Genomic DNA, 41,171 nt, shown 5'->3' with positions numbered 1-41,171 from the left:
TGCCGAAGTCGATGACCCGTGGGCCTTCCAGCGGCAGCAGCACGTTCTGCGGCTTCACGTCGCGGTGGACGATGCCCAGGCCGTGCAGGGTGACCAGCGCCTCCGCGGTCCCGGCGGCGATCCACCGCACGGCCGAGGCGGGCAGCACCCCGCAGGTGCGGACGAGTTCGGCGAGCGAGGGTGCGGCGATGTAGTCGATGGCCATCCACGGCCGCTCGGCGTTCGCGTCGGAGTCCCGTACGCGCGCCGTGTACGCGCTGTCGACCCGCTGTGCGAGCGACACCTCGCGGGCGAAGCGCCGCCGGTCGGTCTCGCCGACGTTCCCCTCGGCCAGCAGTGTCTTCACGGCGACGAGCCCCCGGCCGCCGCGCTCGCCGCCGCGGGCCAGATAGATCCGCCCCATGCCGCCGGACGCCAGCCGTCCGATCAGCCGGTACGGTCCGAGCGTCGCCGGATCGTCCGAGCCCAGTGCCTGCACCCGCGCCCCGGCCATGGTCCTCCCCCTGTCACATCACCGTCGAGCCCATCAACGGTGCCACGAGCGCGCCCGAACAGCCATGGGATGCGGCAAGTCCCGGGCACTCTGTTGCGGGTCCGGGACAGGCCCGGGACGGCCACCGGACGGCGGCGGACCCGGAGCGTGCAGCAGCGCCGCCGGGGGAGCGGCGGCGCTGCTGGTCACTGATGCCGGCAGGCGGCAACGGCGGGCTGCCGGATGCGTACCGGTCGTCGGCTACGGCAGTCCGTGCACGTGCGGGGCCACCGAGTTCGACCAGGCGTTGCCCGACTTGGCGTCCCAGTTGGTCGACCAGGTCATCGCGCCCCGGATGCCGGGGTACGTCTTCGAGGGCTTGAACGTGCCGCAGTTGGTGCCCGAGGCCAGGCAGTCCAGGGCCGCGTTCACGACCGAGGGCGGGACGTAGCCGCTGCCCGCACCGCTGGTGGAGGCGGGCACACCGAGGCCGACCTGGGACGGGTCGAGGCCGCCCTCCAGCTGGATGCAGGCGAGCGCGGTGAGGAAGTCCACCGAGCCCTGCGAGTAGACCTTGCCGTCGCAGCCGAGCATCGAACCGCTGTTGTAGTACTGCGTGTTGACGACGGTCAGGATGTCCTTGATGCCGAGTGCCGTCTTGAAGTACTCACCCCCGGTGGACTGCATGTCGATGGTCTGCGGGGCCATCGTGATGACGAGGCCCGAGCCCGCCTTCTGCGACAGCGAGCGCAGCGCCTTCGTCATGTACGTGGAGTTGAGGCCGTTCTCCAGGTCGATGTCGACACCGTTGAAGCCGTACTCCTGGATGAGCGAGTGGACCGAGTTCGCGAAGTTGGCCGCGGAGGCGTCGCTGTTGACCGAGACGGAGCCCTTCTCGCCGCCGACCGAGATGATGACGTTCTTCCCGGCCGCCTGCTTCGCCTTGATGTCGGCCTTGAACTGGTCGACGGTGTAGCCGTTCAGGCCGGCCGTGTCCAGGTTGAAGGTGACGGCGCCCGGCGTGCTCGTGGCATCGGCGAAGGAGACCGCGATGATGTCGTAGTTCGCGGGTACGTCGCTGAGCTTCTGCACGGTCGCGCCGTTGTTGAAGTTCTGCCAGTAGCCGGTCACCGCGTGCTTGGGCACGGAGGTGCCGGGGTTGCCGCCGCCCTCCTTGGCCGTACGGCCGCTGACCGCGGTGGACTTGACGGACTCGCCGGCCGCGTTGGTGGCGGTCACCGCGAACTGGTACGCCGTGTCGGCGGCCAGCCCCGTGACCGTGGCCGAGTTCCCGGTGGTCGTGGCCGCCTTCTGGCCGTCCCGGTAGACGGTGTAGCCGGTCGCGCCGGACACCGCGTTCCAGGACAGGGCCACGGAGGAGGAGGTGGTCGCGCCGACCGCGAGTCCGGCCGGGGCGGACGGAATGGTTGGTTCCGGGTCGGTGCCGCCCCCGCCGTCGGGGCCGTTGACCGAGACGTCGTCCACCAGATAGGCGGACTGCCCGTACCAGCCGTGCGTGTAGACCTCGACCGAGGTGGTGTCGGGCCCGGTCCTGAAGCTGGTGGTGAGCTGGGTCCAGTCGCCGGAGCCGGGGGACCAGGTCGATACGTCGGTGGTTCCGGTGCCGCTCGCGCCGAGGTACGCGTACCCGCCCTGCACCCAGGAGCTGAGCGTGTACGTCGAGCCGGGCTTCACGGCCACGGTCTGCGAGCACCGCGCGGTGTCCTGGCCGGAGGGGGTGGCCTTGAGGGCCGCGGTGCCGCCGTGCGCGGGGGAGGAGACGGTGGTGCCGCTGCCGTTGGTGCAGGACCAGTTGGCGAGCCCGGACTCGAAGCCCGCGTTCTTGGCGACGTTGATGTCGGCGGCCCGGGCGTTTCCGGCGAGGCCCGTGGCGGTCAGCGCTCCGGCGGCGAGGACGGCCATGGCGGCGCCGAGCCGGATTCGGCGACGCCCGTGGATTTTGCGGCCGTTGAGGGGGGAACGTTCCACTTGCTGCCTCCGTGGGGGAGTCGGGGATGCCTGCCGGGGTGTCCGGGGACGAGCCGGCGGGGGACCGGCGGTACTCGGGGCCGTCCGGGAGGCGACGGGGAGAAGAAGGGGATGTGGAGTTGAGGAACGGTGGCCACCGCTGGCCGATAAGCTGGTCCAGACCAATCGAGTTGTCAAGACCTCTGGCAGCGGGGCCTGGGGCGACCGCGTCCGCCGGGCGGGTCCGTACGCGCTCCGCTTCCGCCCCGCGATGCCCTCCGCGAGGCCCCGAGTCCAGGCGGCGCGCCTGTGAATTGACGTTTTGTTGACTCCTGCGGGTCACGTTCGGGTGACGCCGCGAGGGTGCTCGGACAGTGACGGTCCGCCACTCCCCGGTGGTGGGTGTGGAGGTTCCGGATCCGTGCTGACGTGCGGAAATGAATCTCCGGGATCAGGTGGCGGGGAGGTGGATTCGTAACCCTCCGCAGTTGTACAGAAGTTGACGATTTTCGATTTGATCCGATTTAGCACTTGGGTGTAACGCGGGCGCCTCGCACACGTTGTCGGACTGGCCCCCGAAAAGTGTTCTCTGCCAGGTAGGACGTGGATAAAGTGCTGAGGCAGAACCGCGGAGCAGGAGCGATTGCGGCCGACGTCATGACCGGCGTCCGGCCGGAGCCGAAACGGGGAACAGCGTGCCGACCGCAATAGCAGTGACCAATGCTGACTTGGTACTACCTCCGACCGATCAGCAGACACCGACAGCCGCCCTGCTGCAGGCACCCGATGCCCAGGCGCTGGAGATGGCCATCGGTGACATGCATGTGCTGCTCGAACAGCACGGCTATGTAGTCGCCGTCTACCCGACCGGCATCTCGCCCGCGCACGAGCGCCGGCTCTACTCCGTGCGCTCGGTCCTGGAGAGCGACCGCATCGCCCTGGTCAAGGTGGACCTCCCGCCGCTGGGCGTCGCCGTGCTCGTCAGGCAGCTGCGCCAGTTGTCCATCTGCGACTTCAGCCCGGGAGTGGTCGCCTCCGCCGCCCGGCTGCTGACGCACTACATCCACGCGGGCGCCCTGCTCCACTCCGTCACCAAGTTCGACCGGGTCCCGGTCGACCTCAGGACCCATGCCAAGTCCTGGGTGCCCGGTTCGCAGTTCGCCGTGGTCGCGGGGCCCGAGCCACAGCTCGTCAGAGTCGGCCCGAAGGTCGACCCGCCGACCGGCCCGGAATTCACCACCCACCTGATGACCGCCAAAGGGCAGTCCCAGTCGGAGTGGGTGAAGGAGACCCTCGCGCCCGCGTGGAAGGTCCAGTCCATTCACGAGTCCGCGCTTCCGTCCGAATCCCCGGCATGGTGGGGAACCGGAAAGCTGGTGGAATTCGCGGCCTACCTGCCAGACATCTCCGTCCTGTACCAATTGGTGGCCTCCGTACGCCGTGAGAACTGCCACTGGTGCCGAATGGAACTCATCGGTGACCGCTGCGGGTTCTGCTCCTCCCCGCTACCCGCGGCCGAGAACCGAATGCACTCTGCCGGTGTCCTCAGCCATGGAGCGCTCGCACCACCGCAGTCCTAGCGCTTCCGCTTTCCTCCGTAGACGCCCTTCCGTCCGCTGCCCCAAGCATCCGAATCGAACGAGGTTGTCCGGCCCATGAACTCCCGTCAGCGCCGCGGCGTGATACTCCTGCTTTTGTCGGTTCTGTGCGCCTTCGGCGCCTTCGCCGGCGTGCTCTCGGTGATCAGTGATGTCAACTCCAAGGTCGGACCGGAGGTCTCGGCCTACCAGCTGAAGTCCGACGTAGCGCCCTACACCGCCCTGTCCGCCGGGCAGTTCGAGAAGATCTCGATGCCCAAGCGCTGGCTGTCCTCCAACGCGGTCACCGACCTCTCCGAGGTGAACGGCAAGATCGCCGTCACCCAGCTGCGCAAGGGGTCGCTGCTCCAGTCCGACATGATGCAGCGCCGCCCCGAACTGCAGCCCGGGGAGCAGGAGATCGCCATCATGATCGACGCCGCGACCGGTGTCGCGGGCAAGATCACCCCCGGTGCCACCGTCAACATCTACGCCACCTTCGCCGGTGAGCGCGACGGCGACCCCTCCCAGTCGAAGGTCATCGTCTCCAACGCCAAGGTCCTGGACGTCGGCAAGCTGACCGCCCTGGAGCCCAGCCACGACGGCAAGTCCAACATGGGCACCGAGGCCGTCCCGATCACCTTCGCGCTCAACACGCTCGACACCCAGCGCATCGCCTACGCCGAGTCCTTCGCGGAGCACGTACGCCTCGCGCTCCTCGCCTCCGGCAGCGACAGCACCATCCGTCCGGGCGACCGCACCTACACGCTCGACAAGGACAAGTGAGGATCGAATGACCACGAGGATCCTCCCGGCCGTCGGTGACGTCGACGCGGCCAGATCCGTCACCACCCTGCTCAGCCAGCTCCCCGACGCGGAGCCGGCCGCTCCGGTCAGCGACTCGACCCAGCTCATCGACACCCTCGCCCGCCTCGCGGGCGAGTCGCTCGACGATCTGCCCGAGGTCGTGCTGGTCCACGAGCGGATCGGACCGGTGCCGGCCCTGGAACTGATCCGGGAGGTCTCCCTGCGCTTCCCCGCCATCGGGGTCGTGCTGATCACCGCCGATGTCACCCCCGGTCTGTTCTCGTCCGCGATGGAGTCGGGTGCACGAGGAGTCGTCACCCTCCCCCTCAGCTACGAGGAACTGGCCAACCGGGTTCAATCCGCGGCCCAGTGGTCCGTCGGAGTCCGCCGCCACCTGACCACCGGGACCGATGTCTTCACCGGTCCCGGCGGTACGGTCATCACCGTCAGCGGCGCCAAGGGCGGTGTCGGGACCACCCTCACCGCCGTACAGATCGCCCTGGCGGCCCAGGCGTCCGGGCGCAGCGTCGCCCTGGTCGACATGGACCTCCAGGCCGGTGACATCGGCTCGTACCTCGATGTGCAGTTCCGGCGGTCCATCGTCGACCTGTCGGCGATCACCGACATCTCGCCCCGCGTCCTGTCCGACGCCGTGTTCAGCCACGGCACCGGTCTGGCACTGCTCCTGGCGCCCAGCGAGGGCGAGAGCGCCGAGGAGGTCAGCGACCGCTCGGCCCGCCAGATCGTCAGCGCCATGCGCTCGCGCTACGAGGTCCTGGTCGTCGACTGCGGCAGCCAGCTCCAGGGCGCGAGCGCGGCGGCCATCGAGATGGCCGACACGGCGCTGCTGGTCACCACGCCCGATGTGATCGCGGTGCGCGGTGCCAAGCGGGTCGTACGGATGTGGGACCGGCTCCAGATCCGCAAGGCCGAGGAGACGGTCACCGTCGTCAACCGCTTCATCCGCAACACCGAGATCCAGCCGCAGCTGATCGAGAAGATCACCGGCACCACCACGGCCAACACTGCGATTCCGGCGAACTTCAAGGAACTCCAGGCCGTCGTCGACGCCGGCCGGCTGCACGAACTCGACTCCAAGAGCACGGTCAAACAGGCCCTCTGGGCCCTTGCGGGCGAGCTCGGCATCGTCAAGGTTCCTGAGAAGGCGGAAAAGAACGGCGCGAAGAGCGGCGCGAAGTTCAAGAACGACCGAGGCTCGATCGGGCGCCGCCGCGACCGCGACGGCGACTCCAGGAAACGGCCGACGACCTAGGGGGCAAGTTGACCAATGGCACTTACCGAGACGAAAGACACGGCGATACGGGGAAGGCACCACGGTGACGCCGCCCCGGCGCGGGTCGGGCTGTGTGCCCGTCTCCTCGGCCGGGGGCGCGACCGCGGTCAGACCGCGATCGAGTTCCTGGGCGTCACACCGCTGATCATCCTGCTGCTGATCGCGCTGTGGCAGTGTGCGCTGATCGGGTACACGTTCTCGTTGGCGGGGAACTCGGCGGACCAGGCGGCGCACAAGGGCGCCATCGCGCAGAGCATGCGCGGGCAGGCGTGCCGGGACGCGGCCGAGGAGGACCTGCCGACGGTCTGGCGGGAGTCGATGAAGCGGACCAAGTGCGAGAGCTCGGGCGCGCTGTACAAGGCCACGGTGAAGCTGCGGGTACCGGTACTGGTACCCGGAGTACTCAACTGGCCGATGACCATCGAGGGCAACGCCGCGTCGCCGCTGGAGGCCGAGCGATGAGCATGCGCGTACACACACCGGGCGGGAAGACCGCCGCAACCCGCCGGGACCGCGGCCAGGTCGCCATCGAGTACATGGGCTTCATCCCGCTGCTGCTCCTGGTGGGCCTCTTCGCGATTCAGCTGGGGGTGGCCGCGTACGCCGCCAACCAGGCGGGCACCGGTGCCCGCGCGGCCGCGCGCACCGCCACCCAGGACGTGTCGCGCGGGGATTCCGAGCAGGCGGGGCGCGACGCGATGAGCGACTGGCTCGGCAGCCACAAGAACGCGAAGTTCAGGCGTCACGGTGGGTCCGGCGAAGTCACGTACACCACTCGCGTGCGGATCCCCTCCGTCGTACCCGGAATCGACGACTGGGGTTGGGCCAAGCGCAGTTCCACCATGCCGCGAGGGTGAGCGGGGCCCGCATCGCACCACCGGAGCACCACTAGCACGTCTGAGCGAGGAGTTACGCAATGAGTCTGCGGGCACGCATGACCGCCCCCGAGAAGAACGGCGGGGCGCGGGAGGACAGCCACATGGTGGCCACCTACCGCGCCAAGCTGCTCGAAGAGATCGACCTGGCGGAGATGTCCTCGCTCGCCGCCGCAGACCGGCGAGCGAGGCTGGAGCGTGTACTCAGCCACATCATCAGCCGCGAGGGACCGGTTCTCTCGACCGTCGAACGCACCCAGCTGATCCGACGGGTCGTCGACGAGGCCCTCGGTCTCGGCATTCTGGAACCACTCCTCGAAGACGCGTCCATCACCGAAATCATGGTCAACGGACCGGACCAGATCTTCGTCGAGCGCAGTGGCAAGGTCGAGCAGCTTCCGATGCGTTTCAGTTCGCACGAGCAGCTGATGCAGACCATCGAACGCATCGTGTCGACGGTCAACCGCCGTGTCGACGAGTCAAACCCCATGGTTGACGCGCGTCTACCCAGTGGTGAGCGTGTCAACGTGATCATCCCGCCGCTGTCGCTGACCGGTGCGACGCTCACCATCCGACGGTTCCCGAGGGCCTTCACGCTCCAGGAAATGATCAACGTCGGCTCGCTCGACGAGCAGATGCTGATCCTGCTGTCCGGGCTCGTCCAGGCGAAACTCAACGTGATCGTCTCCGGAGCCACCGGTACCGGGAAGACGACACTTCTCAACGCGCTCTCCGGCCTGATCCCCGACAGCGAGCGCATCGTCACCATCGAGGACTCCGCCGAGCTCCAGCTTCAGCAGAGCCACGTCATCCGACTGGAGTCGCGGCCGGCGAACGTCGAGGGGAAGGGCCAGATCACCATCCGTGACCTGGTCCGCAACTCCGGGGAATCGCTTGACATGCTCCAGGCGATGTCGACCGGTCACGACGGGTCGCTCGCCACCGTGCACGCCAACAACGCCGAGGACGCGCTCATGCGTCTGCAGACCCTGGCGTCGATGTCCGAGATCGAGATCCCGTTCGAGGCGCTGCACGACCAGATCAACAGCGCCGTCGATGTCATCGTCCAGCTCACACGGCATGCCGACGGCTCCCGAAAGATCACCGAGATCGCCGTGCTCGACTCGCACGGGCGCGATCCCTACCGCATCGTGTCCGTTGCCCGCTTCGACGCCCAGCCCATGGACGCCGAAGGACGGATCAACGGCGAGTTCAAGTACCTCCCGATCCCGCGCAAGATCGCCGAGCGCCTCTACATGGCCAGCCAGCCCATCCCGCAGGCCTTCGGGGTTGCCGAATCCGCCGAACAGCTCGCCACCCGAGAGGCCAACTAGGTAACGTGCCATGACGAATCTCCCTCTTCTCACCATCGGCGTCACGCTGCTCGCCGGTGTCACCGGCGTCGCGGGCCTGCACGCCTACAGCGGTGGCAGGGCCGATCGGGACGCCCTGGTGGACCGGCTCTCACACACCGGGCACATACCGGAGGCGGGTCGCCGTCGTCGATTCCGGGCGCTGGACAGCCGGCTGCGGAAGACCGGCCTGGGGCGGAAGCTCGAACTGAAGCTGGCCGCCACCGGCCTCGAGATCACCCCGGGCGAGTTCTTCGTCTTCGCCGTCGTCGCCCTGGCCGGGCTCTGGATGATCGCTTCGTCCCTGCTCGCCAGCTTCTTCGGTCCGGTCGCCGCCCTCATCGGTCTCTGGGGAACCAATGCCTTTCTGAACTGGCAACGGACCAAGCGCACCGAGCACTTCATCAACCAGCTCCCCGAGCTCGCCCGCATCCTCGCCAACGCCACCCAGGCCGGCCTGGCGCTGCGTACCTCCATAGGCATGGCGGCCGACGAGCTGGAGGACCCGGCGGGCGAGGAGCTGGCCAGGGTCGCCCGCCGTCTCGCCGTCGGCGAGTCGCTCGAGGACGCGATGAGCGAACTCACCGACCGGCTGCCTTCCCGTGAACTCGTCGTCCTCGTGACCACCCTCGTCCTCTCCAACCGCGCCGGCGGTACGGTCGTCAGCTCGCTGCGCAACCTCACCGAGACGCTGGAGGAGCGCAAGGAGACCCGACGAGAGGTCAAGACCCAGCTCTCCCAGGTGACGGTCACGGCCTACGCCGTTCCCGCTTTCGGTCTGGGCGCCATGCTCCTGATGAACGCGGTCATGCCTGGTGCTCTCGACCGTATGACCGGCGCACTCATCGGCCAGGTCGCGGTGATCGTCTCCCTCGCCCTGTACGCGATCGGATTCCTCGTGATCCGACGCCTGTCCAAGATCGACGTCTGATGGGTGGCGCATACATGGATCTGCTGTTGGCTGGCATCGTTGGACTCGCGGTCTTCGGAGCCATCGCAGGTATCCGCATGTACCGGGCCGATGCGAAGCTCCCCGGTGACCTCGCGATCGCCCTGGAAGTCGGCTCCACGCGCACCAGTGCGGTCGGCTCCGGTATCGACCGTCTCGGCATGCGCTGGGCCCCCATGGTGCTGAGGATGATGGGCCCCAAGGCCGTCAACAAGAAGCGCCGCCAGATCGACATGGCGGGTAACCCCGGCGGTCTGACCATCGACCGCTACGCTGCCCGCCGGGCCGTCTACGGCGCACTCGGCCTGCTCGGCGCCTTCTCGATGATCATCCGCGGGCAGATCTTCCTCTCCCTGGTACTGATCGCCTTCGGACTGTTCTGGGTCGAGGTCGGCATCTGGTCCGCGGTTCGCATCCGCCGTGACCACATCGACCGGACGCTTCCGGACTTCCTCGACGTGCTCGCCGTCGTGGTCTCCGCCGGCCTCGGCTTCCGGCAGGCCCTGGCCAGGGTCGCCGACAAGTACGAGGGGCCCTGGGCCGACGAACTCCGCATCACCCTGCGCCAGATGGACATGGGTGTCAGCCGCCGTGAGGCCTTCGAGCAGCTGCGCAAGCGCAATGACTCGGAGCAGGTCGCGATGTTCGTGACCACGCTCCAGCAGGGTGAGGAGCTCGGTGCGCCGATCGTCGAGACGCTGATCCAGATAGCCAACGACATGCGGCGCACGGACGCCCAGAACGCCCGCCGGAAGGCGGCCAGGGCCGTTCCCAAGGCGACCTTCGCGGTCACCACGTTCCTGCTCCCCGGAACGCTCGTGATGCTGACGGTCGGCTTCGTCTACGGGGTCAACGTCGACTTCAGCACCCTCATGGGCGGATGACGTGAACGAGGCGGACGGTGGGCAGAACCGCCGAGGGGAGGTGAGACGCTCATGTCGTTCCAACTCGGCAGCATCCAGACCGGACTGAACGCGCAGGTACGCCAGGCGATCGCCGATCCCGGGGCACGCCCGGCGTTCGCGATCCAGCTCAACGCGCTCCAGGCCATGTGCCGACAGGTCTTCGGCTTCCGGCTCGCCATGATCGCCGTAGCCACACCGTTCGCCATCGATCACACGGCCTCGGGCCTGGCCACATGGCTGATCGGCTCGGCCATCCTGGTCACCTTCATGGGCAGCTACCTCCTGTTCCGGGACTGGGAACGCTTCGGACCGGTTCTGCTGCGCCACCCCTGGCTGCTCGGCATCGACTCCTTCTTCGGCGCCCTGCTGCTGATCACCGCCTCACCGGAATCCACTCTCGCCTACGTCACCGTGTGCACCCCGATGCTGGCCGGGCTGGTCCACGGCTGGCGGGGTGCAGCGATTTTCGCGGCGCTCCAGACCGCGATCGTCCTCGGTGTGTACGGGACCGACCCGAGGCTGGAAGCCACCGGTGCGACGGCATTCCTCCTTCCGGGCTTCTGCGTGATAGCGGGGGCGGTCGGTGTCACGTTGCGCAACCTCCTCCTCCGCTTCGGTTCCGCCAGCCAGGCCCTCACCGAGACCAAGGCACGGCTCGCAGTCAGCGAGGCGGTGGAGGGGGAGCGCGCCCGCCTCGCCCGGGAAATGCACGACTCGGTGGCCAAGACCCTGCACGGCCTGGCACTGGCAGCCGACGGCCTGGCGGTGTCCTCCGACCGGATGGACCCGCTCACCGTCAAGCACCAGGCCGAACTGGTCGCCCGCGCCGCTCGCCGGGCCGCCGCCGAGTCCCGCGAGCTGCTCTCCGACCTGCGCCGCGAGTCCGGACTCGACGGAGGCGTGGACGTGATACGCGAGCTCCGGGCGCGTGCCGACGACTTCACCCGGCGCCACGAGCTCACCGCCACCTTCCGACTCCTCGACGACGTTCCGATCCCACCGGTCCCGCAAGTGGTCGCCCGCCAGCTGCTCACCATCGCCTCCGAGGCGATGGAGAACGCCCACCGTCACGCGCAACCCACCTACCTCGTCGTACTCGCTGGTGTGAAGGGCGACGTCCTGCGCGTCAGCGTGTACGACGACGGGCGCGGCCTGCCTCCGGGCACAACGCTCGACGACCTCCGGCACGCAGGGCACTTCGGCCTGGTCGGAATGGTCGAGCGCGCCGCGTCCATCGGTGCCCGTATCCGTATCGGAAAAGGGAAGGCGACCAAGGGCACCGAGGTCCGCCTGGAACTCCCGATCGCCGCTCTGCTCGCCACTTCCGGCGCGGAGCAGCCCGACTGAACCGCTCCGTTTCCACCCTCACCCCCATTGGACCTTTGAGAGGAGGTCGCAGATGCAGGACGACGTCTCCCGCGCGTCGGGCCTGAACCGGGCCGCACCGCACCACGCGTCCCAGCACACGTCCCCGCACGTCACACCGCTCACCTCGGAGCCCGGCTCCCATGCGTTCCCCGTCCCCCAGCAGCCAGCGGCATCCGAGCCCATGCCTCCCTTTCCCGCGGCGGTGCCCGTGGCCGTTCCCAGCGCCCTGAGGGTCGTCGTCGCCGACGACAACCCGGTGGTCCGGGCCGGCCTCGGCGTCCTGCTCTCCGGCCGCGACGACATCGCAGTCGTCGCGGAGGCCGTGGACGGCCGCCAGGCCTATGACATGGCCGTACACCACCGTCCGGACGTCGTTCTGCTCGACGTCCGGATGCCCGGCGTGGACGGGATCTCCGCGCTGCCGCACCTGGTGCAGATCGCACCCGTGATGATGCTGACCTACAGCCGTGAGAACGAGATCGTCCACGAGGCGTTGCGCCTGGGCGCGAGCGGCTATCTGGTCCACGGCGAGTTCACGGCCGATCAGCTGGTGCAGGCCGTACGCGACACGAAGGACGGCCGGGCCCACTTCACCGCCACCGCGGCGAACGCTCTCCTGGCCCACATGCGCCAGGGCCCGGGACCGCAGTCGCGACCCCTTCCGGAAGGACTCGGAACGGCGCTGACCACAGGCGTTCCCTACCAGGGGCCCGGATACGACGGACACCCCCCGAGTTCTGTTCAGCAACACGGTGCGCCTGCACACGCCCCCAAGCCCGAACCGTCTCCACCTGCGCCGCGCCCCGTCCAGTCATCGCAGGGTCTTTCGCATCTGCAACCAGTTGTGGCACAGTCTTCCATGACCGGGGAACCGGGCACGAAGCTCAACAGACAGCAGTACGGGCTGAGTTCACGGGAGGTGGAGGTCATGGAGCTGATCGCTTCCGGCATGAGCAATCAGCAGATCGCCGCCACCTGCTTCATCAGCGAGAAGACGGTCAAGAACCACATCAACCGCATCTTCACCAAGCTGCACAGTGCGAGCCGCAGCGAGGCCATCGCCCGCTGGCTCGGCACGGCCCCCTCTGCGGGCAGCGGGGTTCGCGAGGCCGGTGGTCGCCGTGGCTGAGCGCAGGAGTGCGAGCGGAGCCGTGGTGGGGCGTGGGTCCTGGCGGCGTGTACGGGTGCCGCAGACCCAACTGACGCTTTGGGCCCGGGAATGGGCCCTGGGACCCTCCGGCGGGCGAGTTCCGCCGCCGTATGTTTCTCATGTCGCCAGCGGCACCGGCCAGGAGGAAGCCGGTACCGCAGGCGGCACCCAAGAAACGTGCGAGTCGGCCGGCTTCCGGTCGGCCGAACCCGGAGGGGAACACCATGTCGGACATCACCCTGAAGACCGCCGTTCGCATCAACGGCTGGGCCAACACCGCCGTGAGCCGCATCCAGAAGCGCTACGAGAACATGGACCGCGGCCAGACGGCGTTCGAGTACCTGGGCATCATCCTGGTGGTCGTGGCGATCATCGGCGCGATCGCGGCCTCGGGCATCGGTGGCTCGATCTCGGGCAAGATCTCCAAGCTGGTGGACCAGATCAAGGCCGGCTAATGACCGCGAAACTTCGCGGCGAGGCAGGGCAGGCTTTCCCCATCTACGTTGTGATGGTGGCGGGCCTGCTCTTCCTCGCGTTTGCCTTCTTTACCGTCGGCAAGGCCGCTGCCTTGCGCAATGGGGCCCAGGGCGCGGCAGATGCTGCCGCGCTGGCTGCCGCTCAGCAGTCCCGTGAGCAGTTCGAAGGCCCGTTCCTCGCTTCTCTTCCCGAGAGCATGCTGGACATGTTCCTCCAGGCGCACCCGGTCACGGGGTGCCCTGCGGCGCAGGCGATGGCCGCAGAGAACGACGCGAAGCTCTCCCCGTTCCCCGGATGTGTCGCCACGTCCGGCGGCGAGCGGGACAAGATCAGGGTTGACGTGAAGACACTCAAGCCTGTGGGTGCGTCAGTGGTTCCCGGCATGAAGCGCACGTTCGCCAAAGGTCACGCCACTGCTGTCATCGAATGGCGTTGCCCCAGGTGGCGGTCTGTCGACCTCGACGACGACACCATCCAAGACGTGTACTTCTTCTCGTGCAGGGGAGGAGAGATGCTCGAAATCATGCCGAGCAGCCCTCCGCCCTGGTCTCAGGTGAGCAAGATTCTCTTTGACGTGCACCTGGTCGACAGCTGACAGCGAACGACGAGTAAAGGAATCAGAAGCGATGAGCATTCGGCGCTCCATCAAGTCCCGAAGGGTAGTGGCAGCCGCCTCGATGGCGGCGGCCCTGACCCTGGCCGTCACCGGCTGCGGTGCCGACGACGGCGGAGGGGCAAAGGACACCGGTTCGCCGTCTTCCCCCGCGTCTCCGAAGTCCTCCGACGAGGACAAGGGAACGAAGCAGGAGGACACCGCAGCCGGGGAGAACGTGGACCCGAATGTGAAGCTCGCGGAGGCCAGGGGCGAAAAGAACATGCTCCTGGTCATCAATCAGGTGAAGAGGGACTCCGGCGGGTTCGTTACGGTTCAGGGCGAGCTGAAGAATCAGGGTGACGTCGCTGTCAACCCGTCCGTATGGGCCGGAAACGAAAACGCGATCGTCACCAACAACCTCAACTCCGTCGGTGGTGCGACGCTCGTGGACAAGGTAGGCAAGAAGCGCTACTACATCCTTCGGGACACCGATGGTCGTTGCCTGTGCACGGCCGGGATGTCTGCGGTCCAGCCCGGAAAGTCCGTACCGGTGTTCATGCAGTTCCCGGCGCCGCCCGCCGAGACGACCGAGGTCGACTTCAACCTGCCGACGTTCGCCACCACGTCGCTGAAGATCTCCGGGTGACGGGCGAGATGACAAACACCCGCATGCGGCGTGGGCCGATTCAGAAGACAGGAATGGCCATTGCGACGGTAGTGCTGATGGCCGGCACGTCCGTCATGGGGGCCTCGGTCGCTCTGGCCGATGACGGCCCGAGCGTCCCGCCAGGTACCGAGGCATCCGCGGCTCCGCCGGTCGCTGTGGACGGCAAGGACTCCGACCTCAAAATGGTCGACGGCGCCACGCTTGCTCCCGCCAAGGTGCTCGACATCATCCAGGTCGTCGAGGACATGGGCGGCGAGGAGCGTCGCGAGGACACCAACGCGAACATCAAGTTCGCGCTCCAGTCCGAGGTCCTCTTCGGCAAGGACAGCGCCAAGCTGAGCCCCGCGGCCAACTCCCGTATCGCCGCCATCGCCGCCGAGATCAAGAAGCAGAAGGCCACCAAGGTGCGCGTCTTCGGCTTCACCGACAACCTCGGCTCGTCGGCCCACGGCGATGTGCTGTCCAAGCAGCGGGCCAACGCCGTGCACGGCGTGCTGGCCAAGGAGCTGGGGTCGGGCATCAGCTTCGAGATCCGTGGCTACGGCGAGCAGTACCCGATCGCCGACAACAGCACGGAAGAAGGCCGGAAGAAGAACCGGCGCGTGGAGGTCTCCTTCCCGCGCAGCACGTCTTCCTGAGGAACCGCGCCACCACAGGGGCCCGGCACCGCGAGCACATCGCGGTGCCGGGCCCTCTCTGCTGTCTACAGAAGGTGGTCGGCCTTGCCGGCCTTGATGTCGCGGATCATCTGCTGAAGCGCTTCGCGGCTGTCGGTGAGGAAGCGATCCTCGAAACCGGCGACGGCGATGTAGCTGTTGCCCGCCCCATCGGTTCCTATCCGGTAGCAAGAGTTCCCTTCGCCGCAGAACGAGTCTTCCCAATTGACGTCCGACATCGGTCGTCTCCTCAGAGTTGGCGTGCGATGTTGTGGATGAAGGCCCGCGACTTGTCCGGTGACAGCGCGATCCCCTCCATCCAATCCAAGTGATCCCGATACTTCGCCAGTTGGGCCTGGGAGTGGACGAAGACAGGTCCGTGAGAGTTGTCGATCTGCACGGTGTCGAGCTGAGTCACAGGCCCCTCTGCGTACAGGACGGTCTGTCCAGCGCCGGGGAAGGCGCCGGCTTCGAAGGGGATGACCAGCAGTGTGATATTCGACTGCTCGGACTTGTTCAGCAGGTGGTCCAGCTGGGCGCGTGCCACGGCGCGACCGCCGAACTGCATCCGGAGTGCGGCCTCGTGCACGATGCCTGTGTACGGAGGGGTGCCCCCGTCCAGGACTTCCTGCCGCTCCACGCGGTGTGCCAGCCTCAGTGCAACCTCTCGCTCCGGTAGCTGTGGCACTACCACACGGAAGAGGGACAGGGCATGGTCCGAGGTCTGGAGGAGGCCCGGAATGTGTACGGAGTACGCGGCCCGCATGCGTAGCGCGTGCATCTCCAATTCGGCGATGTCGAGCAGCCCTTGGGGAAGAAGCCCTCGATATCTGTCCCACCAGTTGCGGCCGCGTGATTGGGCCATCTCGACCAGCGCGTCGACGTACTTCACGTCGGTGCAGTCGCAGTTGCAGGCCAGAGTGCGCAGCCGATCGGGGCTGATGGGGCGGGTACCGGCCTCGATGTTCGAGATCTTGCCCCGGTCCACGCCGAGCAGTCCGGCCGCGAACTCGGCGGAGACATCGGCCGATGTGCGCATCTTCCGCAGCTCGGCGCCGAGCCGCTTCTGACGTTCGGTAGGAGACGTCCTTGCTGCCATGCCGTTCCTTTCCGCATGCGGTCACCGGCAGTCTGCCGCGTGTGCGTACCACTCGGCCACGAAAGGGTTCTTTCTCCGAAGAGAGAGGGTAATTTTACCCTTCAGGCGCTACGTTAGGTCACGCACCGCTCACTGAGCGACGGCGAGCCGGAAGTGCATCACGCGGTCCTGCCTGCAACCTCCTGCCCTGGGAGGGGCGGTCCCGTGTCAGGGAGACAGGCCACTGCTCGTCCGTAGCGCAACCATGTGAGCCACCCGTGCGCGCCCACGCGAAAGAGAGACACACGCCAACTCGCCGCCCTTCTCAGGGGAGTCAGTCATGCACTCATCTCCGATCGCCGCACTCTGTCCGGCCGCCGCCGAGGCACGTATGCCGGTTCCGTTCACGTATCCGTTTCCGCATCCCACGCTGCGAACCAACCCGCAGCCGCACCCCCAGCCCTACCTTCGCCCGAAAGGCCGTTCCGGGCGCGGGCTCGCTCTGAGCTTCACGTTGCCCGGTGACGTCCGCAGCGCGTACATCGGCCGCACGGTGGTGGCTGCCGCGCTGGAGACGCACGGGCTCGCCCGGTACGTCTGGCCTGCCACGCACGTCGTGGACGAGCTGGTCGCGGTCACCGCGAGAATGAGCCCGGGGAAGGAGCTCTACGTATCCCTGCGTCACCGGGACGACGCCGTACGCATCCTCGTCTGGGACCAGCACCCGCACCACAGCGACCCGCACCTGTCCACACTCTGCGAGACGCGGCGTCGGCGGGCGCTCTGGCTGTTGGCGGCCGTTGTGGACGACTGGGGCGGGGAGTGGGGCGCCTGCGAGGCGAACTTGCCGCAGCGAGGCACCAAGGCATGGGTGCAGTTGCCGAGCTGACGGGTGCAGGGGATGGGTGCACTCGCTCCGTGAGGGTGACGGACTTTGACGTGGCGGGCGGGCCATGACGACCGGTGTTGCTCCTCACTCGGAGCGGCGCTGTTCTGTGCGCCAACCATGCCTACCGGTTTTCCCCTGGCTTTCAGCGCCGACGATCTTTCGCACGCCGACGCCGGTGGGCAGGAATCGGCTGATCGAGGGGAGTTCAAGCGTAGGCGTCCTCGACGACTACGCGTCGCACTGTACGCAGTGTCGACCGGAGACTGTCCAGATCGGTCGAGCCCAGAGCGAGACGGATCGCTTGCGGTGTGTGCATCGAGGTGGTGAACGGCTCGGCCGTGGATACCGAGATGTGCTGACGCGCGAGGGTGGCGGTCAGGCGGTCGGCGCGTGCGTCGTCGGGCAGCGGCAGCCATGTGAAGTAGGACGAGGGGTGGCTGATGAGCGGTAGGCCGGCCAGCTCTTGTCCGGCGAGTGCCTGGCGGGTCCTGGCGTCGTCTCGTTTCAGCGCTTCCAGGTGGTCCACCGTGCCGTCCTCCAGCCAGCGGCAGACGATCGCCGTGGTGAGGGCCGGGGTGTTCCAGGTGGTCGCCCGAATCGCGCGTTCGAGCGAGGGCACCGCAGAGGGCGGGGCAACGACGAAACCGACCCGGAGACCGGTGGCGACGCTCTTGGACAGTCCCGAGATGTGGACGGTGATGTCCGGCGCGATTGCAGCCAGGGGCGGTGGCGAGTCCTCCACCAGGTAAGCGTAGGAGGCGTCTTCGATCAGGAGTGGACCGTACTGTCGAGCGATCTCGACGAGGCGGGTTCGGTCAGGTGCCGGCATGACCCAGCCCAGAGGGTTGTGCAAGGTGGGCATGGTGTAGATCGCGCGCACAGGGCGCGTCGCGCACAGTTTCTCGAGGGCATCGAGATTCGGCCCGTCGGCGGTTACGGGGATGGGTTCCAGGTCGAGATGAAAGGTATGTGCGAGCACCTTGAAACCCGGGTAGGTGAGTGCGTCGACCGCGACGACGTCGCCGACCTTGAGCGCGGCCATGACGGTGATGGCCAGGCCTTGCTGCGCACCGTTGGTGATGAGGATCCGATCCACGTCCGTGGTGATTCCTCGACGCCTCAGGTACCGCGCGATCGAGGCTCTGTCCTGGGGGCGCCCTCGATGTGGTTGGTAGCGCAGCAGCGAGTCGAGATCACCAGAGGTGGCCACCTCTCGCAGTGTTTGCCGGAGGAGATCGGCTTGCCCGGGCAGCGACGGATAGTTGAAGTTGAGGTCGACCGCATCCGTGGCGACGACCTGTTGATCGATGCCGTGACCGGCGGGAACCGCGATGTCACGCACGAACGTACCGCGGCCCTGTTCCCGGCTCACCAGGCCCATCGCTTCCAGCTCGGCGTACACCCGGGTCGCGGTCACCACGGCGATTCCCTCACGAGCGGCGAGCCCGCGGTGTGTCGGCAGCCGCACGCCCGCGGCGAGCCGCCCGGTCCGGATGTCGCGTGCGAACGCGTCGACCAGCTTTTTGTACCGCGAAGCTGCCATGCACCGGATTGTATGCGTGACAATTTTTCGACTGTCCTGTTCGTGGGTCTCTACGGTCAAGACCCACCTACCGGGAAGGACAGACGCCGTGCACATCGCCATCCTCACCTTCGAGGGCTACAACGAGCTCGACTCCCTGATCGCGCTCGGTGTGCTCAACCGCATCAAGACCGACGACTGGCGCGTCACCATCGCCACCCCGAGCCCCAGGGTGACGTCGATGAACGGAGTGGTCATCGAGCAGATGTCCACTCTTGAGGAGGCGTGCACCGCTGACGCCGTCATCGTCGGCAGTGGCATGGCCACCCGCGAGGTCGTCGAAGACCCGGCGATCATGAGCGTCCTGCGTCGCCTGGACCCCTCGCGCCAACTCATCGCGGCACAGTGCTCCGGCGCGCTCGTGCTGGCCAGGCTCGGCCTGCTCGACGGCATCCCCGCTTGCACCGACCTGATCACCAGGCCCTGGGTCGTCGCCGCCGGCGTCGAGGTACTCAACCAGCCCTTCTACGCCAAGGACAACATTGCGACCGCCGGCGGCTGCCTGGCCTCGCACTACCTCGCCGCCTGGATCATCGCCCGACTCAAGGACAACGACGCCGCAGAAAGCGCGCTGCACTATGTCGCCCCGGTCGGCGAGAAGGAGGAATACATCGAGCGCGCCTGGCGCAACATCACCCCCTACTTGCCCGCTGCCGCACCGGCGCTCGTGCGAACGGCGAGTCGCAGACAGTGACCGGCAGTGTGATCGACCTGCTAGCCGACCGCGCGCCCGGTCTGCTGCGTGCCCTGCGCGAAGCCGATCCCGCCTACGTCGTGCCGGACGGCACCCTGGCTGAGTGCGACCGGTTCGGCGACGCCCGGGGCACTCGGTCGGGGGCGGTGCGGTCGCGGTTCACGGCTCCTGCATGTCTGGTGTCGGTGAGACCGTCGTACCGGCAGCCAGCAGTCTCTCGGCCAGTGCGCGGCAGCGGCTTCCGAGCTCTGGCGGGTCGAGTATCTCGAAGTCGTGTCCCAGGAGAAGTACGTGCATGAGTACGGCGTCGAGGCCGGCGGCGCCACTGAGCACCTCGCAGCGCTCGCTTCCCCGGTGTCGTACGACGGCTGCCGACGCCGGAATCTGCGCGCGCACCGTGTCGGCCGACGCGTGCACGAGGAAGCGCGCCCGGTGCGGGTAGACCCGGCTCGCCACACCCTCCTGCACGTACGTCGCTGCGTCGGGCGCCGGGCGCGGGCGGAAGTGCCAGGTCCGTGCGGACACCTCGGTCATCCGGTCGGCGCGGAAAGTGCGCCAGTCGTCGCGGTCGAGGTCGTAGGCGAGGAGGTACCAGCGCCGGTCGGAGGCGACCAGGCGGTAGGGCTCGGCGCGCCGCGGTCGAACCTCGCTCCCGGACGGGTAGTTGAAGCCGGTCTCGACCTCGTCGCGGCAGGCTCTGGCCAGCGTCATGAGGACCTCGGGGTCGACCGGCGTGTGGCCTGTGCCGAAGGACTCGACCGAGCCGGAGAGTGCGCGCACCTCGTGCCGAAGCCGGGTGGGCAGCACTTGGTCGAGCTTGGTCAGCGCCCGGAGAGCGGCGTCGCCGGCGCCGGTGACCACGCCACCCGCGCCGGCGAGCAGCGAGACCGCGGTGGCGATCGCCTCCTGGTCGTCGAGGAGCAGCGGCGGCAGGTTCTGCCCCGGGCCGAGTCGATAGCCGCCGCCGACACCCTGGCCGGCGTGCACCGGATAGCCGATGGTGCGCAGGCGCTCGACATCGCGCCGTACCGTGCGCGTCGTGACCCCGAGACGGTCGGCGAGCTCGGGGCCGGTCCAGGTCTGGCGCTGCTGCAGCAGCCCGAGCAGGGTGAGCACCCGCTCCGTCGTATCGCGCTCGGCACCGCTTGCCACGTTCATGCCGCCCACGTTGCCAGAGAAAGCGGACCGGTCCTGTCCGCCATGGGTGTCACGGTGGGGCCATGGAAGCAGACGAACTCGATGTGAACCGGACGCTGCGAGAGCAGCGCGCCTCTACGTGCACACAAAACCCGGCACCTCTCGGGAGAGACTCATGACCGTGAAGACGACACACCTCGACCCTGAAGAGCTCCACCACAACCCTGCCTTCACCCAGGGCGTGATCACCCCCGCCGGCCGGATGCTCCATGTCGGTGGCCAGCTCGGCACCGACAGCACCGGAAACCTGCTCGACGGTATTGAGGCGCAGACAGCTCAGGCGATGCGCAACGTGCTGACTGTGCTTGCTGCCGCGGGCACCGGTCCCGAGCATGTCGCCAAACTCAACATCTATCTTGTCAACGGGGTCGACGCACAGGTGGGATACGCGGCGTCGCGATCGGTGTGGGGCGATCACCGCACAGCCATCACGGTTGTTTCCACCGCAGGACACGCTCGCCCGGGCGCGCTCGTGGAGATCGACGCGGTAGCGGTCATTCCTGAACAGGACGAACCTGCGGATCGAGACTGCGAAGGCGTGACTCGCCGCGTGGCCGATGACACAGCGCCGTAGCACGATGGGCTGGTCGACGACTGGGCTGGTCGACGATCGACTGGGGTGGCGCGTGGGGCGTCAGTGAGCGCTCACGCCTCACGCGGCAACCATGTCGGGGGTGGTGCTGCCCCGCTGACAGCCGGGCGGGACGCGCGAGCGGGGGCCGAAGCGTCCTCGCTCCGGCCCCCGCTGCGCGATCGGGAATGTGCTCAGGCCTTCGGCTCGGTGAAGCGGATGCGGTTGCCGAACGGGTCGCGCAGGCCGCAGTCGGTTCCGTACGGGCGGTCGGTGGGCTCCTCGGTGAACTCGACGCCCCGGGCGAGCAGCGTCTCGTACGTCTTGCGGCAGTCGTCCGTGTTGAAGATGAGCCAGCCGCCCATGGCGCCCTTGGTGACCAACTCCCGTACCTGCTGGGCCGTTTCCTCGGACAGGGCCGGGGCGCCCGGCTTCTCCAGCATGATCTGGCGCTCGGGGTGGCCGGGGATGCTGACGGTCAGCCAGCGCATGAAGCCCATGTCCACATCGGCGCTGACCTCCAGGCCGAGCTTGCCGACGTAGAAGTCGAGGGCCTCGTCCTGGTCGAGGACGTAAATCTGCGATTGCGTGATGGCGTTGAACATGTGCATCACGCTACGGGGCGCGCTCGAAGAAAACTTATCCAAATCTGCTCAGCTACTCGGCCGCATCCATGCCATGGTGAAGCACGTCGGGACGCCCGTGGCCGTCGCTTCCTTGCGGTACGTTCTCGGCGACCGGCCGACGATGTCATGGAACGTGCGGCTGAACGTCCCCGGGCTGCCGAAGCCGACCTCGTAGCAGATGTCCGTGATGCTTCGGTCGGTCTCCCGCAGGAGGAACATCGCGCGTTCGACGCGGCGGCGTTGCAGGTAGCGGTGGGGCGTCTCGCCGAACGTGGCCCGGAAGGTGCGTGTGAAGTGCGCCGGGGACACATGCGCGATGCGCGCCAGGGCCGGGACGTCCAGCGGCTGCGCATAGGCGCGGTCCATCGCGTCCCGGGCCCTGAGCATCCGGCGGTTGGTCTCCTCCACGGCACGGTTCACAGAGCCATGACACCACACAAGGCCCGGCGCGGCCCGGGGTTGGGTGGGAGGGCTCAGTGGACGACGTCGAAGACGTTCTTCTGGAGGCCGTTGGAGTACGCCTCGTGCTCGACGAGCTTCAGCTTCTGGGTGTCCTTGTCCGTGTCGCTGAACAGGCGCTTGCCCGCGCCAAGGAGGAGGGGGAAGACCAGGAGGTGGTAGCGGTCGATCAGGCCGGCGTCCGAGAGGGCGCGGTTGAGAGTGGCGCTGCCGTGGACGATGATCGGGCCGCCCTCGGTCTCCTTCAGGGCGGCGACCTCGTCGAGCGAGCGCAGGATCGTGGTCTCGCCCCAGTTGGAGACCAGGCCGTCCTCGGCGAGGGTGGTGGAGACGACGTACTTCGGCATCGACTTGTAGTCGGTGAATTCCGCCATGTCCGGCCAGACGGGGCTGAACGCCTCGTAGCTGACCCGGCCCATCATCAGCGCGGCGGCTTCCTGCTGCTCACGGCCCTTGATCTCGAAGGCCTCCGGGACGAACTCGATGTCCTTGAAGGTCCATCCCGCGTTCCGGTATCCGGATTCCCCTCCCGGGGCCTCCACTACGCCGTCGAGTGAGACGAAGGCGGTGCTGATCAAGGTACGCATCTGAGGACTCCTCGTTTCACGTGGGTGGTGCGGCAGCAGGTTCGGCCGGTGACCGCTCCGATCTTCTTCCACCGGCTTCGGTTCTCGGCTGCGCCGCGCCAACTATTGCTTACTTACCTACAGACTGCGGACCGGCAGGAAAATCATCGGCTCGGACCGGATCAGCTCGATCAGCCGGGTTCGGCTCGGTCGACTGGGGGATCGGCTCGGTCAGCTCTGTGCTTGCCGGTTGCTCATCCGCGTTCGCGGAGGTACGCCTCCAGCTCGGCGGCCCCGGCCAGCATCGCGCGCCCTCGGGCGGACAGCCGGTCGTGCCAGTTGCGCAGGGTGGCCTCCAGTGGCTCCGGGCCGCCCGCCGCGCGCACTTGGGCGATCAGCGGGGCGATCTGCTCCAACAGGTAGCCGCCCCGCCTGAGCTGGTGGGACAGTCGGGCATCGCGTACGTCGGCCTCGTCGTAGACGCGGTACCCGGTCCGTGGGTCGCGGCGCGGGTGCACCAGTCCGGCGCCCTCCCACTTGCGCAGTGTCGCGGGCCGGATGCCGAGGTTCCTTGCCAGCGGCCCGATGAAGGTCCCGCCGGATCCGGGAACGGTCCCGGTAGTGGGATCTGACCCGGACCCGGACGCCGTACCCGGGTCGGGCGCCTCTCCGAGGTCCAGGTCGCGGAGGGCGCGTTCCACGGCCCGGAGGGTCTGCCGGTCGTCCAAGAGCTGGGCGTGGCTCTCGTCGACGAGGTGCAGGGCCTCGTCGACGGCGCCCTCGTTCACCGCCCGCATGATCGACGTCGCCGTCCGGTGGCCGTGGCCGGGGACCAGGGCGAGGAAGGCGCGCAGGGCCCCCGCGTGCAGCGAGGTGTAGGTGCGGTAGCCGTGGGGCGTGCGGCCGGCGGCGGGAAGGATGCCGGCCTCCTCGTAGTTCCTGACCGCCTGCGTGGACAGGCCGTGCGCACGCGCCAGATCGACCGGCCGGAGCCGCTCACCGTTTTGAAGGTTTCCCCCCATTGTCCTGCCGATATCGTGGAAAAGTTTCAACCGAAGGTTCAACGATAGCGTTGAAGGCATGGCTACCGACATCAAGGACACCGCCCATGCCGTCGATGCTGCCGCCGTCATGAGGCTGCTCCCGGCCCGGCCCCGGGTGCTCGCCCTGGGCGAGCCCACCCACGGCGAGGACACTCTGCTCGAACTGCGCAACGAGCTCTTCCGGCAGCTCGTCGAGCAGGAGGGCTACCGGACCATCACGATCGAGAGCGACTGCATGATGGGCCGGGCCGTGGACGACTACGTCACCTCGGGCACGGGCACTCTCGACGACGTCATGGAGCACGGCTTCAGCCACGGCTGGGGCGCCTTTGCGGCCAACCGCGAACTCGTACGGTGGATGCGGGCCCACAACGACGGGCGGCCCGAGTCCGAGCGGGTCCGCTTCGCCGGCTTCGACGGCCCGCTGGAGATCACCGCCGCCGCGAGCCCCCGACAGGCCCTCACCGCACTCCACGGCTACCTCGCGGACCAGGTGGACGCGGACCTGCTCCCCTGTACCGCGGAGACGCTCGACCGCCTGCTCGGCGCGGACGACCGGTGGACCGAGCCCGCCGCGATGAGGGACCCGTCCCGGTCCGTGGGGCAGTCGGCCGACGCCGGTCGACTGCGGCTGCTCGCCGACGATCTGGTGGCGCTGCTCGACGCGCAGACGCCGCAGCTGATCACGGAGAGCCCGCGGGAGGACCGGGACCGGGCGCTACTGTACGGGCGCACCGCGATCGGCCTGCTGCGCTACCACTACTGGATGGCCAGCACCTCCCCGGCCCGCCTGACCCGGCTGGTGGGCCTGCGGGCCCAGATGATGGCCCACAACCTCCTCGCTCTCGCCGAACGGGGCCCTGTACTGGCCCACGCCCACAACGCCCATCTCCAGCGGGAGAAGAGCACGATACGGATGGACGGGATGCCGCTGGAGTGGTGGAGCGCCGGCGCGCTGGTGAACACCCGGCTCGGCGCGGAGTACGCCTTCGTGGCCACGGTCCTCGGCACGATCCGGCACCAAGGCGTGGACACCCCGCCGCCGGACACCCTCGAAGGACTCCTGTGCGCGCTCCCGGAGGACCGATACGTCATCGACGCCGGCCGGCTGGCCACTGCCCTCGGGGACGCGCTGCCCGCGCCCCGTGTGTCCCCCTGGTTCGGCTACGCCCCGCTCGACCCGGCCCACCTGGCGGACAGCGACGGCCTCGTGTTCGTCAAGGACGTCCCATGGGTCCAGTGAGGGACAGCCGCAGGGCAGCCGCAGGGCAGCCGCAGGGCAGTCGCCGGGGCAGTCGCGGGACCGCCGGGCGCCGGGCGCCCGGCGGTCCCGTCGGTCATGCGGCACGCCGAAGCGGTGGATTCCGGTGTAGCTACGGCCAGTTGACGAAATCCGGAACGTCGGCGATGCCCGGGGCGTCGGCGGCACCCGGCTTCGGCGCCCTGCCGCAGAACTCCGCCTCGATCGCATTGACGTAGAGCGATCCGTCCCGCAGCCAGTCGCCGTTCACGTTGAACGTCAGCTGGTGCTTCCCGTCCGATGTGCCGACCATCGCGGACAGGGAGCCGTTCGTACGGCCGCTCTTGCCCACCACCTTCACGCCGCAGGACAGCTGCGCGAACTCGACCCCGAGTCCGAAGCCGGTCCCGTCGCCCGAAGGCACCTCGTCGAGCATCTCCCTCATCTGTGCGGGCGGCAGCAACTCGCCACGCATCAGGGAACGTTGGAAACGGTTGAGGTCTCCGGCGGTGGAGATGATGTCGCCGGACGCGCCCAGCCAGGTCATGTTCTGCTCGGTGGCGTCGTGGATCTCGGCGTCGGGGGCCTCCTCGTGGAAGCGGGAGTACGCGACGGGGTGCGGGTCCGGCATCCGGGGCGACGTGCCGGGGAAGGACGTGCCGCGCAGTTTCAGTGGCCGGACGATGCGGCGGGTGACCTCCTGCGCGTACGGGCGGCCCGTCGCCTTCTCGATGACCATTCCGGCAATCACGAAGTTGGTGTTCGAGTACGATGGCGCCTTCTCCGGATCGGGCAGCGGCGGGTACTTCAGCGCGACCGCGACCAGTTCCTCGGGCGTGTGGGTGTCGTACCGGTGCTCGGGGAAGCCGGGGCCGGCGGCGTTGTGCACGAACTCGGGGTCCGCGGTGTGGTTGGCGATGCCGCTGGTGTGGTTGAGCAGACTGCGCAGGGTGATCCGGCTGCCGTCGTACCCGTTGCCTCGCACCAGGCCGGGCAGCCAGTGCTCGACCGTGTCGTCGAGGCTCAGCCGCCCCTCCGCCTCCAGCTGGAGCAGGACGGTCGCGATGAACGTCTTGGTGATGCTGGCCCCGCGGAAGTGGTCGCCGGGCGAGCGCTCGCGGCCGGTGGCGGTGTCGGCGTAACCGGCCGATCCATACCAACTGCCCTTGCTGTCCATGGCCTTGGCGGCGACACCGGGCAGTCCGCCCTTCTCGACCAGGTCGTGCAGTGCGGCCCGGGTCGCCTCGTGGCCGGGTGACGACCGCGCCGCGTGCGATGACTGCATCGCGTGTGCGGGTGGGGTGAATGCGGATGCTCCCACGGCCGCGGTCACCGCCAGGGCGAGTGCGGAGATACGTACAGCCCGTTGCCTCATGCGTTGTGCCTCCAGGTCACCGAGGGGCAGGGGCTGCCCCCTCGGTGCCAGTGACGCGCAACTCGGGCCTCAGGGTTGATCGTTGGTGCGGCAGGCGGGCTTCGTCACTGCTTGGGAGCCAGGCGGCCCAGCCGCCCATCGTCCCCCAGCGCCATGCCTGGGCGGTGTACGAGCCGCGGCGTCGATACCGGTCAGGACCGCCAGGCCGACCGCCGTCAGCAGCAGGCCCGGCACGATCAGGCTGCGGGGCGCCAGCCGGTGCCAGAGCCGGGCGGCGACCTGGGTGGAGGCGATGACGGCCGCTCCGGCCATCGGCAGCAGGGCCGTGGCGGCGGGGCCCGGTGGGTAGCCCCGGACGCCCTTCAGGTAGTCGGTCCATGCAGGGGATCTTCGGCGATCAACGGGTCCACGAAGACACGGTGGTTGAGGTGACCGGCCGGTGGTGCCGAGTCGCGGTGAACGATCGGTGTATGTGTCCGCGGGGCGATGCGCCCAATGGGCGTAGTGGTATCCCTTGCCCTGGGACGGGTCGTTGAGGTGGTGGACGCCGCACTCGGACGAGGCGGTGCAGAGCCGGCCCGCCTTCATGTCGTGGCGCATGCCGTCGGAACGGGTCTTGTCCACCGTGGCGTTGGTGTAGTCGATGCGTTGGCCGCCGTTCTTGACCGCGTCGAGCCGGCCCACCGCCTCGCAGTGCCCCATGCCCACCATGTCGGTGATGACGCGGACGGCCTGCCCGCCGACCTTCGCACGGTGGACGATGATGCGCGAGGGCAGGTTCCATGCCTGGCTGTCGTAGTTGCATTGCCCGAGGAAGTGCGAGGGGACGGCGTCGCGGTCGGTGCAGGTGCGCTGTCGCATGGTGAGGGTGTGGTGGAGGAACGGGCGTGAACGCCGGCGCACCTCGCCGCCGCGCTCCACCCGGTCGGCCCGAGCCGTGCCGGGTACCTCGTCCAGGAGGCCGAGCAGTGCGCCGACTCCCTGCCGGGCTGGGAGGGCGGGACCCGGAACGTGCCGAGCGGATGGCCCGGAGCCTGCCCGGTGAGGACGACCGGGCCGCCCGTCGGGCGGCCGACCCGGCCGTGGAGCCCCTGATTGCTTACGGTGCCGACGAGGTCCTGGCGGAGGTCGTGCGCGACATGGTGAAGGAGGCGGACGAACACTCCGCGCAGGCCGGGTGAGGCTCCGGGGCAGGTGCCGTCGCCCGACATGCCGACGACCGGCACCCCGCGTAGCGTGACAGCCGACTGCGCAAGGTGGCCGACGGAGCCGGACGGGAGGCGGGAGCATGCAGCTCGGTCTGCACTACTGGAACTACTCGACACCGGCCGACCCCGCGCTCATCGCGCCCACGCTGGCGGAGTCGGTGCGGATCGCCGAGCAGGCGGAGATCGCGTCCTTCACCGTGATGGACCACTACTTCCAGATGGAGACCGGCCAGAGCGTCGCCGACGAACCGATGCTGGAGGGCTACACCACGCTCGGCTACGTGGCGGCGGTGAGCCAGCGGATGACGCTCGGCCTGATGGTGACCGGCGTGATGTACCGGCACCCCGGCCTGCTGGCGAAGATCGTCACCAGCCTCGACGTCCTGTCGGGCGGCAGGGCCAGGCTGGGCATCGGCGCCTCCTGGTACGAACGGGAGCAGTACGGGCTCGGGGTGCCGGTGGTCCCGGTCGCCGAACGGTTCGAGCGGCTGGAGGAGACCATCCGGATCTGCCTCCAGATGTGGAGCGACGACAACGGCCCGTTCCGGGGCAGGCACTACCAGCTGGCCGAGACGCTGTGCGTACCGGAACCGATCGGCGGGCACCCGCCCATCATGATCGGCGGCGGGGGCGAGCAGAAGACCCTGCTCCTGGTCGCCCGCTACGGGGACGCCTGCAATCTCTTCGCCACCGGCCAGGAGGAGGTGGCCCACAAGCTCGACGTGCTGCGCGCCCACTGCGCCGCGGAGGACCGCGACTACGACGCCATCGCCAAGACCGTGATGTACAGCGGCCCGGTGCTGGGCAAGCCGGCCGCGTTCCTCGCCGACGCCGAGGCGTACGCGGCCCTGGGCGTCAGCGAGATCCAGGTGCTGCCCGACCGGCACCCGGTCAGCTTCACCCACCAGATCGCCGAGCGCATCGCACCCGCGGTCGCCGAAATCGGCTAGAGCCTGTCCGGGCGATTATGGGCCCCGCCGGGCTGACCTCTATGGGTGGGCCCGGTCTGACGACTCAGGAGTGACAGAGTACGTCGATGACGACGGACTCGGCGTCGAGGCCGTCGAGGTAGCGGTTGGCTTGATCCCAGTGGCCGTCCGTGTCCGTGTCCGTCCACGCGCCATCAAGGGTGACCAGGGCGAAGCAAGCGGCTGCGGCCGTTCCTGCCGGCGGGCAACGGGGCCTGCCGGGACAGCCTGCGCCGCCCTGGCATCCGGCACACCATCCCGGAGGAAAGCGACAGCCAGGCCGCCCACCGGTGCAAAGGCTCACGCGGTGGACGGCCGCCCGGCTTCGACGAGGAGCGCTACAGGAAAGGCAACACCGTTGCGGGTGCCCCGTTCGGCGGACGGGTCCTACACGCCGGTGGTGCCGTCGACGATCTCCCGGATCAGGTCGAGGTGGCCGTTGTGCCGGGCGGTCTCCTCGATCAGATGCAGGACGATCCAGCGCAGATCGGGGTGGTCGCCGTCGCCGTTGCCGCGCGGGCGCGCGGCCGGTGTGTCCAGGTCGTGGGAGGCGACCAACTCGCGGTAGCGGGTGGTCCGTTCCTCGTACAGCGACAGCACATCGGCGAGCGGCATGTCCACCGCGATGCGCATCTCGCGGTCGGGGTCCTCCTCCGTCCAAGGGCCTTCGTCCTCACCGCCGAGGAAGACCACCTCGAACCAGTAGTACTCGACCCAGCTGAGGTGGTTGATCAGCCCGGCGATCGTCATCAGGGGAGAGCCGGGCAGCGGGGCCCGGCGGGCGTCGTCCGGCGAGACGCCCTCGCACTTCGCGCGTGCGGTGTCGCGGACGTAGTCGAGGAAGGTGGCCAGCTGGGTGCGCTCGTCCCGTGCGGGAGGCGAATCGGTGCGTGTCATCGCCGTACACGATCTGCGACGGGAGGGCCCCTGTCCACCGAATTGTCCATTGGGGCCCGCCCCTGGGCCCCTGGGCCCACGCCCCGGGGACCGGCCCTCATTAGGCTCGTGCACGACCAACTGCGAGCCACCTGGCCGGCGCCCGGAACGAGCGCCTGTCCGGCATGCCCGCACGCATCTGGAACTGCACGCTCCACCTGTCTTGCATGGGGTGATGTGTCGATGAGTGACGGATTCTTCTACTCGTACCACCTCGGCTGGAGCCGCCCGGACTCCGAGTCGCTCTTCAGTGATCTCGACGCGGCGGGGCTGCGGCTCAGCCACCCGGTCACGAGGCGGGTCACGCTCCTCGGCCCGGGGCCCGGTCCGCGCGGCACCCCGTCGTGGGTGACCAGGGAGCAGCTCGTGCTCCTGGCCGGACTGCAACGGCTCGACAGCGTCGAGTTCCTGTTGTGGGTGGACAGCGGAACCGACGTTCCGGCACGCGTCCGCCGGATGCGGGACGGGGTCGTCGCCCTGGAATTCGGCTTCGGCCGGCTGACCCCGGACGAGCAGGAGGTGGCCGCGAGGGCGATCAGGGAGGCGATAGGGCGGGCCTCCGTGCTCTGCATCGGTTTCGTCGTCGACCGCGAGGGCGCCTCCGTGGCGACCGACTGGAGTGGTGTCGTCATCAACGGCACCACGTACTTCGACAGTTGGCCGGACACGCTGGCCGTTCGGCACGAGATCGCCGCGATGCAGCCGCAGTTGGCGGGGGTGGCCTCGTACGACCAGTCGCCCTGGATGCTGTTCGGGAGCGAGGTGCCTGTCCGGTAGCAGCCGGCCCGTAGCTGTCGCTGCTCCCCGACTTCCTTCGTATTGGGCACCTTTGAGCCTTGCATTGGGCCCTGAGGCCCATGCCCCGAAGGGTGCCGGTGTGGTCGGATGAGTGGAGTGGCTGAACTGTGGCCTTACACCGGCAAGCTGGGGGACTCGTCGTGTCTGGCATAGGCGGATTTGCGGTTGCGGGCGGCGTCGGCGGAGGTGTCGCCGGTGGGGGTACCGCCGTGGGCCGGGCGGGGGGCAGGCAGTCCCTGCCGCGTCCGCTGCAGGCGGTGCTGATCCTCGTACGGCTTCTCTTCGCGGCCGCCGTGCTGGGCGGCATCGGTGTACTGACGGTGGCGTCGGCGATCGACGAGGTCGACGGCCGGCTGCTCGGGCTGCTGCTGTACGCGGCGCTGCCGAGCGTGCTCGCGTTCGTGCTCTCGCTGTATGTGCGTACCGGCGGCGTCTGGGTCTGGCGCGGGCTGCTCGCCGTGCACGTCTGGCTCACCTTCGGCGCGCTGGCGAACCTGGGCGGGGACGGGGGCGGGCGCGGTGTCACGCAGCTGGTGATGCCGGTCGCGGTCGTCGTCCTGCTGTTCCGGGCGAGTTCGCGCGAATGGTTCGAGCTGCCCCTGGAACAGCGGCTGCCGCACCGGCGGTTCAGCATCGCGCGCATGATCAGGTGGCGCCGGGACGACGCCGGTCAGACCGCGATGGAATACCTCGGCATGGTCCTGGTCGTCGTGGCCCTCATCGGCGGGCTCGTCGTCACGGGCATCGGCGCCCAGCTGACCGGCGGGCTCCAGGACGCGATCTGCCGGCTCACCGGGAGTGCCTGCCCCGCGCCCGGCAGCAATGTGGAGGCGGGACCGGGCAAGGATTCCGGCGGATCGTCCCAGTCCGGTGGCAAGGACTCGGGCGGATCGGTGACCGCGGGCGGTACGGACTCCGGCGGCTCGGGCCCGGCTGGTTCCGGTTCCGGCTCCGGTGGGTCGGACGTGGCCGGGGGCTCCAACACGGCCGGGGGGACCGATGCCTCCGGCGGAACCGGTTCGGCAGGCAGCGCGGGCAACGAATCCGGCGCCTCCGGAAGCTCCGCGGGCGCCGGCGGGGGTGACCCCGCCATCCAGGTCGACGACGGTGGCGACGACCTGGACACCTCCGGGGAGCCGAACGGCGGCGACGACGATCAGGACGACTCGGGCGACGGCGACGACGGGAAGTCCGACGAGAGCTGCACCTCGGGCGTCGGCGCGTTCTTCTCCTGCGCCGCCCACCAGGTCGGCGGCTTCTTCGAGGGCCTGATCGGCGACGGGCTGTGGGGCGACATCACGGGCACGATCGACACGATCTTCCACCCCGTCAAGGCCTGGGAGGGCCTGAAGGAGTACGGCAAGAGCCTCGGCGACAAGTGGAGCCAGGACTCCAAGGACGCCGGGGACAAGTGGTCCGACGGCGACTACCTCGGCGCGGTCTGGGACTGGACCAAGGCGTCCGGCGGCACCGGCCTCAAGGTCCTCGACGACATGTTCATCGGCGACGAAGTCCGGGACATGTGGAAGAACGGCGACGAGGGCCAGGCGATCGGTACCGGCCTCTGGAACATCGGCTCGCTGTTCATCCCGGGCTACGGCGAGGCCAAGCTCGTCGGCAAGCTCGGAAAGCTGGGCAAGCTCGGGAAACTCGGCAAGCTGGGCGAAGTCGCCGAGAAGGCGGGCGAGGCCGCGAACAAGGCGAAGAAGGCCGCCAAGGCGGGCGACGTCACGGCCGCGGAGAAGGCCGCGGAGGAAGCGCAGCGGCACGCCGACGACGCCGCCGAGAAAGCCGGTCTCAAGGGCTGCACCGTCGGGATGGGCGGTCGCGTCCGGGTCCCGTACGGCAGCGGCGCGGGCATCGGGCTGTCCGGCTCCGGTACCGGCGCCGTCGCCGCGCCATCCACCTCCGTACCCGTCGGGTTCTTCGCGAAGGACTGCGGCGACGTCGACCCGGAGGACAAGGCCGCCGCCGACGAGGCCCAGCGACTGGCCGACGAGGCGAAGAAGGCCGCCGCCGCGGCGAAGCGGAGGCAGGGGATGGAGCGCGCCCAGCAGCAGCCCAAGCCGGCCTGGTACGAGGACCTGAAGGACCCGACGACCGGGGCGAAGGACGGTGGCGACGGGAACTGGGCGGAGATCAGGCCGGGCGTCTTCAGCTACGCGAGCGAGATGGGCGCCCGCTACCAGGAGCAGATCTCCAAGGTGGGCCGCGGCAAGGAGTACCAGGTGCCGCTGGACAAGCTCACGGGCAAGCCGGTCGACTTCGACGGCTGGGACTCCTCGCGGGGCACCTACCTGGAGGCGAAGTACGGGTACACGGGCTCGGACTTCTACAACGCCGACACCGGAAGGCTCACCCAGAAGATCGCCGACCGGTGGGCGGACCAGGCGACCCGGCAGCTCGACGCGGCGCGCGGCAAGCCGGTCGAGTGGCACATCTCCGATCCGGACGTTGCCGCCGCGGCGGAGAAGATGTTCGAGGACCGGGGCATCAAGGTTACGGTGGTACCCACCCCGGCGGACGTGGTCGGCTGAGCGCCGGACGGGGCGGCGAATCGCGAACCGAGGCCTGAGACCCGAGGGAGAACGTGTCGTGCTGGACGTCGTAGTGAACGGCTTGTGGGGCCCTCGTGGGGAAGCCGTGCCGGCCATCGCCGAACGCTGGTCCGGCACGCTCACCGCGCTCAAGGACATCGACGGTCCGACGTTCGACGTATGGCACGAGGCCGTTGACGACCGCCCGTCCGATCCCGTGCTGGAGACCTCGGCCCCCGTACTTGCGGAGTACATCGAGCGGAAGAACACGGGCCCCGACCTCGATGTGGTGGGCTACACGACATCGCTGTGGGCGCACAACCCCGCGGCGCCGCGTGTGTCCATGGCGATTCACCCGGGCAGTACTTCGCGCTACGCGTTGAACTACGTCTCGCTCGCCTTCCTGTCGCGCGAGGTGGACGAAACCGCGGAGGTGATCCGGCGTGCTCCGGAGTACCTGCGCATCCTCGCGGAGCACTGGCAGATCGACGCCGGGCAGGTGTACAACAGGCCCCAGTTCCGGGCGGTGGGCAAACGATTCGACCTGGACAACTCCGACCCCCGCTGCGGCCGTGCGGTCTTCCTCTCGGCCGGCCGGGCCGCCCTCGCCCCCGACGATCTGCCCGGAACGTACGTCCGCACCGCACACGGTGGACTGGTCATCGACCTCACCCGTGGCGGTACGGAGTCCCCGGACATCGACACGGTCATCGAGGCGAACGCACGGCTGCGGGCGGCAGGGGCGCTGACGCCGCTCCCGGAGCCTTTCGACCGCGACAGGTTCTGATCTCCGGCCCCGCCGCCCCGGCGCACGCGGGCAGCGCTCAGAGCCATCCCCGCATCGCCGCGAACCCCAGCAGCAGCCCCACCGCGAACGCCCCGAGCACGATGGCGAACACCGCGGGCATCAGCACCGGACCCCACGCCCCCGGCCCGGCCACCGTGGCCTTCCGTGCCGGGTCCGCCGGGTCGTAGCTGACCCGGACCGGCGCCCCGACCTCGAAGCCGAACGGGCCCGGGGCATGGTCGGTGAACTCGATCTCGCGGCCGTCGCGGGTGCGGAACGCGAAGACGTACTCGGTGGCGTAACTCCGCTCCATGCCCGGCCCCCGGTCGACCGTCCGGCGGTCCGCGCACCGCCCCTCGGCGTGTTCGCCGCGCCGCACCAGCCGCAGCACCCGGTTCAGGCGCAGCGCGGAACGGACCGCGAACGCGCCGAGGAGCAGGCCGAACAGCAGCAGGAACGTGGCCGTGCCGCCGGGCAGGATCTGCATGGACGAGCGCTCCCGGTCCGCTACTTGACGGTGATCGAGTCGACGAACGCGTCGAGGTCCTGCGCGCTCAGCGAGCCCTTCACCGCGTTGATCCGGACCGCGAACGGCACGTCCTTCGAATCGACACCCGCCACCACGACCCCCGTCATCCGGGTGCCCGGCGCCGGGGTCCGCTCCTCGCCGCTCGACGTGAACTCGTAGTCGATCCGGCGTGCCTCGCGGGCGCTCTCCGCGCCCGCGAGCCGCACCTCTTCGGTTCCCTTGCGGGTCGCGCCGAGACCGATGCCGGCGCCCGCCGCGGACGCCGCCTCGGCGGCGCTGTCCACGCCCGTGGCGAAGTCGAGCTGCACGGAGACCATTCCGGTGCGCAGCCCGCCCTCCTCCTTGAGCGCGACGGCCGCGTTGGCCTCGGCCCGGTCGGCCTCGGGCTGCTCCTTGTAGCCCTTGTTCCCGGGGTAGCCGACGGAGAGGCTCTTGGTGTCGAGCTTGCTCCAGCCCTCCGGGAGTGCGGCGGAGTCACCGCCGCAGCCGGTGAGCAGGGCGAAGCCGATGGCGGCGGCAGCGGTCGCGCCGATGGTCCGGTACGTCTTCTTGGTCGTCGTCATCGCCTATCGCCTCTTCGTCGTGCGCGGTTGGTGCTTCCCGTACCGCTACTTCGCGCAGTAGCTGTACGGAAGGTACGAGCGCTTGTCGCCCTGCGGAGCACCGAGGAACTCCGCGTCCGTCAGTGTCTCCTTCTTGTGCTCGTCGGAGATGGAGAATCCCAGACTCATGCCGAGCGAGACCTCGAAGCCGAACTCCTGGGCGTCCGTCTGACCGTTGTACTTCATCTTGCTCGACAGCCCGTCCTGGTACATCAGCTGGTCGAAGGGGTCGGTCCCGGTGGGCTTCTGCTCCAGGGAGTGGTCGCCGAACATGTACTCGAACGGGGCGGTGTTGTTGCCGGAGCCGTCCAGCCACTGCTCGGCGATGGCCCGCTTGTCCTCGGTGGCCTTGTCGGTGTCCTTGCCGAAGACGATCGAGTTCGTCTGGACCTCGATACCGGTGTCGCCGGAGGAGTCGGAGATGCTGCCCTTGCCGCCGCGCTTGTCCCCGTCCTTCTTGCCGTTGTCGCCGCTGATGTCGCCCTTGTCGGTCGTCGAGCCGTTCTCGATGGTCTGGGTCATGTCGATGCGGACGATCTTGCCGGTCTTCTGGTCACGGGTGACGGTGATAGCCCCGGTCCGGCTGTCCTTCGCGGAGGCCGTGCCGCCCAGCGAGCCGGCCGAACCGCCGACCTTGCCCTCCAGTTCGAGCTTGGCGGTGTACGTATACGACTCGTTGCCGTTGACGTCGTCCTTGGTGATGGTCACCTCGGGGGAGAACTTCGCCTTGCCGCCGAGCTTCGCGCCGAGCTTGGCCTCGTCGCCCGCGCTGATGGAGAGTCCGCCGTCCGCGTAGACGTTGAGACCGATGGTCGAGTAGGAGATCTTCTTGTCCCCGATCTTCTTCTCGACGTCCTTCTTCTTGTCGGCCCACTTCATCCCGGAGTACCAGCCGCCGCCGTAGCCGCCGCTGTACTTGGTGGAGGTCTCCCACATCTTCATTTCTTCGATGTCGTCCCGCATCTTCTGGGCTTCTTCCTCGCTCTTGAAGACCCAGGTGTCACCGTTGGTGATCTTGATGCCCCCGCCGACGTCCACATCCGCCTTGCCCAGCTTTCCGAGCTTGACGCCGGGGGTGCTGGCGGTGGCACCGGCCGAGGCGGCGTCCGTGAACGTCATGTAGACCAGCTTGTCGTTCTCGTCGACCTTGCCGTCGCCGTTCACATCCGTCTTGGCCTGGCTGACCTTCTGCTGGAAGCCGTACTCGTTGCCCCACTCGAACCAGCCGATCTTGACCTTGCCGCCGACGGTGTCGGAGATGCTGGAGACCTGGCACATCTTGGGCTCGTAGTCGGCGTCCGTCTTCGGTTTCGCGGTGGTGTCGCCGCCGCCCGTGGAGCAGCTGCCACCGCCGCCGCCCAGCGAGCTGATGGCGCAGCGGATGCGCTCGCCGATCTGGCCGCCGACCCCCGCCATGGACATCGCGCCGATCAGCGTGACGACGAGGACGACCACCCCGAGGTACTCCATGGCGGTGGCGCCGCCGTCCCGCCAGGAGTACGGCTGGTACGGGGCGGGCTCCGGCTCGTCCGCGCGGTCGTCCAGGAGCCGGTCCACGGCCAGCCCCGCCGCCGCGCCGGTCGCCAGCGAGACGAGCGGCATCAACGTGCCCTCGACGTCCACCAGATGCCAGGACACCGCCAGTCCGTAGACGAGCGCGGCCAGCGGGACGGTGAGGGCGGCGGTGAGGGTCAGCAGCCGCGACTCCCGGTGTTCCTCGGGCAGGACGCGGGCGGATGCCAGGACCGTGAGGACGGTCGTGATCATGTTGGGTACGTGGATCAGGGCCAGGCGCCAGCCGAAGCTCGTCAGCCGCTCGTCGCTGGCCAGCAGTTCGACCAGCCCGCGCGACACCAGATACCCGGCGGCGATGTAGACCAGCGCGCCGGCCGCCCAGCTGCGGGTCAGCGCAAAGAACACGCCACTGCCCGCTCCGGAACCACCACCTCCGTTCCGCGGTGGTATGTGGCCCGCGCTTCCGCTTCCCCAGCCCCCGCCACCAGTCACGGTTCTTCCTCCCCGACGCCCACTTGCCATGCCTGTGCCCGCAGTTGTGCTTACGGGTCGACGTGAGCGTACGGGTGTGCGAGCCGGGTGACCTGGGCCCTTGGCCCCAAAGTCGGGCCCAACGGCGATGCCCCGCCCCGCCGCGAGGAGCGGAGGGACGGGGCATCGGGGGAGAGGGCGGGATGCGGCCGGTTCAGTCCAGGTCGTCCGCGAACGTTCCCGCACGTTCGGCGACTTCCGGCCTGCGGACCCGCAGTACGGCGAAGCCGACGACGCCCACGACCAGCGCGCCGACGAACACGTACGGCAGCACGTTCAGCGGCCAGGCCGGAGCGGGCCACAGGTTGCGGTAGAAGACGTAGACCATCGCGGCGGCGCCGATCAGCCCCAGGGCCCGGGTGAGCAGCAGACCACGGGCCCCGATCCGGCGTACGAACAGCGGCGCGGCCAGACACACCAGGGTGTAGCTGAGCATGTAGCCGAAGACGCCGATGGTGTCGATGTACGTCGTCGCGTTCAGCGGCTCGGTTCCGGCGCCGACCACCAGTACCGCGGGGAGGGCGACGAAGGGGGCGACGGCCCGGATGGCCGCGGACGGGGTCCGGTGACGGGGGTGGGCGACACCGAGCCGGGCCGGCATCACGCCCTCCTTCGCCATGCCGAACAGCAGCCGGGCGGCGACGGTGATGCAGGCCATCACCACGGCCACGAACGACGCCGCGAAGCCCGCGTGCAGGAAGAACTTGAGGAAGCCGAGGCCGGACAACTCCGCCAGTTCGTCCATCGGGTCGGTGCTCCTCGCCAGGGCGTCCGCCCCGCCGAACCCGGCGACCTGCGCGTACGTGGCGAACATGTACAGCACACCGGCCAGTACCGCGCTGCCCATCACCGAGCGGGGAATCGCCCGGTACGGGTCGCTGGCCTCGGCGCCCAGCGACGCGGCGCCCTCGAATCCGACGAAGCCGAGCACACCCAGCACCACGGCGAAGACGACGCCGTCGAGGGTGGAGCCGCTCAGACTCAGCTGCTCGGTGTCGATGATGTTCCCGCTCTTGAAGAAGGCGGGGAGCAGGACGACGACGATCAGAACGATCGAGACGACCTCCAGTACGGAGGCGACCCGCGCCGCGGTCCGCACACTGGCGATCGTCAGCCGGATCGCCACGGCGGCCAGCACCACATCGAGCAGGATCTGGCCGGGGATTCCGGTGAAGAGCCCGATGCCGATCTGGTCGAGGGCGCGCGCCGTGTAGTAGCCGGCACCGGCGAGCGAACCCGAGCCGATGCACACCGCACCGATGAGCAGTGCCCAGCCGGTGACGAACGAGCCGGGCGCCCCGAGCGAGAGCCGGGAGAAGGCGTACAGCGAACCGACACCGGCACGCCTGCGGGCGAAGACACAGATGCAGTACGCGATGGCGAGCACGGCGGCCATGGCCAGGAAGAAGGAGAACCAGGCGCCGTTGCCCGCGGACGCCGCCATGCTGGCGGGGGCGAACGCGATGACGGCGCTGGGCGCGACGTTCGCGACGCTCTGCGCGCCGACCTCGAAGGTGGAGACGGAGCGGTGGGCCAGGCCGTCGGCCGGCTTCGCCGCGGTGGACTGCTTTCCGGCGGTGCTCATGTCCGGTCCTCCATCGTCAGCAGCTGGCGCAGGGCGTGGCCGGCGGCGAGGTCGGCCAGCGCGTCGGCCGCATCGTCCAGCGGACGCCGTGCCGAGATCATCGATTCCACGTCGAGCTCGCCCGACACGACGAGGTCCACCAGGGCCGGGATGTCGCGGGCGGCGTCGACCGAGCCGTAGTTGGAGCCGAGGATGCGCTGATCGGCCTCGGCGAGTGCGAGCGGGTCGAAGCGCGCGGTGCGGCCGGCCGGCGGGAGACCGACGATGACGGCGGCGCCGCCCTGGCCGAGCGCCGCGATGGACTGCTCGGTGGTCTCGATCTTGCCGATGGCGTCGAAGACGTAGTCCAGCCCTTCGGGGACCAGGGCGCGCAGGGCCTCGACGACATCGCCGTCACGCGCGTCGACCGCGTCCGTCGCGCCGAGCCGACGGGCCAGCTCCAGCTTCTCCGGGACGACGTCGACGGCGACGATGCGGCCTGCCCTCGCCAGCCTGGCGCCCTGTACGCAGGACAGGCCCACGCCGCCGCAGCCGATGACGGCGACGGTGGCCCCGGCCTCGACGCCCGCCGTGTTGCGGACCGCGCCCACGCCGGTGGCGATGGCGCAGCCGACCAGGGCGATGACATCGAGGGGCGCGTCCTCGCGCACCTTGACCGCGCCCGAGGCGGGGACCACGACGCGCTCGGCGAACGAGGAGACGCCCAGGTAGTGGTGGGCCTTCTCGCCGCCGACCGAGAGCCGGCTGGTGCCGTCGTACAGCACCCCGCCGGGCGCCACGACCTCGGCGACCAGACTGCACGCGGCGGGGCGTCCGGCCAGGCAGAAGCGGCAGGTGCCGCAGGAGGGGACCCAGGACAGGACGACATGGTCGCCGACCTCCAGGCCGGTGACGCCGTCGCCGAGCGCGGTGACCACGCCGGAGCCCTCGTGCCCCATCACGACCGGGGTGGGGTGGTCCCACTCGCCGCGCAGAACATGGAGGTCGGAGTGGCAGACGCCGGCCGCCGCCACGGCGACCTCGACCTCGCCGGGACCGGGCGGGGCCAGGGTGACGTCGGTGACGGCCACCTCCTGGCCCGGGGAGCGGAAGACGACGCCGCGCACGGTGCGCGCGGTGCTCTCTTGGAAGGACGGGGAGCTCATCGGCTTACTCCTCGGGTGGTGCGGAACGGTCAGGGGGAAGGGCGGCACGGTCGGTGAAGGGCGGCACGGCGGCCCGCCGGGGGTGCCTTGTCCAGCACCCCTTGTTTAGTGCCATTAAACTTTCGTCAAGTTTTACAGCACTAAACTCGATGGGTAAAGACCCTTCTGGTAACCCTTTTGACCTGCGTTTTCCCCCGGCCACCGAACGTGACGTCCCCGACAGGTAGCGTGTTCGCCATGTCCGAAGCCCCTGACAGCCACATGTCCACGATCGGTCCGCGGCTGCGTGAGCTCCGCCGTGCGCAGCGGCTGACGCTCGCTCAGGTCGCCGAAGCGGCAGGCGTGACCAAGGGGTTCGTCAGCCTCGCCGAGCGCGGCAAGACCTCGGTCTCCGTCCCGACCCTGATCCGGATCTGCGAGGCCCTGGGCACCGGCATCGCCACGCTGTTCGACTATCCGGACCAGGACGTCGTCAAGGGCGGGGTGGGCGCCAAGCTGGAGATGGGCGGGCACGGCATCGAGGAGTTCCTCCTCACGCCCGCCGAGGAACGGCACGTCCAGGTCATGCGGACGATCCTGCGGCCCGGCGGCGGCTCCGGCGGCGCGTACAGCCTGGAGGCCGAGACCGTCTTCGCCTACATGGTCCGCGGCACACTGCGGCTGAGCGTGGACGGCGAGCCCAGGTTCCTGGAGGCCGGGGACTCGACGACGTTCTCGGCGCGGGCGGCGCACGCCTGGGACAACCCCGGCGAGGACGAGGCCGAGGTCCTCTGGTCCATCGCGCCCGCCCTGCCGCTGTCCCGCACGAAGCTCCGGCCGTAGCGGGTCACGGCCGAACCCGGCGTCCGGCCCGCCCGGGCCGGAGCCGCTCGCCCCTGCCGCTCGCCGCGTACGCCTCTGGCCGGGCCGCTCGCACTGCGGTGAACGGCCGCACGGCGTGCGGCCGTCCGCTCACTTCGGGTCGGCCCCGCTCTGGACGACCGTCACCCGGACCCCCGGCCGGATCCCCCACTTCTCCATCGTCCCGGCCTCCGCCTCGACCACGTGCCGGGCCCGCAGCCGGGGCATGCCCAGCCGGCCGGGCTTCATCGTGTGGACCGCCACGACCTTGAACTTCCGGTCCAGATACGCCACATCGATGGTGAACCGCATCCGGAAACTGTGCACACTCCCGCACGGGGTGATCAGCAGGGCACCGTCGATCCCGTCCTGCCCGAGCAGCCCGCGGCTCCGGGCCCGGTACGAGGCCGCGATCCGCAGCGGTATCTCCTCCCCCTGCCCACCCTGTCCGTCGGTGACCGTCAACGTGCCGTTGCCATTGCGCCATTGAGCCATGGCCATGAAGGTAGCGCCAGGTGACGGCCACTGGGTCCGGAACCGGTGGCAGTGGGCCCCAGGACCCATGACCCGTGCGCCGGGGCCCGCCTAGGGTCGGCTCCGTGGACGCCATGCTGACAGTGCTCGCCGCACTCTGGGGCGCAGCCGCCGGACTGCTGGTCCCGCGCGCCGCCTACCGGTTCTCCGTGGAACCGGAGAACCCCTGGCGCGACGCCTGCCCCGAGGGCCACGCCCTGACCGGGGCCGCCCGCGGCTGGCTC

Annotated in this window: 44 protein-coding genes (1 of these 44 only partly in view); 25 read left to right on the top strand and 19 right to left on the bottom strand. The window is 69.1% G+C overall.

The window, feature by feature from the left end:
- Both IE107_RS08875 and IE107_RS08870 read right to left on the bottom strand, forming a co-directional pair.
- The coding region (locus IE107_RS08875) for a protein kinase domain-containing protein (RefSeq protein WP_189542873.1) at positions 1-493 on the bottom strand (493 nt) is incomplete at its 3' end.
- A 240-nt stretch (positions 494-733) separates the two neighbouring features.
- A complete protein-coding gene (locus IE107_RS08870; RefSeq protein ID WP_189542939.1) occupies positions 734-2,395 on the bottom strand; it encodes a chitinase in 1,662 nt (553 codons plus the stop codon).
- 758 nt (positions 2,396-3,153) lie between these two features.
- Between IE107_RS08870 and IE107_RS08865 the strand changes: the two genes are divergently transcribed.
- The 14 genes from IE107_RS08865 to IE107_RS08800 all read left to right on the top strand — a co-directional run bounded on the left by IE107_RS08865 (position 3,154) and on the right by IE107_RS08800 (position 15,094).
- Positions 3,154-4,020, top strand: a complete 867-nt coding sequence (locus tag IE107_RS08865) for a hypothetical protein (RefSeq protein WP_189542871.1) — start codon at positions 3,154-3,156, stop codon at positions 4,018-4,020.
- A 75-nt stretch (positions 4,021-4,095) separates the two neighbouring features.
- Positions 4,096-4,803 carry a Flp pilus assembly protein CpaB gene (cpaB, locus tag IE107_RS08860; RefSeq protein WP_189542869.1) on the top strand — a complete coding sequence of 236 codons (708 nt, stop codon included), beginning with the start codon at positions 4,096-4,098 and terminating at the stop codon, positions 4,801-4,803.
- Positions 4,804-4,810: 7 nt separating this feature from the next.
- Positions 4,811-6,097 carry a CpaE/TadZ family protein gene (locus IE107_RS08855; RefSeq protein ID WP_189542867.1) on the top strand — a complete coding sequence of 429 codons (1,287 nt, stop codon included), beginning with the start codon at positions 4,811-4,813 and terminating at the stop codon, positions 6,095-6,097.
- 15 nt (positions 6,098-6,112) lie between these two features.
- The gene (locus IE107_RS08850; protein WP_189542865.1) at positions 6,113-6,580 is read left to right on the top strand and encodes a TadE/TadG family type IV pilus assembly protein; all 468 of its coding nucleotides are present in this window, start codon (positions 6,113-6,115) and stop codon (positions 6,578-6,580) included.
- Positions 6,577-6,975, top strand: coding sequence for a TadE family protein (locus IE107_RS08845; protein WP_229866772.1), 399 nt, complete (start codon positions 6,577-6,579; stop codon positions 6,973-6,975). The genes IE107_RS08850 and IE107_RS08845 overlap by 4 nt, the downstream gene beginning before the upstream one ends.
- Before the next feature lie 59 nt (positions 6,976-7,034).
- Positions 7,035-8,327, top strand: coding sequence for a TadA family conjugal transfer-associated ATPase (locus tag IE107_RS08840; protein ID WP_189542863.1), 1,293 nt, complete (start codon positions 7,035-7,037; stop codon positions 8,325-8,327).
- 10 nt (positions 8,328-8,337) lie between these two features.
- Entirely contained in the window at positions 8,338-9,276 is a 939-nt protein-coding gene (locus IE107_RS08835; protein ID WP_189542861.1) for a type II secretion system F family protein, read from the top strand.
- 14 nt (positions 9,277-9,290) lie between these two features.
- Complete coding sequence (locus IE107_RS08830; protein WP_189542935.1) at positions 9,291-10,178, top strand: DUF5936 domain-containing protein; 888 nt, start codon at positions 9,291-9,293, stop codon at positions 10,176-10,178.
- Positions 10,179-10,229: 51 nt separating this feature from the next.
- On the top strand, positions 10,230-11,546 hold the full coding sequence (locus tag IE107_RS08825; protein WP_189542859.1) for a sensor histidine kinase: 1,317 nt from the start codon (positions 10,230-10,232) through the stop codon (positions 11,544-11,546).
- A gap of 52 nt (positions 11,547-11,598) precedes the next feature.
- Complete coding sequence (locus IE107_RS08820; RefSeq protein ID WP_189542857.1) at positions 11,599-12,696, top strand: response regulator transcription factor; 1,098 nt, start codon at positions 11,599-11,601, stop codon at positions 12,694-12,696.
- 245 nt (positions 12,697-12,941) lie between these two features.
- A complete protein-coding gene (locus IE107_RS08815; RefSeq protein ID WP_072484032.1) occupies positions 12,942-13,172 on the top strand; it encodes a Flp family type IVb pilin in 231 nt (76 codons plus the stop codon).
- Positions 13,172-13,789: a pilus assembly protein TadG-related protein gene (locus IE107_RS08810; RefSeq protein WP_189542855.1), complete on the top strand. Its 618-nt coding sequence runs from the start codon at positions 13,172-13,174 to the stop codon at positions 13,787-13,789. Before IE107_RS08815 ends, IE107_RS08810 begins: the two co-directional genes overlap by 1 nt.
- 31 nt (positions 13,790-13,820) lie before the next feature.
- Entirely contained in the window at positions 13,821-14,435 is a 615-nt protein-coding gene (locus IE107_RS08805) for a hypothetical protein (RefSeq protein ID WP_189542852.1), read from the top strand.
- Positions 14,436-14,488: 53 nt separating this feature from the next.
- Positions 14,489-15,094, top strand: coding sequence for an OmpA family protein (locus IE107_RS08800; RefSeq protein WP_229866771.1), 606 nt, complete (start codon positions 14,489-14,491; stop codon positions 15,092-15,094).
- Between the two features lie 65 nt (positions 15,095-15,159).
- On the opposite strand, the gene IE107_RS08795 is transcribed toward IE107_RS08800, so the two are convergent.
- Together IE107_RS08795 and IE107_RS08790 are read right to left on the bottom strand one after the other, a co-directional pair.
- Entirely contained in the window at positions 15,160-15,351 is a 192-nt protein-coding gene (locus tag IE107_RS08795) for a hypothetical protein (RefSeq protein ID WP_189542848.1), read from the bottom strand.
- A gap of 11 nt (positions 15,352-15,362) precedes the next feature.
- Entirely contained in the window at positions 15,363-16,211 is an 849-nt protein-coding gene (locus IE107_RS08790) for a helix-turn-helix domain-containing protein (RefSeq protein WP_189542845.1), read from the bottom strand.
- 319 nt (positions 16,212-16,530) lie between these two features.
- Between IE107_RS08790 and IE107_RS08785 the strand changes: the two genes are divergently transcribed.
- A complete protein-coding gene (locus tag IE107_RS08785) occupies positions 16,531-17,079 on the top strand; it encodes an ATP-binding protein (protein ID WP_189542843.1) in 549 nt (182 codons plus the stop codon).
- Positions 17,080-17,284: 205 nt separating this feature from the next.
- On the opposite strand, the gene IE107_RS08780 is transcribed toward IE107_RS08785, so the two are convergent.
- The gene (locus tag IE107_RS08780) at positions 17,285-18,622 is read right to left on the bottom strand and encodes an aminotransferase-like domain-containing protein (protein WP_189542841.1); all 1,338 of its coding nucleotides are present in this window, start codon (positions 18,620-18,622) and stop codon (positions 17,285-17,287) included.
- Between the two features lie 88 nt (positions 18,623-18,710).
- Here IE107_RS08780 and IE107_RS08775 point away from each other — a divergent pair, with 88 nt between their 5' ends.
- The gene (locus IE107_RS08775) at positions 18,711-19,355 is read left to right on the top strand and encodes a DJ-1/PfpI family protein (protein ID WP_189542839.1); all 645 of its coding nucleotides are present in this window, start codon (positions 18,711-18,713) and stop codon (positions 19,353-19,355) included.
- A gap of 159 nt (positions 19,356-19,514) precedes the next feature.
- Here the strand turns inward: IE107_RS08775 and IE107_RS08765 are convergent, their stop codons facing one another.
- Positions 19,515-20,513 carry a helix-turn-helix transcriptional regulator gene (locus tag IE107_RS08765; RefSeq protein ID WP_189542837.1) on the bottom strand — a complete coding sequence of 333 codons (999 nt, stop codon included), beginning with the start codon at positions 20,511-20,513 and terminating at the stop codon, positions 19,515-19,517.
- A 154-nt stretch (positions 20,514-20,667) separates the two neighbouring features.
- Here IE107_RS08765 and IE107_RS08760 point away from each other — a divergent pair, with 154 nt between their 5' ends.
- Positions 20,668-21,126 carry a RidA family protein gene (locus IE107_RS08760; protein ID WP_189542833.1) on the top strand — a complete coding sequence of 153 codons (459 nt, stop codon included), beginning with the start codon at positions 20,668-20,670 and terminating at the stop codon, positions 21,124-21,126.
- A gap of 191 nt (positions 21,127-21,317) precedes the next feature.
- Here IE107_RS08760 and IE107_RS08755 read toward each other — a convergent pair whose 3' ends face one another.
- From IE107_RS08755 to IE107_RS08740, 4 genes are all read right to left on the bottom strand, one after another.
- Positions 21,318-21,728 (bottom strand): VOC family protein, encoded by a 411-nt coding sequence (locus tag IE107_RS08755; RefSeq protein ID WP_189542831.1) that lies wholly within the window; start codon positions 21,726-21,728, stop codon positions 21,318-21,320.
- 48 nt (positions 21,729-21,776) lie between these two features.
- On the bottom strand, positions 21,777-22,169 hold the full coding sequence (locus IE107_RS08750; RefSeq protein WP_189542829.1) for a helix-turn-helix domain-containing protein: 393 nt from the start codon (positions 22,167-22,169) through the stop codon (positions 21,777-21,779).
- 53 nt (positions 22,170-22,222) lie between these two features.
- Positions 22,223-22,795 (bottom strand): dihydrofolate reductase family protein, encoded by a 573-nt coding sequence (locus IE107_RS08745; protein WP_189542827.1) that lies wholly within the window; start codon positions 22,793-22,795, stop codon positions 22,223-22,225.
- 233 nt (positions 22,796-23,028) lie between these two features.
- Positions 23,029-23,796 (bottom strand): TioE family transcriptional regulator, encoded by a 768-nt coding sequence (locus tag IE107_RS08740; RefSeq protein ID WP_189542825.1) that lies wholly within the window; start codon positions 23,794-23,796, stop codon positions 23,029-23,031.
- A gap of 58 nt (positions 23,797-23,854) precedes the next feature.
- On the opposite strand from IE107_RS08740, the gene IE107_RS08735 reads away from it, so the two are divergent.
- Positions 23,855-25,060, top strand: coding sequence for an erythromycin esterase family protein (locus IE107_RS08735; RefSeq protein ID WP_189542822.1), 1,206 nt, complete (start codon positions 23,855-23,857; stop codon positions 25,058-25,060).
- A 130-nt stretch (positions 25,061-25,190) separates the two neighbouring features.
- Here IE107_RS08735 and IE107_RS08730 read toward each other — a convergent pair whose 3' ends face one another.
- Entirely contained in the window at positions 25,191-26,432 is a 1,242-nt protein-coding gene (locus IE107_RS08730) for a serine hydrolase domain-containing protein (RefSeq protein ID WP_189542821.1), read from the bottom strand.
- A gap of 69 nt (positions 26,433-26,501) precedes the next feature.
- Positions 26,502-27,293: a hypothetical protein gene (locus IE107_RS08725; protein ID WP_189542819.1), complete on the bottom strand. Its 792-nt coding sequence runs from the start codon at positions 27,291-27,293 to the stop codon at positions 26,502-26,504.
- 107 nt (positions 27,294-27,400) lie between these two features.
- Here IE107_RS08725 and IE107_RS08720 point away from each other — a divergent pair, with 107 nt between their 5' ends.
- Together IE107_RS08720 and IE107_RS08715 are read left to right on the top strand one after the other, a co-directional pair.
- Positions 27,401-27,613, top strand: coding sequence for a hypothetical protein (locus IE107_RS08720; RefSeq protein ID WP_189542817.1), 213 nt, complete (start codon positions 27,401-27,403; stop codon positions 27,611-27,613).
- 107 nt (positions 27,614-27,720) lie between these two features.
- Positions 27,721-28,590: an LLM class F420-dependent oxidoreductase gene (locus tag IE107_RS08715; RefSeq protein WP_189542815.1), complete on the top strand. Its 870-nt coding sequence runs from the start codon at positions 27,721-27,723 to the stop codon at positions 28,588-28,590.
- 405 nt (positions 28,591-28,995) lie between these two features.
- Here IE107_RS08715 and IE107_RS08710 read toward each other — a convergent pair whose 3' ends face one another.
- Complete coding sequence (locus IE107_RS08710; protein ID WP_189542813.1) at positions 28,996-29,505, bottom strand: DinB family protein; 510 nt, start codon at positions 29,503-29,505, stop codon at positions 28,996-28,998.
- A gap of 222 nt (positions 29,506-29,727) precedes the next feature.
- Here IE107_RS08710 and IE107_RS08705 point away from each other — a divergent pair, with 222 nt between their 5' ends.
- The 3 genes from IE107_RS08705 to IE107_RS08695 all read left to right on the top strand — a co-directional run bounded on the left by IE107_RS08705 (position 29,728) and on the right by IE107_RS08695 (position 33,666).
- Complete coding sequence (locus tag IE107_RS08705) at positions 29,728-30,321, top strand: hypothetical protein (RefSeq protein ID WP_189542811.1); 594 nt, start codon at positions 29,728-29,730, stop codon at positions 30,319-30,321.
- A 278-nt stretch (positions 30,322-30,599) separates the two neighbouring features.
- Complete coding sequence (locus tag IE107_RS08700; protein WP_229866770.1) at positions 30,600-32,879, top strand: Tox-REase-5 domain-containing protein; 2,280 nt, start codon at positions 30,600-30,602, stop codon at positions 32,877-32,879.
- Between the two features lie 58 nt (positions 32,880-32,937).
- Positions 32,938-33,666 (top strand): hypothetical protein, encoded by a 729-nt coding sequence (locus IE107_RS08695; protein ID WP_189542807.1) that lies wholly within the window; start codon positions 32,938-32,940, stop codon positions 33,664-33,666.
- 37 nt (positions 33,667-33,703) lie between these two features.
- Here the strand turns inward: IE107_RS08695 and IE107_RS08690 are convergent, their stop codons facing one another.
- From IE107_RS08690 to IE107_RS08670, 5 genes are all read right to left on the bottom strand, one after another.
- Positions 33,704-34,153, bottom strand: coding sequence for a DUF3592 domain-containing protein (locus IE107_RS08690; RefSeq protein ID WP_189542805.1), 450 nt, complete (start codon positions 34,151-34,153; stop codon positions 33,704-33,706).
- Between the two features lie 20 nt (positions 34,154-34,173).
- On the bottom strand, positions 34,174-34,758 hold the full coding sequence (locus IE107_RS08685) for a hypothetical protein (RefSeq protein WP_189542803.1): 585 nt from the start codon (positions 34,756-34,758) through the stop codon (positions 34,174-34,176).
- 45 nt (positions 34,759-34,803) lie between these two features.
- Positions 34,804-36,804, bottom strand: a complete 2,001-nt coding sequence (locus IE107_RS08680; protein WP_189542801.1) for a hypothetical protein — start codon at positions 36,802-36,804, stop codon at positions 34,804-34,806.
- A gap of 193 nt (positions 36,805-36,997) precedes the next feature.
- Positions 36,998-38,428, bottom strand: a complete 1,431-nt coding sequence (locus tag IE107_RS08675; RefSeq protein ID WP_189542799.1) for an APC family permease — start codon at positions 38,426-38,428, stop codon at positions 36,998-37,000.
- Positions 38,425-39,573, bottom strand: a complete 1,149-nt coding sequence (locus IE107_RS08670; protein WP_229866769.1) for a zinc-binding dehydrogenase — start codon at positions 39,571-39,573, stop codon at positions 38,425-38,427. Before IE107_RS08670 ends, IE107_RS08675 begins: the two co-directional genes overlap by 4 nt.
- A gap of 237 nt (positions 39,574-39,810) precedes the next feature.
- Between IE107_RS08670 and IE107_RS08665 the strand changes: the two genes are divergently transcribed.
- Positions 39,811-40,395, top strand: a complete 585-nt coding sequence (locus tag IE107_RS08665; RefSeq protein ID WP_229866768.1) for a helix-turn-helix domain-containing protein — start codon at positions 39,811-39,813, stop codon at positions 40,393-40,395.
- A 129-nt stretch (positions 40,396-40,524) separates the two neighbouring features.
- Here IE107_RS08665 and IE107_RS08660 read toward each other — a convergent pair whose 3' ends face one another.
- Positions 40,525-40,908 (bottom strand): DUF192 domain-containing protein, encoded by a 384-nt coding sequence (locus tag IE107_RS08660; protein ID WP_189542797.1) that lies wholly within the window; start codon positions 40,906-40,908, stop codon positions 40,525-40,527.
- 104 nt (positions 40,909-41,012) lie between these two features.
- Here IE107_RS08660 and IE107_RS08655 point away from each other — a divergent pair, with 104 nt between their 5' ends.
- Positions 41,013-41,171, top strand: the 5' portion of a protein-coding gene (locus IE107_RS08655; protein WP_189542794.1) for a prepilin peptidase. It continues 648 nt past the right edge of the window; the window shows 159 of its 807 coding nt (coding positions 1-159); the start codon lies at positions 41,013-41,015; its stop codon lies off the right edge, out of view.

Origin of the sequence: Streptomyces gelaticus (genome assembly GCF_014649535.1) — a bacterium.
GTDB lineage: Bacteria > Actinomycetota > Actinomycetes > Streptomycetales > Streptomycetaceae > Streptomyces > Streptomyces gelaticus.
This window is presented reverse-complemented; position numbering and strand designations above follow the sequence as displayed.

What these genes read in the sequence shown, in the direction of transcription:
- IE107_RS08705 (WP_189542811.1), top strand. Translation starts at nt 29,728, where the DNA reads ATGAGTGACGGATTCTTCTACTCGTACCACCTCGGCTGGAGCCGCCCG.
- IE107_RS08780 (WP_189542841.1), bottom strand. Translation starts at nt 18,622, where the DNA reads ATGGCAGCTTCGCGGTACAAAAAGCTGGTCGACGCGTTCGCACGCGAC.
- IE107_RS08685 (WP_189542803.1), bottom strand. Translation starts at nt 34,758, where the DNA reads ATGACGACGACCAAGAAGACGTACCGGACCATCGGCGCGACCGCTGCC.
- IE107_RS08835 (WP_189542861.1), top strand. Translation starts at nt 8,338, where the DNA reads ATGACGAATCTCCCTCTTCTCACCATCGGCGTCACGCTGCTCGCCGGT.
- IE107_RS08790 (WP_189542845.1), bottom strand. Translation starts at nt 16,211, where the DNA reads ATGGCAGCAAGGACGTCTCCTACCGAACGTCAGAAGCGGCTCGGCGCC.
- IE107_RS08730 (WP_189542821.1), bottom strand. Translation starts at nt 26,432, where the DNA reads ATGAGGCAACGGGCTGTACGTATCTCCGCACTCGCCCTGGCGGTGACC.
- IE107_RS08870 (WP_189542939.1), bottom strand. Translation starts at nt 2,395, where the DNA reads ATGGCCGTCCTCGCCGCCGGAGCGCTGACCGCCACGGGCCTCGCCGGA.
- IE107_RS08815 (WP_072484032.1), top strand. Translation starts at nt 12,942, where the DNA reads ATGTCGGACATCACCCTGAAGACCGCCGTTCGCATCAACGGCTGGGCC.
- IE107_RS08725 (WP_189542819.1), bottom strand. Translation starts at nt 27,293, where the DNA reads ATGCGACAGCGCACCTGCACCGACCGCGACGCCGTCCCCTCGCACTTC.
- IE107_RS08840 (WP_189542863.1), top strand. Translation starts at nt 7,035, where the DNA reads ATGAGTCTGCGGGCACGCATGACCGCCCCCGAGAAGAACGGCGGGGCG.
- IE107_RS08800 (WP_229866771.1), top strand. Translation starts at nt 14,489, where the DNA reads ATGGCCATTGCGACGGTAGTGCTGATGGCCGGCACGTCCGTCATGGGG.
- IE107_RS08845 (WP_229866772.1), top strand. Translation starts at nt 6,577, where the DNA reads ATGAGCATGCGCGTACACACACCGGGCGGGAAGACCGCCGCAACCCGC.
- IE107_RS08745 (WP_189542827.1), bottom strand. Translation starts at nt 22,795, where the DNA reads ATGCGTACCTTGATCAGCACCGCCTTCGTCTCACTCGACGGCGTAGTG.
- IE107_RS08760 (WP_189542833.1), top strand. Translation starts at nt 20,668, where the DNA reads ATGACCGTGAAGACGACACACCTCGACCCTGAAGAGCTCCACCACAAC.
- IE107_RS08855 (WP_189542867.1), top strand. Translation starts at nt 4,811, where the DNA reads ATGACCACGAGGATCCTCCCGGCCGTCGGTGACGTCGACGCGGCCAGA.
- IE107_RS08810 (WP_189542855.1), top strand. Translation starts at nt 13,172, where the DNA reads ATGACCGCGAAACTTCGCGGCGAGGCAGGGCAGGCTTTCCCCATCTAC.
- IE107_RS08785 (WP_189542843.1), top strand. Translation starts at nt 16,531, where the DNA reads ATGCACTCATCTCCGATCGCCGCACTCTGTCCGGCCGCCGCCGAGGCA.
- IE107_RS08850 (WP_189542865.1), top strand. Translation starts at nt 6,113, where the DNA reads ATGGCACTTACCGAGACGAAAGACACGGCGATACGGGGAAGGCACCAC.
- IE107_RS08710 (WP_189542813.1), bottom strand. Translation starts at nt 29,505, where the DNA reads ATGACACGCACCGATTCGCCTCCCGCACGGGACGAGCGCACCCAGCTG.
- IE107_RS08665 (WP_229866768.1), top strand. Translation starts at nt 39,811, where the DNA reads ATGTCCGAAGCCCCTGACAGCCACATGTCCACGATCGGTCCGCGGCTG.
- IE107_RS08670 (WP_229866769.1), bottom strand. Translation starts at nt 39,573, where the DNA reads ATGAGCTCCCCGTCCTTCCAAGAGAGCACCGCGCGCACCGTGCGCGGC.
- IE107_RS08675 (WP_189542799.1), bottom strand. Translation starts at nt 38,428, where the DNA reads ATGAGCACCGCCGGAAAGCAGTCCACCGCGGCGAAGCCGGCCGACGGC.
- IE107_RS08715 (WP_189542815.1), top strand. Translation starts at nt 27,721, where the DNA reads ATGCAGCTCGGTCTGCACTACTGGAACTACTCGACACCGGCCGACCCC.
- IE107_RS08805 (WP_189542852.1), top strand. Translation starts at nt 13,821, where the DNA reads ATGAGCATTCGGCGCTCCATCAAGTCCCGAAGGGTAGTGGCAGCCGCC.
- IE107_RS08820 (WP_189542857.1), top strand. Translation starts at nt 11,599, where the DNA reads ATGCAGGACGACGTCTCCCGCGCGTCGGGCCTGAACCGGGCCGCACCG.
- IE107_RS08795 (WP_189542848.1), bottom strand. Translation starts at nt 15,351, where the DNA reads ATGTCGGACGTCAATTGGGAAGACTCGTTCTGCGGCGAAGGGAACTCT.
- IE107_RS08660 (WP_189542797.1), bottom strand. Translation starts at nt 40,908, where the DNA reads ATGGCTCAATGGCGCAATGGCAACGGCACGTTGACGGTCACCGACGGA.
- IE107_RS08830 (WP_189542935.1), top strand. Translation starts at nt 9,291, where the DNA reads ATGGATCTGCTGTTGGCTGGCATCGTTGGACTCGCGGTCTTCGGAGCC.
- IE107_RS08740 (WP_189542825.1), bottom strand. Translation starts at nt 23,796, where the DNA reads ATGGGGGGAAACCTTCAAAACGGTGAGCGGCTCCGGCCGGTCGATCTG.
- IE107_RS08690 (WP_189542805.1), bottom strand. Translation starts at nt 34,153, where the DNA reads ATGCAGATCCTGCCCGGCGGCACGGCCACGTTCCTGCTGCTGTTCGGC.
- IE107_RS08755 (WP_189542831.1), bottom strand. Translation starts at nt 21,728, where the DNA reads ATGTTCAACGCCATCACGCAATCGCAGATTTACGTCCTCGACCAGGAC.
- IE107_RS08735 (WP_189542822.1), top strand. Translation starts at nt 23,855, where the DNA reads ATGGCTACCGACATCAAGGACACCGCCCATGCCGTCGATGCTGCCGCC.
- IE107_RS08765 (WP_189542837.1), bottom strand. Translation starts at nt 20,513, where the DNA reads ATGAACGTGGCAAGCGGTGCCGAGCGCGATACGACGGAGCGGGTGCTC.
- cpaB (WP_189542869.1), top strand. Translation starts at nt 4,096, where the DNA reads ATGAACTCCCGTCAGCGCCGCGGCGTGATACTCCTGCTTTTGTCGGTT.
- IE107_RS08825 (WP_189542859.1), top strand. Translation starts at nt 10,230, where the DNA reads ATGTCGTTCCAACTCGGCAGCATCCAGACCGGACTGAACGCGCAGGTA.